A 57,671-nucleotide genomic window follows, 5' to 3' on the forward strand; every position below is an offset into this window, starting at 1 on the left:
TCATTCATGGACCGCAAGGAAACGCAAGACCGTTTGGGGTCGGATTTCTATTATGGTGGTATTCGCGATACCGGTACCGGTCACATCAATCCGTTAAAACTGGTTGTCGGACTTGCTTCTCTCGCTTCAAAAGCGGGAGCGGAACTTTATGAAAAAACGCCTGCAACGTCGCTTGAAGTCAAGAATGACAAGTGCATTATAACCACCCCCGACGGTTATATCAAATCCGCGCATGTGTTACTCGCCACCAATGGCTACAATCAAACTTTAAGCGGTTTTGTAGACCGCACAATCATTCCGATTCGTTCTTATATCGGTGCGACTGCTCCATTGCCGATTGATAGTGAAATTTTGCGTGGTGGAGAAGCGGTAGACGATTCGCGTTTTGTCGTGCGCTATTTCAGAAAAAGCGTTGATAACCGTCTGCTTTTTGGTGGTGTTGAAAGTTACGATAAAGCTGTAGCCGACCATCTCGCCGATCGTATTCGTGCGCAAATGGTAGAAATTTTTCCGAAATTAAGTGAAATCGAACTGACGCATTGTTGGGGTGGCACTGTTGCGATAACGGTCGAGCGGATGCCTTATATCCGTGACATTATGCAAAATGTTACTTATTGCGGCGGTTATTCCGGTCATGGGGTTATGCTTGCTCCGTTTATGGGAAAGCTTTACGCAGAAAGCATAACCGGCAAAGGTGATCGTATCCACTCTTTCAAAGAGCTGAAAATTTCACCTTTTCCGGGTGGAAAAACATTAAGGAGGCCGCTTCTTTGGCTGGCAATGCGGTTTTTTGCCTTGATGGATAGATTTTGAAGTTTTTAAAAGTTTTCTCGGCTTCAATCTTATTACATTGCCGACCAATACGGGGCGCGGAAAGTGGCGGAACGAGCCGCAAAAAAATGTTGAGCCACCGGAAGCGGCAAGAAAAGAAGCCGATTGTTTGCGCAGCACCTTTAAAAAAAGCGTTTCTGACAAATTTTAATGACTTGAAAGATAAAATTAACGGTGAAGTGAACGCCAAATTAACAGCTTATTCAGCACCTCAAGGCATATATATTGTGATATGAACAAGATTGATCACTTAAGGTGAAGCGTCCGAGGACTTTGATATTTCCATGGTAAGTAAAATAATTCCTATTCCCCCGTTTGATTGTATCGTTTTTGGCGGTGCGGGCGACCTTGCCGAAAGAAAGCTATTGCCTGCACTTTATCACCGCCAATGCACGGGGCAGTTCAGTGAGCCGACACGTATTATCGGTACATCCCGCTCGAAATTGACCGATGAAGAATACCGTAATTTTGCGCGCGCGGCGATCGAGAAACATGTTTCTGCCGACGATATTGATAAAAGTGAAGTTGACAGGTTTTTGAAGCGATTGAGTTATGTTCCGGTTGATGCCACAACCGACGCGGGTTGGGATCAATTGAAAAAAGCCATCGAGATTTCCTCGGTCAAAGCTATCAGGGCTTTTTATCTGGCGGTCAGTCCGGCTCTTTTCGGCAGCATTGCCGAACGCTTGGGAAAAAATGGTCTGGTCACCGATGATAGCCGTATTATTGTTGAAAAACCGATCGGCCGTGATCGCGAAACGGCAACAAAACTGAATGATATATTGGCAAGTGTTTTTCACGAGAACCAGATTTTCCGTATCGACCATTATCTGGGAAAAGAGACTGTCCAGAATCTGATGGCGTTACGCTTTGCCAATGCGCTTTATGAACCATTGTGGAACTCGGCTCATATCGACCATGTCCAGATAACAGTTGCTGAATCGGTCGGGCTTGAGGGAAGAGCCGGTTATTATGATAATGCGGGCGCGCTCCGCGACATGGTGCAAAACCATATGTTGCAGCTTTTATGCCTTGTCGCGATGGAACCACCTTCAGCCAATACGGCCGATGTGGTTCGTGACGAGAAGCTTAAAGTTCTTCATTCGCTTTCCCGTATCGATAGCCATAATGTGACAACCCACACCGTACGCGGGCAATATAAGGCCGGTGCTTCGACAAGCGGGCCTGTCGGTTCCTATCTTGATGATCTTAAAAAAGATAAGAGCAATACAGAAACATTTGTTGCTTTGAAAGTTGACATTAACAATTGGCGTTGGGCAGGTGCACCCTTTTATTTGCGCACCGGCAAACGTCTTGCAACCCGCATGTCGGAAATAGTGGTGACGTTCAAACCCATTCCTTACAATATTTTTGGCAGCGAAGCTGGCGAAGTTGTACCGAACCGGCTGGTTATCCGTTTGCAACCGGATGAGGGTGTCAAACAATGGTTGATGATAAAGGATCCGGGGCCTGGCGGAATGCGCCTTCACCATGTGCCGCTTGATATGACATTTGCCGATTCATTTCCGGTTCGCAATCCCGATGCATATGAACGTTTGTTGATGGATGCTGTGCGCGGCAACCAGACATTGTTCATGCGGCGTGATGAAGTTGAAGCAGCGTGGAGCTTTGTCGACCCGATTGAAGAAGGTTGGGAAGCAACAAACATGCCTGTTCAGGGATATACCGCGGGAACATGGGGGCCATCAAAGTCGATTGCCCTGATCGAGCGGGACGGTCGGACATGGAACGATACAGTTTAGGGTATTGCTATGAGCTTGATGGATACAAACCGGTTGAATTTTGATACGCCTTCTGCATTGGCTTCGGCTTTGGCCGATCGGGTGGCGGCCGAATTGAGTGTTGCCATTGTTGAACGCAAACAGGCAGTGCTGGCAGTGTCGGGTGGTAAAACGCCCGAACTTTTTTTCCATTATCTCGCCAAGGCAGATATTGATTGGAAAAACATTCTTGTCACTCTGGTGGATGAACGTTTTGTGCCCGTGACAGATGATCGTTCCAACGAACGTCTGGTGCGTTCAAGCCTGTTACAGAATTTTGCTTCAAAAGCCCGCTTTTACGGCCTTTATAACCCGTCAATTACTGCAGAGCTTGCGGCCTTTTCCGCAGCAAGCCGCATTAACGGCCTTCCACGGCCTTTCGATGTCATTGTTCTCGGCATGGGAACCGACGGGCATACAGCTTCGTTTTTCCCCGGCGGTGACCGTTTGAAACAGGCCATTGATCCGGAATCGCGTGCGCTTGTTTTACCAATTCATGCACGCGGCTTGAAGGAAGCCCGCCTGACACTTACATTGCCGGTGATTGCCGAAGCACGTTTCATTGCTCTTCATATTGAAGGTCAGACAAAACTGGATGTTTTCGAGCGTGCTTTGCAGGACGGACCGGTTGAAGAATTGCCAATTCGCGCAGTGTTGAAAAACACCCGCCATCCTGTGCAGATCTACTGGTCGCCCAATGAAGAAGAAAAACAGATTACGGATGGAACCCATTCGTTATTTGACACAGTTTCAGTTTAGGAGAAAGAAAACAAATGTCTCTTTCGGGCACAATCGCTGCCGTGACAGACCGGATTCGTGAGCGGTCAAAGAAAAGTCGCGAAATCTATCTTGACCGGATAACCCGTGCAGCACGTAATCGCCCGCGTCGCAGTTTTTTTGCCTGTGCCAATCAGGCTCATAGTTTTGCAGCCTGTGCGCCACTTGATAAAGAACGGTTGGAGGAAGATGTCGTTGGCAATATCGGTATCATCACAGCCTATAATGATATGTTGTCTGCGCACCAGCCTTTTGAAGCTTTTCCTGAAATTATCAGGGCTGCGGCGCGTGAAGCCGGCGGTGTAGCCGAAGTTGCCAGTGGTGTGCCGGCAATGTGTGATGGCATTACCCAAGGTTATACCGGCATGGAGCTTTCGCTTTTTTCACGCGATGTGATAGCTATGGCTGCTGCCGTCGGCTTGTCGCATGACGTGTTCGATGCAGCGCTTTATCTCGGAATTTGCGATAAAATTGTGCCGGGGCTTGTCATTGCCGCTTTGACATTCGGGCATATACCGGCAATTTTTGTGCCCTCTGGCCCTATGACAACCGGTCAGGGTAACGACAAAAAAGCCGAAATCCGTCAGCTTTATGCCGAAGGTAAAGTTGATCGTAAAACGTTACTCCAGTCGGAAGCGACTTCCTATCATGGGCCGGGCACTTGTACTTTTTATGGAACGGCCAATTCCAACCAGATGATGATGGAAATGATGGGGCTTCATATGCCGGGGGCCGCATTCATCAACCCCAATACACCCTTGCGCGATGCATTAACGCGCGAAGCAACAAAGCGTGCTCTCGAAATTACCGCCCTTGGTAATGAATATACGCCGGTGGGTGCGATGATTGACGAAAAGTCTTTTGTCAATGCGATTGTCGGGTTGAATGCTACAGGTGGTTCGACCAACCACACAATTCATTTGATCGCTATGGCTCATGCAGCAGGTATTGATCTTACCTGGGGCGATATTGCCGAAATCTCGTCGGTCGTTCCGCTTATTGCAAGGGTTTATCCAAACGGTCTTGCCGATGTGAACTATTTTCACGCCGCTGGCGGCATGGGATTTGTTATCAAGCAACTGATTGAAGCGGGTCTTGTTCATGAAGATGTCCGCACAGTTGTCGGCGAGGGCTTGGACGCTTATGCAACCGAACCGAAACTGGGAAGTGACGGGCAAGTTGTGCGTGAACCGGCACCGGAAAAAAGTGGCGATGAAAAAGTGCTTACCGGATGGCGGAAACCTTTTCAAGCGGATGGCGGCATTCGGGTACTTTCCGGCAATATGGGCGCTGCTATTATCAAGGTATCGGCAGTCAAACCCGAACGCTGGTTGATTGAAGCACCGGCTCTTGTCTTCAATGACCAACTGGAACTTCAAGACGCTTTCAAAGCCGGTAAACTTGACGGCAAGGATTTTGTTGCCGTTGTGCGCTATCAGGGGCCGAAAGCCAATGGTATGCCGGAATTGCATAAACTGACGACAGTTCTCGGCGTGTTGCAAGATCGCGGGCAAAAAATTGCTCTTGTCACCGATGGTCGCATGTCGGGTGCGTCGGGCAAAATTCCGGCAGCCATCCATGTCACGCCGGAGGCGCTTGATAACGGGCCGATTGCAAGGTTGAAAGACGGCGATATGATCCGGCTTGATGCCAATGACGGAACTTTGACGATTCTCGTCGATGAACAGGAGTTCAACAACAGACAGATCGAACATCCTGATCTTTCAGCACATGAATTCGGCACAGGACGCGAGCTTTTCCGCGTTTTCCGCGAATTTGTCGGACGGGCAGATCAAGGGGCAAGCGTTGTTGTTGGTCCATTGCGCCAATAATCGATATAAACAATTTATATTCAAAAAAACGCTCCGGATTTAATTGTTCCGGAGCGTTTTTATTTTTTACCTGAAGCAAATGATGTTTAAAAATGGTGTTATGAAATTTTAGGCAATGGCAAATTATTTGCTTTGCAGGCAGCTTTCAGTGTGTTTGCCATTAACATCGCAATTGTCATCGGCCCGACACCGCCGGGAACGGGGGTGATGAAGCCTGCCACTTTTTCGGCGGCTTTATAGTCGACATCGCCAACGAGGCGGGTTTTACCCTGACCTTTTTCAGGTGCCGGAACGCGGTTAATGCCAACATCAATGACCGTTGCACCGGGTTTTATCCAGTCGCCCTTAATCATTTCGGGTTTTCCGACCGCTGCTACAAGAATATCGGCACTGCGGCAGACATCATCAATTTCGCGGGTACGGCTATGGGCAATCGTGACCGTCGCATTCGCCGCAAGAAGCAGCGCCGCAACCGGTTTTCCGACTATGTTTGAACGACCGACAACCACGGCATCAAGGCCGGATAAATCCTTACCCAGTCCATGTTCCACCATCACCATAATGCCGGCAGGCGTGCAGGGAACGAATGCGTCTCCAATTGCACCTGTCATGACTTTACCGGCATTGATATAATGGAAACCGTCAACATCCTTGTCAGGCGAGATTGTCTGAATGACATGATCGGCATTGATATGTGCCGGTAATGGTAATTGTACCAGAATGCCGTGAATATTTTTGTCCTCGTTCAATTCTTTGACAAGGGCGAGCAAATCCGCCTCGCTGGTCTTCTCGTCCAGTTCATATTTGTTCGATAGAAAACCACACTCTTCAGCGCGTTTTTCCTTGGAAGCAACATAAACTTTGCTGGCAGAATCCTCCCCCACAATAATGACCGCTATTCCCGGCTGGATATTGTGTTGTTCACGTAAAATCGCGGTTTCTTGTTTTACTTTGGCAAGGATGTCTTCAGAAAGTTTTTTCCCGTCAATCACATTGGCCATAGAGGATTCCTTTCACTAGGCTTTTTGTTCTGCTTTAAAGCATATTCCTGAAATAAAACAGATCATTGTGTCAAGATTGTACATGTTTGGCACAAAGGATGTGCAAAATAGCCACTTTGGTATGAATGACAAGCAAAAAGTCATCCGTTTTGAGAAGAGAAAGACCAAAAATGGTTAAAGCCCGTTCAAACACCGGAGAGAGCGGATGCTGCCGGTAACGGGGTGGAAAAAACGGGATTGCAAGGAAAAACGTTATTCCGACCCGGTCATGTTATTTGTTGAATGAATATGCTGCCAACTCTTTGTTTGAATGGATATGTTGCCAAAGCTGAAACCGGTTCAATCAACCGATCTATCACAATTGCGGATCTTATCTTGCATCTCAAACTTTTTTAAATTTTGATTTGGGAAACGTTACGGCGTTTCAACAATCTCTTTCGTGTGCAGGTGCAAAACTGTACACGGCTTCTTTCAAGAATTTCTCACCTATTTCAGCAGCCAAGCCAGAACCGGCGCCAGCAGAACATTGACAATGCCAACCATGACCATAACAAGGCCTGCAATCGAGCCTTCCTGACGCCCCATCTGGTGGGCGCGGGCAACGCCTGCGCCATGTGCTCCCATGCCGAAAAGGGCACCACGTGCAAGAGAAGAGCGTAACGGCAGATATTTGACAATAACCTCGCCCAGTGCAGCACCCAGAACGCCGGTAAGGACAACGAAAACAGCCGTCAGATCGGGTATACCGCCAATGTCACCGGAAACTTCCATGGCAAAAGGAGTGCTGATCGAACGCGGCATAAGACTTAGCCGCAAAGTCGGATCAAGTTGCATAAGGGTTGCAAGCCCCCATGCCGACAACATCGAAGCAAATGAACCGACGATAATACCGACCGTCAGAATAAACCAGTTTTTGGCAATGATTCTGCGTTGTTGCCAGATCGGAACAGCAAAGGCAACGGTGACCGGCCCCAGAATGGCAACAAGCCAATGGGTCGCTTTGATATAATGGGCATAGTCACCCTTGAGCAGCACCACCACGATCATCAGCAAAAGTGGTGTTACTGCCAATGGTGTCAGCCACCAATAGGAAAAACGGCGGTAAAATGCTTTTGCCGCCATATAGAGAAGGATGGTAACGAGCGACCAGAAAACCGTTTTGAAAACCGGACTGGTATAAAGCTCTATATCAGCCATATATTGTTCGAGATTTGATTCAATGTTTAACATGACGCATCAACATCCAGCGATAACAAAGGTCTATTGTCAAAGCGGTAATACTCATAACAACGAATGTGCCACCCAGAATAACGACCAGAATTTTTATGCCCAACAAGCCGATAAATTCTTTATGGTTGAGAAGGGCAAGAACTGCTGGAACAAAGAACAGAAGCATTTCGGCAATGAGCCAGTCGGCACCGCGTTTCATGCTCAATATACTGAGTTTACGACTAGCGAGCGCAAGAAGAGCAAGCACCATGCCGATAATTGCACCCGGAATGGGCAGGCTCAAAGCCCATGTAATGATCTCGCCGATAATCCAGAAAGCGCACAAAAGTCCCATCTGCGCAAATATATTGTGATGGAAGAGATGACGTGTTTGAACTCTAAGACGATGTATCATTTAATTTACTCCTGACAAAACGTTAGATAAGTGATGCTGTGTCATTCGTAAAATGAATTGAATTCATGTAGACTATTCCTATATAGAATAGTTATGCAAATAAGAACACTCGAAGCCTTTGTAGAAATTATACGCCAGAACGGCTTTTCCTCAGCCGCGAAAGTTCTGAACTCGACGCAATCGACGATCAGTAAGTCTCTGGCCCAGCTTGAAGGCCAGTATGGAACCAAATTAATCAATCGCAACAAAGGTAAAATGCAGCTTACAGCAGCAGGCGAATATGTCTTTCGTCACGCACAACGTATTCTTGCGGAAGAAACCCAAATGGAACGCGAGATTGCCGAATTGAAGGGGCTTAAACGTGGTGTTTTGAAAATCGGGCTTCCGCCTATTGGCAGTTCCGAACTTTTTGCACCGGTTCTTGCGCGTTACACTTCATCGCATCCTCATATCGACATCAATATTGTCGAACACGGAAGTAAAAAATTGGAAGAGCTGGTGCGGTCGGGCGAAATCGAGCTTGCCGGTTCGCTTGTGCCGATTGCAAGCGGTTTTGATTATCAGGATGTCCGCAACGATCCGGTTGTCGCGCTCATGCCGGCAAGCCTTGCAGGCAAGCGAACAAAGATTACCGCCAAAGAGCTTGCAGAATATCCGTTTGTTCTTTTTGCAAGCCAGTTTGCTTTGACACCACTTGTCATTGAAACCTTCCGTAAAAAGGGGCTGGAGCCGGTGGTTTCGGCACGTTCAAGCCAGATCGACTTTCTGTTTGGCCTCGTTGCAGCCGGTATGGGTGTAGGATTTTTACCCCGCATGATTGCCGAAAAGCGCAATGTCAAAAATGTAAAAATGGTAGAGATGACCGATATAGTCATTGAATGGCATATGGCTTTAATCTGGCGCAGTCAAAGCCATCTTTCCTATGCAGCACGCGAATGGTTGCGGCTATCAGGTGAATACCATGACGGAACATTAAAGGTAAATAATGGCATAAAATCATGAGCCGTTTTTTCCTGTACCCAAAAAAAAAGGTGCAGAAGCAACATAGTGTAAAATTCTCTTAAAATATTGGCGAATAGTTCTTGCGTCCGACAATTAAATTTCTATTATTCTGCCATTTAACACAGTAAATTACCGCTTGTATGCGGTCATTTAAAAGCGCGGGGACGTGAAGCGTCAAACTTGGGAATGGTTTTATGGGAACTCAAAAAAGACGACTCATCGTTGTTGGAAATGCTGATTTACCAAGGGATTTGTCGGAAGAGATAGATAGCGCAGACTATGTTTTGCGCTTCAATCGTCCCAGATTGCTTGATGGCTGGAGTGGTACTAAAACCAGTTGTCTGATGATGTGCAACTCCGGTAAGCCAATGCAGCAGAAACTTAAAGATCATTCGTTTCTGGAATACAAATTTTTTAAACAGGCCGAGCTCATTACACTGGTCTATCATCCCTATATTATGAAGACTTATTTTGCACGTCCCCGCCTGAGCTCGCGATTGTTAAAACATCGAAGGCTTGATTGGACCGACAAAGCTATCAAAGTTTTTGGCGAGGCGAGCAAGGATGTGGTTATAAAATCCGCGCAGTTTTATCTTGAAGCTTGTGCTGAAATCGGCATTGAAGGTAATAAACTCAAGGAATGGTTCCCGTCGACCGGCTATCTCGGCATTTGGGATTGTTTGAAACAGTTCGATTTGGCGGAATGGGAAATTTACATCTGCGGTTTTACCTGGAAGGGTTGGAAACATCATGCCTGGTCAACAGAAGAAAAATGGGTGCGTGAGCGCATAGATGAGGGAACATGCCATTTCCTTCAATAATGGCATCATTTTCGTCATTGTTTACTTTTCTGTTCGCCCTTATTATGCATGACAGGCTTTTGAAAAAGCCTGTTTTCAAACTCCGGGTCGAATATGAGCGGTTCACTAAAAACCATTAAAGCACTGATTATCCATCTCGATCGGGCGGATGAGAGGCAAATACAAGTCGAGTTGCTGGAAAGACTTCTGCCATGTCCTGCTATAGTTTTGAAGGCGGTTGATAGTCTTGACCTTGATGACAAGACAATTTTTCATTTTTTTAGAAAAAAACTCTATCGCCCTTTTTATCCTTTCACATTGTCAAAAAACGAAATTGCATGTTTTTTATCCCACCGGCGTGCCTGGCAAAAAATTGTCGACGATGGCATGGACGCGGGATTTATCATTGAAGACGATGTTGCACTGGAGGAGCGATTTGAGGAAGTTTTCCGTTTTGCTGTTCAGAAAGCCAATGAAGAAAGTTTCATCCGTTTTCCTTTTCGCGTGCGTGAAACAGGCAAAATAATTGCCGAAAAAGGCGATATTAAACTTATCAGGCCAACAGAAATCGGTTTGGGGCAGGTTGCCCAACTGGTAGGCCGGAACGCTGCCCGAAAACTACTTGATGCGACAGCCACATTCGATCGTCCGGTTGATACGACCGAACAATTATACTGGAAAACCGGCGTCCATCCGGAGGTTGTTCTACCTCCGGTGGTTCGCGAGATTTCTGCCGAACTCGGCGGCTCGACGATCAAAAGTAAACATTCCTTTTTCGCCCGCCTTTATCGGGAACTGGCCCGTCCGCTCTATCGGCATCGCATAAAGGTTCTATCGAAACGTCAGGAAGGTTGATATGGCTGTTCCCATACTTCTTTATCATCATATAGGCACGCCCCCCAAGGCAGGCATTCCCGGTCGCTCCAATTATGTTACGGTCGAAAAATTCACCAGACAGATGCATGTTCTGAAACGTATCGGTTTTCAAGGATTGTCACTCAAAGAGGCAATGCCTTATATTCGGGGCCAGAAAAAGGGAAAAGTGGCAACGATAACTTTCGACGACGGTTTTCTATCTGTTTATCAGGATGCTATGCCGGTTCTTGATGAATTGGGGTTCAGTGCAACCAATTTTTTTGTCTCTTCGCGTATGGGGCTAGACAATTCTTGGGACAATGAACGTTCACAGCGCGACAAAATAATGACATTCGACGAAATGAGAGATTGGGCAGCTCACGGGCATGAAGTCGGTGGCCACACGCTCGACCATTTGCATTTGAAAGATATTCCGCTTGAAGAGGCAAAACACCAGATAACTGAAAACAAACGCCAACTCGAAGAAGAACTTGGCACGTCAATCATATCTTTTGCCTATCCGTTCGGCGACGAAAATGAAGCAATTCAGTCAATTGTAAAAAATGCCGGCTACAGTTTTGCTGTTACAACTGTCAAATCACGTGCGCATGGGAACGAGGGGGACTTTGAATTGCCCAGACACAGTATTCGCCGCAATGACACAATTTTGCATTTTTTGGCCAAATGTCTATTGCGCTAACCAAATGTTTATTGCGCTAAACGGGGCATAAATCACGTTTTTTTACCAATTGCATTGTCGTGCGATTAAAATTCATTTAAAAAAATGCCGGGCGAATGGACCCGGCAAAAATTTAAACAAGGGCATTTCAGAAACAAGCTTTTCACTGGAAGCCGAAATGTAATTCGGTTTTAATCATTTATGGTTAATAAAAAGTAAAGGGACGAGGTGCACAAGAAAATTTTAAAATATGTCGGGGTGCTGGTGTTGGTGGCGGGAATGATCGTTGCGGCGATTTTCCTGCTATTGCCGGTTCTTGTTTCGACAGATGCGATCCGCATCCGCCTTGCGCAGGATTTGAGCGCATGGACGGGCTACAACGTGCAATTGCGGGAAGCTCCTCATCTTGACCTTTTCCCTTATCCGAAGGCTTCATTGTCGGGCGTAACACTCACTCCGATGAATGATGAGGCCGCTCCGCTGATGGAAGCCGAACGCATTGAAGTCGACTTGTCACTGATCGATGCGCTGTTAGGACATATTACATTTTCGCAAACACGTATCATTAACCCGCATTTTGTTATGGAAGAACCGGTCAAAACGGTTGCGGATTTTTTTGACACTCTTTCCCGTTCGCAAGGCAGTTTCGGTTCGGCTGTTCGCGAGGCTCGTGACATTGTTAAAAAGAACCCCGACCATCCGGATACAACACGCCTTCTCAACCAGCCTTTTGGGCGTATTGTGATTGACAATGGCGAGCTTCTCTATCGCAAGAATATGGGAGGGATGGCGGAAAAAATTACGGCACTGAATGCGGTTCTTGAATGGCCGGAATCGACAAGAGCGGCAAGTTTCCGTGCCAATGCAACGTGGCATGGCAAAGCAACCGATTTGCGTATTGATGCAATGCAAGCGCTGATCCTGTTTTCAGGTGGAACGAGTGATGTAAGAGCCAGTCTCAATTCTTTGAGCGGCGGTATTACTTTTGAAGGAAAGGGGCGACTTTCCGACAGCTATATTTTTGACGGGCGGCTCTCGGCCCGTTCACCGGGTTGGAACAGGACGATGGAGTGGCTTGGTTATCACGATCTACCCGGACAAGGATTGAAAGCGCCGGTTGTCTGGGAGTCGGATTTTTCCGCTCAACCCGGTCATATGCAGTTTAACAATATCAATTTCAAACTTGGAAATGATAATGCTCGCGGTGCACTTGCGACCGGCTATCAGGATGATTTGCCGGTCATCAGCGGGTCGCTTGCTTTTGACAGGCTCGATCTTGACACATTGGTTGCTACATTTTTTCCGGACGAGGAAAAAAATCAGTTTCTTGATCTTTCGGTTTTCGACATGATCGGGCTTGACATCCGCATGTCGGCACCGGAAGCCAAGCTTCAAAACGTCACCCTCAATAATCTTGCTGCTGCCGTCCAGATCAGAAATGGTAGAGGCATTTTCGATCTTGGCAATGCCAATGCTTTTGGTGGTGCTATTCAATCCAATATACAGATTGCCCGCGACAATGATAAAGCCAATATAGAAGGCCGCATTTCTGCAAGTTCTGTCGATTTGCCATCAATCGCGCGGGCTTTCCACTATCCCGATTTTGTTCATGCAAAAGCCGGTCTTATTTTGACCATGCATGCGCCTTTCAGCCGGTGGTCGGAAGTTATATCCGGAATGCAGGGGCATTTGACATTGAATATGTCGTCGGGCAGTTTCAAAGGCTATGACATTGACAAATTGCGTTTTGCCTTGAGTGGCGGTGAAAAAGCATGGGCAGAAAAAAGCGATCATGCGTCAACCGATTTTGATAAATGGGATATTGAAACAACCATCACCGACGAAAATCTTGTGATTGATAAATCAACCATCTACATGGGAAATTGGCGACTTCTTATGAAAGGCACTGCCGATCTTCAAATGAAAGACGGTAAGAACCATGGCTATGAAGTCAAGCTTGATTCAGTGCTTAAAAAAGTTCCGCGGTCGGATAAAGTCTGCCCCGATGTCGAATGTGTTTCCAACAGTCTTGTCAAACCATTGATGTTTTCATTGTCTGCCAGTCAATTTCCCTATAGTGCCATTGACCTTGAACGCAATAATATGAAAGAAGAAAAACAGGATTAAAGGCAATAGGAACGGAATAAACCGGTGTGTCCGTTAGCATCGGTTTTAAAACAAATGGTAAAACTCCTGGCACTGTCGATTGGACCGATAAAAACGATCGGGTCTGCAAACTTGAAAAGCGGAATTGATAAAAAACCGGTCGATCGGCCGCTTTTGCTCACCAAAACCGGTTTTATCGGTGACGAGCAGGCAGACAAGAAACATCATGGCGGGCCGGAAAAGGCGGTCCACCATTATGATTTTGACCATTATGCTTTCTGGAAAAAAGAGCTGGGGCATAAAGAGGTGTTTGATACGCCGACTGCCTTTGGAGAAAATCTTTCAACCTCAAGCTTGAGTGAAAAAAATATCGCTGTCGGGGATATATTCCGGTTAGGCAAGGCAATTATCGAAGTTTCGCAAGGCAGACAACCCTGTTTCCGGCTCAATGTCAGATTCGGTGTTCCGGATATGGCGTTAAGGACGCAAAATAGCGGGCGAACAGGTTGGTATTACCGCGTTTTGCAAGAGGGGGAAGTTTCTGCAAGTGACGAACTCGAATTGATCGAGAGATGCCATGAAATGTGGACTATCCATCGCATATGGAAGGCTTTTTATGTGACAAAAAATGACTATGAAGAATTGTCGCATATTGCTTCACTGAACGAATTATCTCCGAGCTGGCGTTTGCTTGCACAAAAGCGGTTGGATAGCCACGAGATAGAAGATTGGACGAAAAGATTGAACGGTGTGGCATGAGACGCTCATTCGGGCTTTTGACAAAGCTCGGTTAAGTCTTGGGCGGCAGGTTTCCAAAATTTCTTAAATAAATTGTTGTTTGGTTCAGGCTTTAACGCTTTGTCACGGCAAACCGGTTTTAAGAAATCCGGTGTGCATAAAAGTTGTTGTCACCGCACTGTGGGGAATCACCGGCACGACGGGAAATTTGATAATTGCCATAAAGAGCCTTCAAGAAACCTATTAAGATACTTCCTGAAACCTATAAAGATCTTTCCCGAAACATTGGCGCGTGCCATTTTTGGTGGCTTTTATATCAACCTTGGTATCGGCTCCCGGTCGCAACCGGATAAATGATTTTGCCTGAAAAGTGGCTTGGTGGTTTGCAAATATTGAAAGGGGTCAATTTTACTGCCGAACGTGGCTCGATCGTCGCTCTGCTCGGCGGTTCCGGAAAAACAACCTTTCTGCGCTCGATAGCCGGACTTGAAAATCCGGAAGTCGGGCGCATCACAATCGGCAATAAAATTGCCCGTGACAGTGAAGCCAATATCCAGCTTCCTCCCGAACAACGCGACATCGGGCTTGTTTTCCAGTCCTACGCTTTATGGCCGCATCGCACAGTGCGTGAAAATGTCGCCTATGGTTTGAAATTACGTCATGTTGGAGCCGCCGAGATAAAAAACCGCGTTGACCGGATTCTTGAAACAATGGGGCTTTCCCATCTCGCCGACCGTTATCCAAGCGAGCTTTCCGGAGGACAACAGCAACGTGTTTCAATTTGCAGGGCAGTGGTCTATGAACCGCGTGTCTTGTTGCTTGATGAGCCATTGTCCAATCTTGACGCGAAATTGCGTGAAGAAGCACGCTATTGGATAAGAAAGCTCATTCTTGAACTTGATATATGTGCAATTCTGGTGACCCATGACCAGACAGAAGCTCTTGCGGCGGCTGACCGTATTCTTTTGTCACAAAATGGTCGGATTGTCCAACATGGTAGCCCGATTGAAATTTATTCCAATCCGAATTGCTTTTATGCTGCAGAATTTCTTGGCGCCAACAACATCGCTCACGGACAAATATTGCAAAAAGACGGTGCGTTCATCACTTTCGGCGCTGAAAACTGGTCTTTGACCGGAATGTTGCGGGAAGGCGAAGATGCGAAGATAGGAGAGGCTGTCAAAGCTGTTATTCGCCTTGAACATATCAAGGTCAGCCAACAACCGGTTCCGGAAGCAATACCGATGCATCTTGATGCCAGCCTTTATCTTGGCGACCGTTGGGAATACCGTCTTCATTACGGGGCGTTGGAATTGAAGGCGAGCGGTCCGGAAAAACTTGAAACAGGTGAAGTTTATATTATTATCAAACCGGAAGATGTCTGGTTATTTCGCAATTGAACAACATTTTACAGCCACACCTTGAAAAATAACTCTCCAAAACCGGATAGACTTGATTTTATCAATCTCTCCGGTTTTTATTTAAAAAATAATTTAAAACCGAAAAACACTTGTTATGCGTAAAAATAAACGATTGAAATCGAATATATTACTTGAAAAAATCGGTTTTAAACTTTTTTTGACACACCGGAAACCATGTAGTTGATTGACATTCAATCCTGTTGAAGCGCATCATGGAAAAAGTTGAACTTGATTTGGAATATCATCTTTATACATGATATTTTGATAACATGTCGGGTTATAAGCTTGTCCGCTAAAGCCGGAGAAGAAACAATTTATTTTTTAATGGATTATCAAGGAGAATAGATGCCAGAACTTTCACAAAAAAAATCGGTTCCCTTGCTTAAGATGAATGACGGCTTGTTCATTCCGCAATTGGGCTTCGGTGTTTGGAAAATAGCGGAAGATGAGACCGAAAACGCTGTCAAACAAGCGATTTCGACCGGCTATCGACACATTGACACAGCCAAAGCTTATGACAATGAAGAAGGTGTCGGCCTTGGCGTTGCCGCGTCGGGTATCGAGCGGAAGAACATTTTTCTTGCCACCAAAGTCTGGAATACCGATCAGGGCTATGACAAGACGATGCAGGCTTTTGAGGAAAGCGCAAAGCGCTTGCGCGTAAGCGCTATTGACCTTTATCTTATTCATTGGCCGGTTCCGGCACGCGATCTTTTTGTGGAAACGTGGAAAGCTCTCATCAGGCTCAAGCAGGAAAACCGCGTTCGTTCAATCGGTGTTTGCAATTTCCGCATTGTCGATCTTGAGCGGCTTATCAAGGAAACCGGCGTTGCTCCTGCGGTCAATCAGGTGGAACTGCACCCGCATTTTCAACAAAAGCAATTACGCATATTCCACGACAAGAATAACATATTGACAGAGGCATGGGCTCCTCTCGGTCGTGGGCAATTTCTTGATGATCCGGTGTTGAAAAAGATTGCGGCAGAACATCATAAAACAGTCGCACAAATCATTTTGCGCTGGCATATGGAAATGGGCACAATCGCTATTCCGAAATCCCGTTCTAAAGAACGTATGGCCGAGAATTTCAATATATTCGATTTTGCGCTTACCGCTGCCAATCATGATGCAATTGCAGCTCTCGACAAAGTCGATGGCCGATTGGGACCAAATCCGGCCGAATTTCAAGGTTGAAATTTCGACTGTGTCGATATTATCGAAGTGGCGCCTTCATTGTGGTGCCGCTTTTTTTGCAGCGCCGCTTTTATTATCGGGGTTTAACGGGCTTAAATATTGTTGTTTCTATTGTTTTGCCCTTATCCGTAGTGTTTTTTACTATAAAGTTTAATTGAATAGGGCTTCCTGTTTATGAATGCGTGTTCGTCATTAGGTTTTCCGATTAGGGGAAGTAACGAACACAAAAGCCGGAAACCTTAAGCCACACATTGCTATTCCGGCTGAATATCCATGAAGTTTTTTTCTTTTGTGGGGGGCTTTTCCTCGCTTTTGCCGGTTGGCTCCGGTGACGCGGAAATGAACTTGAAGCAGCCGTGGACGAGCCTGAAACGATTTTGGAAAAGTGGCACAGCATTCAAAATGCTATTTCAAAAGCGTGATAGGTTTGTAACGAGACAGAAGAGCGTTGTGATGAAAAACTGTAACCGGAAAGAGGAGAAGCGGGAGCCTTCTATCTGCGGTTTTGAAAAAACTCTCATAAATATAAACAACGCTATTTGAACATTCAGCTGCACAAGCCGGAATCATTTTTCCCGTTCATTCAAGTTTGCCTGCCAGCAGGTTCAAGCTTGAGCGGCGCTGCCTCAAGGTCTGTCAATCAAGGGGGATTTATTATTCCGGATAGGGATTGAAGACAGTCCTCATCGGCATTTTTTCAATACGCAAAGACAAATGCGAAGATAAAGCCTGATATATATGAAAAAGAAGGGGCCAAAAGGCCCCTTTTTCAAGTTTCCGGTTACCGGCTTTTTCCTGACGAGGAAATCCGGCCAAATTTAGTGCATCGAGCTATGGACACCATAACCGTCTTTACTCATGAATTCGTTATTTCCCGCACCCACCGAACCGATTCCGGCAGCTACAAGAATAAATGTGAATAGAGCAGCGACGGTCACCAGAGTGGCTCTCTTGGCAGACATTCTATCTCTCCGATCAAATGCTATTATTGAATCTCAAATTGTGTGTTGTCATATAGCGAAGTTTATTTTTCGACAATGAACGAACCCTTTTTTGTGATCCCTTTTTCTGCATTAAAGTAAAAAAAAGTTAAATCTGTTGCAGTTTGGTGACGAAAAAAAACCTGACAAAATCAGTCGGTTATTGCTGCTTTTCTTCGATTGCTACACTGACTGTCCGTCCGGAAACAAGATGGACGTTATCAGGCACCGGATCAAGCTTGATACGAACCGGTATACGCTGGGCAAGGCGCACCCAGTTGAATGTTGGCGCAACATTGGCAAGAAGGCTTGTTGTCTGTGTGCGTTCACGATCTTCGATGCCGGCAGCAAACCCTTCAACAACACCGGTCAACACAGCACTTGAACCCATAATGTGGATTGTTGCCCGGCTACCGATGTGAATACGGTCGAGTTTATTTTCTTCAAAATATCCGGAGGCATAAAACGAATCGGTGTCAACAAGTGCCGTAACCGGCTTACCTTGCGTGACATATTCTCCCGGTTGAAGCGAAAAATTGGTCAGTTTGCCATTCACAGCAGCACGAACGGTCGAACGTTCAAGATCAAGCTTTGCTGTATCGAGCTGGACGATCGCCTTACGCAAGGTGGCGGCAGTTTGCAATTCCTGCATAGCGGCCGTTTCCAATTGTTGGCGGGTGATGGTTTTGTCATCAAGTTTCTGGTCGCGTTCAAGATCGCGTTTTGCCTGATCGTGGGCGGCTTTGGCATTATCAACCATAGCCTGAGCATCTTCCAGAGCCAGAGTAAAACGCGCCTGATCTATCTTGAAAAGAACATCGCCCTGTTTGACTTGTTGGTTATCAACCACATGGACTTCGGTGACAAAACCGGAAACATCAGGTGCGACACGAACAACATCGGCACTGATTTTGCCATCTCTCGTCCACGGGTCATTCATGTAGTAGTTCCATAGCTGCCACAGAAGAAGTCCGGCTACCAGAGCCATGACGAGGGTGAAGAATATACGACCGGAATTGGCTATAAGCTTGTTCATATCCGTTAAATCCGAGTTACAATGAAAGAAAGAATACTCAAAATGATGAAATAGGTTGCTGCGGCAAACAGCGCATGGTGCCAGATGAACCGCTCCAGCCCTTTACGCAAGATGAACCGTTGGAGACCAACATTCAAAAAATAGCTGACCAGTGCCAGAATTCCGATTGTCGGAATATAGACACCATAAATATCGACCTCTGGGTTCATGAGTCATGTCCTTTGAAAATTGGAGGCAAGACTGCTTCGTAAGGTTCGGCATCACTGAAGAGGTTTTGCCGCAAACCGGTTAATGCAAACGAGATTTTCTGGTGATCTTCAGAATCAGGCAGAGCAAGCGTCCAATCAAGTGTTGTATCTATTGCTTCCAGCAATTCTTTGCCATCCGGCACATCGGTACTGTTGATTTTTACACGGTAATAAAATGCCAGTTCCTCCAGAACATTGGCAAGATTTTGGCGATTGGTCGGCCCTTGTGATTCTTTGAGATGTTGCAATTCAATCGTATCAAGCCCGACACGCACATCTTTGAGAATGTCGGTCTGGCGAACGGGTGAATGAATCGGTATCAGGGCATAACGGGGAGCAATCAATCCATAGCGGTAAAGCATACGGTGCAAAAGTTCGTTATAGGCTTTGGTGTCGGTAGGCCTTTCCGCAACTTCGATAATGTCGTTCCAGCTTGCACGAATGAGACGAAAAGCACTCCATTCGGCTCCGACAGAACGGACAATGGAAGCTGTTGCGGCAGCGACAATAATTCCCAGAATCATTGCCGTGTTGATATTGATGAAATTATAAAAATCGCCACTCAAGCGGGATTGCAGCAATAACAGATTGGGCAGGTTGACTGCCATTGTCATGCCCATGGCAAATTTTGAAGGGATGGCCATCATGATACCGGCAGGTATCAGCACAAGTGCCAGACAGAGCATGAGCGGCAAAAAGCCGTCAACGAGCGGTAAAAGACCGAATTGAAGAACAAAGGCGATAACAAGAACAATGAGAATTTGCTTGAGCATTCCGCGAATTGCAGGAACAGGATCATCTTTCGTTGCAAAAAGGCTGCTGAAAATACCGGTCATCATGGCAGCGGTTGCGCCTTGTGTCCATTCTGTCATACGCCACAAAGTAACAGTAATAAAAATGGCAAGGATTGCAGAAAAAGCTGAAAGAAACGCAATGCCGAAATCGTAGTGAATCGACCTTACTTCGCCTAAAAAATCGAAACGGTGCCAACGCAATTTATGTTGGGTGCCGTTGACGATGTCGTTGCGCAAATGCAGACAGTCGGAATAGATTTCCATAATATCGACAAGGCGCAATGTCAGATTGCGTGAAACGAGATCAAGCCACACTTTCGAGCGGCCAATATCATCCAATACGGATTGCTTTAAAGCTTTGATACGGGCAATGCCTTCCGGCTTCATCGGTTCATGGGTTTGTAACCATGCAGATGTTTCCGCGATAAGTTCGTCAAGTTTGGTGTTGTTGCTCTTGCCGCCACATTGCTCGTCGAGCATTTTGTTGCGCTGGTTGATGAGATCGTTACAGCTTGCCACCATTGGCAGCAACGAGACCATGCGGCTTTGTAACACACGCATTGCATTCACTGTCGATGGCAATGTCGACGAGTCGTAAGTGACATGGGTGGTAAAAGCGCGCAAATCGACAGCATCAATCGCCAGATGTTGGCGCTTTTGCAATGCGTCTTCGCTTTTGCCTTGCCCTTTAATATACATAATTGCAAGGTCGGCGCTGTTTTTCAGCCATTTATCAATACGATCGGCAAGAACCGGTCCGGCATGGCGGGGAAAAACAAGGCGCCCGACAAGCGCGGCAGAAATAATGCCGACACTGATTTCTTCAACACGACTTGCCGAATAATCAAAAACAGTTTCCGGTGTGTCAACAATCATAAAACCGATAATGCAGACACTATAGCCGGCAAGCATGGAAACATAAGCGCGCGGGCTGCGATCCAATACGCTGATAAACAAACAACCGCCAAGCCAGAGGGCAAGCCCCAAAGTTGTGAGTTCCGGCGAAGGAATAAGCTGCGGTAACATAATGACTGTTGCCATACCGCCGATTGCAGTGCCGAGAAGCCGGTAGAACGCTTTTGATGTCAAAGCACCCGATAGCGGGTGGGCAACAATATATACGGCTGTAATTGTCCAATAGGGGTTGGGAAGATCACACAAAAAGGCGATATAGAGAGCCAAAGCCGCGGCTGCGATAGTTTTTAACGAGAATACGACATCCCATACAGTCGGTTGTTTTACGCTAACAGTCATATATTTTCAAATAAGCACAATAAGCGGGCAAAAAGAGAGTTCTCCTTTGTCCGGAATAACACTATAAAGCTGCTTTCCTACGAGATCACCAATTTGACAGCGTTGAGAGAAGGTAGTTTCTTCTCATATTTAGTTTTATTTTTAGAAAGTTTCTAGTCACCTTTATGTAAAACTTGTCACCTTTCTGTAAAAAGTGACTACGAATGTTGATAGGCACACGGTATTCTTGGCCTTGAATTTTGGAAAACAACTTTCAAGACGCATAAAAATATCCGAACCTTGCGCAGAATCAAATAAGTTCAAAACCTTTGCCAATTCGGATATTGTCGTTCCGAATTTAAAAAAACACGAAAGCATTTTTGAGAAAGATTCAAGCAATGCGCGCCAATTATAAATTGCAACGACTTTTCGTTCATGAACCTTTGTCATTTCACGAAAAATTCGATCTTGACGAAAATAAATCACATTATCTTAAAAATGTCTTGCGGATGAGGGAGGGCAATGAACTTCTGCTTTTTAATGGCAAAGATGGCGAATGGCGTGCAAAAATTGCCGTAGTGAAGAAAAAATCTGTTGTTCTGGAACTTGTCGCCAAAGAAAGAGAGCAACCCCCCGCTTCCGATCTTGTTTATTGTTTCGCCCCGCTCAAACACGCCCGACTGGATTATATGGTGCAAAAAGCGGTTGAAATGGGAGCATCGGTTTTGCAACCGGTTATCACACATTTTACTCAAGCAACGAGGTTGAATGAAGAGCGTATGCGCGCCAATATTATCGAGGCCTCGGAGCAATGCGGGGTTTTATCGATCAGTTCCTGCCGATCTCCGGTTTCGCTTGCAGAACTTTTGGCAAACTGGCAGCCGGAACGTCATCTGATCTTTTGTGATGAAGCGGCTGATACGCAAAATCCATTGGAAATCTTGAAAAAAATGACACCGGCTCCACTTGGAGTTCTTATCGGTCCCGAAGGTGGCTTCAGCGACAAGGAGCGTTCCGAACTCAGGCAATTTTCGTTTGTTCATCCAATTCCTCTAGGCCCCAGAATTTTGCGGGCAGATACTGCGGCTGTCGCCGCGCTTGCCGTTATTGAAGCGACTTTGGGGGATTGGCGAGATGACGGGTAAAACAGAATGTGAGGCCGGCGGTACTTGAAAGAGCAATGAAAACAGTTCAATGATGAAACAAATCAAGACAAATTGGAAATTGTGAGTTATGGCGCGCGATATTGAAGATGAAACAACAATCAACGGTTTTGACGATCTGGTAAACTATCTCGCTGGCGGCTCGAAAACTCCCGATAAATGGCGTATCGGTACAGAACATGAAAAATTTCCGTTTTTTGTCGAAGGTAACCGCCCTGTCCCTTATGAAGGGAAAAAAAGTATCCGCGCACTGCTTGAAGGTATGCAAGCCATGCTTGGCTGGGAGCCGATACTGGATGAAGGGAAAATTATCGGTTTGCTTGAGCCGACAGGAGCGGGCGCAATTTCACTCGAACCGGGTGGACAATTTGAACTTTCGGGCGCTCCACTTAAAACAATTCATCAGACTTGCCGCGAAGTGAACGCCCATCTTGCACAGGTCAAGGAAATTGCCGCGCCTCTCGGCATCGGTTTTTTAGGCCTTGGCGGAAGCCCCAAATGGAAGCTTGATGAGACACCGCAAATGCCGAAATCCCGCTACCACATCATGACAGAATATATGCCAAAAGTCGGGCGGCATGGTCTTGATATGATGTATCGCACCTGCACAATTCAGGTTAATCTCGATTTTTCATCGGAAACCGATATGCGCCGGAAAATGCAGGTTTCGATGAAATTGCAATCCATTGCCACCGCGCTTTTTGCAACATCACCTTTCACCGAAGAAAAACCCAACGGTTTTATGTCATGGCGTTCGGAAATATGGCGCGACACCGATAACCGGCGTTCGGGGGTTCTGCCCTTTGTATTCAATGAAAATTTCGGTTTTGCCGATTATGCCGCATGGGCATTGGATGTGCCGATGTATTTTATTGTCCGCGACGGGCATTACCATGATTGCACCAATATAACATTCCGCCAATTTATGGATGGTGCTTTGAAAGGCAAAATCGACGATTATCGTGCGAATATGGGTGATTGGGTCAATCACCTTTCAACATTATTTCCGGAAGTAAGACTCAAACGTTTTCTGGAAATGCGTGGTGCCGATGGCGGCCCGTGGCGGCGTATTTGCGCATTGCCAGCTTTCTGGGTCGGTTTGCTCTATGATGAGGAAGCACTTGAAGACGCTTTTGCAATGACAAAAGACTGGGGCTTTGAAGAAGTTCTCGATATGCGTAACCATGTACCGGTCAAAGGTTTGAAAACACCATTCCGCAATGCCACCATTCTCGAACTTGCCCGTCAGGCTCTGGATATTTCCCGCAAAGGCCTTGCCAACCGGAAGAAGCTGAATGCCGAAGGCGATGATGAAACGCGTTTTCTTGATCCGCTTTTCGAGGTTGTGCTGTCAGGGAAATGTGATTCGGAACGTCTGTTGTCAAAATTCCATTCGGTATGGGGTGGTTCTGTCGATCCGGTGTTTCTGGAATATGCCTATTAGGCTTTGCAGCCTGTGTTTAAGGCTTGGTTGAGGAATAAAGCTGAAAGGCGTGCACCAAGAATAGGGCTTCTACCAAGAACAAAAAGGTTGATTGGAACTGTGCCTCACCGGTTATTTAACGGTAGAGAGCGCTTCTTCATGCACAGGGCAACCTGAAGAGAGGCTATCGGGCAGATTGGACAGCCACGACAATATCGTAAAAAATAGAAGCGTTATTTTTTCAATCATTATCATTTTTGAAATAAGCGTTATTGGTGCGGCTTTTTAACTATATTTTTGCATGATAGAAAAATTAAATCCGATTTGTCTTGTTTTTGGACATATTGAATGCCCATATCAATATTGAATAAACAAGAGAGGAAAGGGATTTCTCAATGCAGCATGTCGATATTCCATCAATGACGGATTTTAACAAATTACGAGCGGTGAGGGCGGATGCATGTGTATCAATATACTTGCCGACAACACCTATTACATCCGAAATTGGTGCCAGTAAAATTGAGTATGCCAATCAGGTAAAGGAAGCATTGGCACAATCCCAATCCTTGACGGACAAGCGACGTTTGGCAAGTTTGGAATCACTGTTGACCGGCCTTTCCGATTATGAAGATTTCTGGCTGAAACAGGCACGCAGTCTCGCGGTTCTTGCCACCCCTGATCGTATCTGGACATTCCGTCTTGCAAACCGTTTGAAATCGTTTGTTGAAGTTGCAGACCGGTTTATGCTTAGTCCGCTTCTGCGTTCGATTACATTTGCCCATACGGCTCACGTGGTGGTTATTGCAGAATCAAAAGTCCGACTTATCGAAATTGCAAGTGATATCGAGCCATTTGAAGTCAAAGTGCCGGATATGCCCAAGGACATCAACAGTGCTGTTGGCACCAGTAACGAGAGAATCAGTTCCAATAGTTCGGTGCGGTTGACACAATATTGCCGTCTGATTGATTCAGCTTTGCGTCGTTATCTGACGAGGCCGGATGTTCCTTTGATTATTGGCGGAAATGAAGCAATGATTAATGCGTTCCGTTCGGTTTATAGTGGCAACAACCTTATCGGCGAAATTGTCAATGCAGGACTTGATCGGGCAAACCCGACAGAAATCGGCGATCTTGCGCGCCCCGTTCTTGACCGTTTTTACGAGCGCCAGGTTGCCGATATCCGGTCGCGGTTCGAGCATCTGACAGCCGAAGGGCGTACCACAACAGATATTGCGCTTGCAGCGCGTGCGGCTACCATCGGCCAGATTGATACATTGCTTGCCGATATGGACGAAATGGTTCACGGGACTGTTGATGAAACAACAGGAGCCGTCAGTTTCGGTAAAGAGGGGCCGGATACCTATAATGTGGTCGACGAGATTGCAAGCCGTGTTCTTGCCAATGGCGGCCATGTGCTTGCCGTTCGCAAGAGCGATATTCCCAATCACCAATCGCTTGCAGCGATTTTCCGGTTCAGAATGTAGGAAAACTCCGTTTTGTTGATGCCGCTTGTAAAACGGTCGGCATCGTTCAAAAAGCGAAGATTTTGGTTACAAATATAAACAAAAGCCCGCAACAAATCCTGTTCGGGCTTTTGGATTTTTAACACCTGCGATTTTATGTAACCACAGACCTGTTTGATATGGTAAGCGGGCGGTGATTAGCCGCGGGTACGGCTTTGGCCTTCTTTTGCCGGTTTGAAACCCGGATCAATACTGACAGCCTTTGTATAGGAAGCATAAGCTTTCTTCTTGTCACCACGGTGTTCATAAACCATTGCCTGATTTGACCAGCTTTCGGCAATGTTGCTGTCAAGACGAATAGCCGCATTAAAGTCGTCGAACGCATTGTCCCAATCGCCAAGTGCAGCATAAGAAAGACCACGGCCATTATAAGGGGCAGGCGCATTGGGTTGGCGCGACATGGCAGCACCGAAATCGGCGATAGCCTGTTGTTGGTCACCACGTGCCTGTTCGATAAGTGCACGGTTGTGCCACGCACGCCCGTCGGTTGTACCAGCCTGAATAGCACTGTTGAAATCGTTATAGGCCAGATCAAGCTTGCCACTTAAACGATAAACATTGCCGCGTCCGATCAATGCAACATCATAATTCGGGTTGATCGCCAAAGCGCGATTGTAATCGGCAATAGCTGCCGACATATTTCCTGTATTACGATAAATCAAAGCCCGATTGGCATAGGCTTTATAGAAATTGGGGTCGAGTGCTATAGCGGACGTAAAATCGGCAATCGCTTCCTTGCTGCGTCCGGCACGTCCATAAGCCGAGCCGCGTACATTGTAGCCTTCAGGGTCACGGGGATTGGCTTTAATAACGGCTGTAAGCGAGGAGATATTCTCGTGCGAACCTTGAGCAACGTCTTCAGGATCAAGCACACTATTGGTCGTGCTGCACCCCGCCAAAACAACAGCACCTAAAAGAAAGAAAGCGGACAGTTTCAATTTTTTCATCGGGCACGATCCTGTTACAGACGATTCTACGATTTTCACGTCAACATATTTCAAGACTATATAACAAAAAAGTGGAAATGCGCTCTGCATCTCCACTCGAATGAGGCGAAATTAGACTTCGCAGAATCCGGCTTCTGCCTGAATATATTAAACCTTGCGAGCGCAAACCCTACAAGTCTAACCGAATTCCGGCAAAATTCCGAATATTAGTGGGCAGAACCGCGGCCGCTCACCAAGCCTTCACGCTGTGCGCGCTTGCGTGCCAACTTACGGGCACGACGGACAGCCTCGGCCTTTTCACGGGCGCGCTTTTCCGATGGCTTTTCATAATGACCGCGCATCTTCATTTCACGGAAGATGCCTTCACGTTGCATTTTCTTTTTGAGCGCACGGAGCGCCTGGTCAACATTGTTATCGCGAACGAGTACTTGCACGTTTAATCCTGCTTTGTTTTACTATCTCGGTTAAATGGGTACATCCCAAACATCCCTAACCTATAAAGGCCAAGGTTTCAAATGATTGGGCTGCCAATACCACATAAAAGGCGTGCTTGTCTATATTGCTTTTATAAAAGCTGTGTTTTTTAAAAAATGCTTGGCCTTTATCGGCCTGTAAAGAAGAGAAAAGGCAAAAATAGGCCGAAACAACCACAATTTTTAGATCGTTATCGAAATTCCAAAGGTTCTTTTTAATAAAATATCGGCAATTCAAACCAAACGGGAAAAGTAAAAGAACAAGAACCGACTCACCTGTTCGATATTTTTGGAATTTCCATCATTATTGAAGATAGGGGGAGATTGAAGATAGGGGGAGTTCAGTTTTTTTAAGTTCATCTTTTTTAAGGTGTGCCCTCTGTTTCAAGTATGAAACCCCTTAATTCAAGTGTGAAGCCCCGTATTTCAAGTGTGAAGCCCCCTATTTCAAGAGCGAAGAAATAGAGCGATAAAACGCATATTGCACAAAATTTGCTTTTGATCGTCAAAGATACTGTCTATTGATCGGAAAAAATAACCGTACACAAAACGGCTTTTATTTTGCCAGTCTTTCCGACGAAGGCTTGTTCTCCTGGTTGCCCCTTGTTACTTGGCATTTGCTTGCGCGGGCTTGGCCTTTATTGTTTCAAAGTCCGGATACTTGACCCCGTTAACTACCGATTTTGGCAAAATGAAAAGGAAACGGCCGGTGTCTTTTAACCGGTTTTTTTAAAAATGCCGAAATAAAGTTGGCAGAACAGCCGCACGGGATTTCAGAGCTGAAACCTTTTCAATAAAGCTTATGAAGCCTTTGGCGGCACCATGGCTATTGTTATCCAGTCGGCTGTCAAAGCCGGTTTTTTCACATTTTCGATTTCAAGGGTTACAGCATAATGGAAAACAATTCTTCCCGATGGGCGAATTTCCGCATCGCTCAAAACAAAATGGGCACGCACCTTTGCACCGGTTTTGACAGGGCTCATCAAGCGCACTTTGTCAAAACCGTAATTGATTCCCATTGTTGTGCCTTCAAGCTCCGGAAGGGCTTCATAGGCCAATGTCGATAGAAGCGAAAGGGTTAGAAAGCCATGGGCAATTGTACCGCCAAAAGGCGTTTCGCTGGCGCGTTTTTCGTCAACATGGATCCATTGATGGTCGTCGGTCGCATCGGCAAACTGGTTAATCATTTCCTGTGTGACAGTACGCCAATCCGAAACGCCCACCTCTTTGCCGATTGAAGCGGGAATATCATCAACAGTCACTTTGCCGGGCATGAGCTTCTTCCTTGTTCAATATCTTCCGTCAGCTATGCGCCCGAATTGTTATGGACGCATTCTTTTTCAAGTTCTCACGGTGCTTATATATGTCAAATATATTTCGCGCAAATTTTTGTTTTCAAAACGGGCGGTTTTGTCATCCCTCTATTTGCTTGCGATCAATGACGAGCCTTGCAATTCTCTATCGTTGTTATTAGACCTTTGAAGAAAAGATTATGCGTTGAACGACTGATAAAGCCCTATATCGGAAATAGTTATATCGGGGTGTGATGGTTCGTTTTTTACGGGAGAATTTTTTGAAATGACAAGCAATGTAGCTCTTATCGGTTTGGCCCGCGACCTTAAAAAACGTGAGGAAAGCGGCAAGCCTATCCGCATAGGGCTGGTAGGTTGCGGGGAAATGGGAACCGACCTTTTGACAGGCGTTGCCCATATGGATGGCATCGAGGTTGCAGCCGTTTCGACACGAACACCTGAACGGGTGATGGATGCGGCAAAAATTGCCTATGACGAGCAAGGACATGCAAAGGAAGTTTCCAATGCGTCGGAAATGACAGCAGCAATCGAACAAGGGAAAATCGCCGCCACCGACGATCTTGATATGTTGCTGAAAAACGAGCTTGTCGATGTTATTGTCGATGCGACAGGCTATCCTGAAGCGGGAGCCGAAATCGGCTATAAAACGCTGCAAAACAACAAACACCTCGTTATGATGAATGTTGAAGCCGATGTCACGATTGGCCCCTATCTCAAACATGAAGCCGAAAAACGCGGCCTTATCTACACGCTCGGTGCGGGTGACGAGCCATCTTCCTGCATGGAACTGATCGAATTTGTTTCAGCACTCGGACACAATGTTGTTGCTGCCGGAAAAGGCAAAAACAACCCGCTCGATTTTGATGCAGTCCCCGATCATTATGAAGAAGAAGCAAAAAGGCGCAATATGAATGTGCGTATGCTTGTCGAATTCATTGATGGTTCAAAAACCATGGTCGAAATGACGGCGATTGCCAATGCAACCGGCCTTGTTCCCGATTGTCCCGGAATGCATGGCCCGAAAGCCGACATAGACCGCCTGAACAAGGTGCTCGTTCCTGAAAAAGATGGTGGCGTTTTGTCAAAATCCGGCGTTGTCGACTATTCGATCGGGCGGGGCGTTTCACCGGGGGTTTTTGTGGTTGCAGAAATGCGCCACCCGCGTGTTTGGGAACGTATGGAAGACCTGAAAATCGGTGAAGGGCCTTATTTTACATTCCATCGCCCTTATCATCTTACAGCTATGGAAGTGCCGCTCACCTGCGCACGCGTCATGCTCTACAGAAAGGCCGATATGGTCCCGCTCGATCGGCCTGTTGCAGAAGTATGCGCCGTTGCCAAGAAAGATTTGAAACCCGGTGACAAGCTCGATTTTATCGGACTTTATACCTATCGCGCATGGAATATGACAGTCGAAGATGCAAGGAAAAACGAGGCAATTCCCTGTGGTTTGCTTGAAGGGGCAACAGTCACCGCACCGATCAAGAAAAACGGGCTGATTACTGCAAAAAATGTGTCGATCAATGAAAACCAGTGGATTGCACGCCTACGCAAAAAACAGGATAAGCTCATTTACGGCTGATCGGGATTTTTAGAAACCGGTCATTCATAATCGTTCCTATTGCAATCTTTATTGATCGGGAATGAGTTACTCATCATCGTTCCAATGGCAATCTTTATTGATCGGGAAAGTTTTGAAATTGCCGGTTTTGCAAAGAAGGTAGCCCCCGTTCGTTGAATTTTTTATTCTTCGACACAGTAGCGAGGGGCTTTTGCATAGTCCGGTACGTCACATGTTTTATGGATGTCGTCCGGATAAGGGCAGACGAATTTCAAAAACAGATCTGCAAAACGTGAAGCAAAATATGCAGTGAAACGTGCGGTGAAACGCGCAGAAAAATGCGCATCAATACTATCTAAAGTCTGGTTCAACTGATATGGCAGAACAAGCTTTTACCTCTTTGGAAGCGCCCGCATCTATTAGCGGTGGTTCCGGCTAGAGAATGAGTGATCGTTGAAAGCCGCGCGCCCGCAGTTCAATTGATTTTACTGTCAAAAGCTGGAGCGGAAACTTCAAGAAAAACACAACAAGACAAACAGTTAAGCGCAATTTTATAAGCGCGATTTATAAGCGCAAATGTATAGGTGCAAATGCGCTAAATTATCTTCCGAGAAAGGGTGAAAGGCGGAAGCCTATAATGTCGCCGTAAAAAAGATGATAGCGACGGGTATTTCCGATCATCCATGTCAATTCGGAACGCGGGGTTTGCGCGGTTTGGTGAGGACATTCCAGTAGAGAACGACGAAACCTGAAAAAGCCAGAATCCATAAAGTTCCGGCAAGGTGAAGTGTTGGCAGATTGTTATCGGCAATGCCGGCAAAAAGCCGCAGCCAGACCGATAGGAAAAGTGCAAGGTAAACCAGCACAACCGGCCAGGAAACCGTAAGCGGGCGGCCTGCGTGGCCAAGGCTTGCACGCGTCATAACGGCCATTGTCATCATACCGATGCCACCGGCCATCCATAAATGTTGTACAGGTGCGCGCCCCCCCGGAATAATTCCGAATGTGCCAAGCGCCAAAGCGATAAACCCTAGCGGAATAAACAGAAAGCCGACATGAAGCACAAAAACCAGCGGTTCTTTCAAAGTTGCCAAACCCCGCCACCTTTGAAGACGGTAAAGATTGGCAATGCCACAAAGGCCGCATAATAGGGCAGTCAATTTCGTATCGGGAAAAAGAATCCACAAAACGAGGCAAATAGCCGTAAAGATCATAATGGTTTGGTCGACGCGCCCGTGGGGAGCCGGCAGTTTTGTGTTCCCGCGTTTGGCAAGCCAATTACGCGTAAAGCTTGGCACAATCCGGCCGCCAATAATGGCAATGAGGAAAACCGCAATGGCAAGGGCAAGACGTGCACCATAACCATCGGCAGCATAGACACCATTGAAAGCTTCACAGTCGAAAATCAGATTGGCGCAGAAAAGCAGAACAAGCAAAATAAGCACTTTGAGATTGCGCCAATTTTTTCCATAAATAATTTCGCGGCCGATTGCGATGGTAAAAAGAAACGGGAACAGCAAATCAAGCCCGACTGTTACTGTCGCAGGCAGATCGGATGAAAGCACCATGGCAATGCGCCCGATAAGCCACAAGGATACGAGACCCAAAAGCGGCCAGCCGACAATGGGCAAACGACCGGTCCAATTGGGAACGGCAGTCATCAAAAAACCGGCAATGACGGCCCATAAATAACCGAAAAGAAAGCTGTGGGCGTGCCAGGAAAACGGATCAATCCCGATTGCCAGCACATCTTTGCCGGAAAAAAGGAAAATCCAGATAAACAGGCTGAATACAGCCCAGATACTAGCAAACAGAAAAAACGGACGATAACCGTAACTCAAAAGTGCCGGGCCTTGCCACGCTCTCATCTGTTCGGCTGAACTTGCCATGATCGTTCCTCAAAAAAAATGCCGCCTTGATGGCGGCATTTTAAGGTTTATTCCATGGCTTTGACAATGCTTTCGACCATTTTTTTGGCATCGCCAAAAAGCATCATGGTGTTGTCACGGAAAAACAGTTCGTTTTCAACGCCCGCATAGCCGGTTCCCATACCGCGTTTCAGGAACAGAACTGTTCCCGCTTTCGACACGTCGAGAATCGGCATACCATAAATCGGCGAAGATGGATCCGATTTGGCGGCAGGGTTGGTCACGTCATTGGCGCCAATGACAAAAGCAACATCTGCTTCGGCAAATTCGGAATTGATATCGTCAAGCTCGAAGACTTCGTCATAGGGCACATTGGCTTCCGCAAGCAGCACATTCATGTGACCGGGCATACGACCGGCAACCGGATGAATGGCATATTTGACTTCGACACCGTTTTCCTTGAGCTTGTCGGCCATTTCACGCAATGCATGCTGAGCCTGTGCAACGGCCATGCCATATCCCGGTACAATAATGACCTTATTGGCGTTTTTCATAATGAATGCGGCGTCGTCAGCCGAACCCTGTTTGACAGGACGGCGTTCCACTTCATTATTTCCGGCAGGGCCGGCGCTTTCGCCACCGAAACCGCCGAGGATCACGGAAATGAACGAGCGGTTCATGCCTTTACACATAATGTAGGAAAGAATAGCCCCCGATGAACCAACCAGCGCACCGGTGATGATAAGAGCCATATTTCCGAGTGTAAAGCCGATACCTGCGGCAGCCCATCCCGAATAGGAATTGAGCATGGAAACAACAACCGGCATATCCGCGCCACCGATCGGCACAATCAATGTGACACCGATAACAAGTGACAAAAGCACAATGAGCCAGAAAACCAGATGACTTTCGGTTCCGACAAGCGTTGCGATGAGGAGAACAATTGCCACTGTAAGGACAATATTGATGAGGTGACGGTTCGGCAAAATGATCGGTTTACCGGACATGCGCCCATCAAGTTTCAGGAACGCAATGATGGAACCGGTAAAAGTGATTGCGCCGATTGCAACACCGATTGCCATTTCAACAAGTGCCCGCCCGTGGATAGAGCCGATTTCGCCAATGCCGAAGGAATGCGGCGAATAAAGCGCACCGGCAGCCACCATAACAGCAGCAAGGCCGACCAGCGAATGGAAAAAGGCAACAAGTTGCGGCATTGCAGTCATGGCAATGCGGCGGGCAATGACTGCACCGATAGCACCACCAATGGCAAGACCTATAATAATAAGGACAAGACCGCCAAAGCTAGGGCGGGCAAGCAATAATGTTGTGATGATGGCAACAGCCATGCCGACCATGCCATAGGCATTGCCCTTGCGGCTGGTTGTCGGATGGGAAAGTCCGCGCAGTGCCATGATGAACAGGACACCGGAGACGAGATAAAGGAAGGCTGCAAAATTAACACTCATAGATTCAAGCCTCACTTATCTTTTTTCTTGTACATGGCAAGCATGCGCTGGGTAACGAGAAAGCCGCCGAAAATATTGACGCTTGCAAGTACCAAAGCGATGAAACCGAAAGTGCTTGCCAGACCTGAAGCCGAAAGGCCGACAGCAAGCAGCGCACCAACGACGATAACCGAAGAAATTGCGTTGGTAACAGCCATGAGTGGTGTGTGGAGAGCTGGCGTGACGGCCCAGACAACATAATAGCCGACAAAAATCGCCAGTACGAAGATCGCAAACTGGAAAATGAACGGGTCAATAACACCGCCTGTCGCATTGTGAACGGCTTCAGCCGCATTATTGGAAATTTGGCCGCCTGCTTCACGCACGGCAGCAATGGCCTGATCGAGACCTTGAAGGGCTTTGTCGAGAGCCTCGTTAGACATTATTTGGCTCCTTTTTCATTTGGTTTTTTATCGGCTTTGGCGGCCGGTTCTTTAGATTTTGACGATGTATGCTTTGCCGGTTTTTCAACCTTTTCATCGGCTTTTTTTGCCGCGGTTGTTTTTGCCGGAACAGGTTTCTTATCGGCGTCTTTTTCACCCGATTCTTCTACAAAGCGGGGATGAACAACATGACCGTCAAAAGTAAGCAATGTGGCTTTAACAAGCTCGTCATTCCGGTCGATGGTAAATGCCTTCGTTTCCTTGTTTGTCATAATATCGACAAAGGCATAAAGATTGCGTGCATAAAGCTGGGAAGCGGTGGCGGCAATGCGACCCGGAACATTGGTAAAGCCGATAATTTTAACGCCTTCGACTTCAACAACCTTGTCAGCGACAGCGCCTTCGACATTGCCACCTCTTTCAACGGCAAGATCAACCACGACCGAACCCTGACGCATGGTTTTAAGCATATCCTTGGTAATCAGGCGTGGTGCCGGACGACCGGGAATCAACGCGGTTGTAATAACAATATCCTGTTTGGCAATATGCTCGGCAGTCAAAGCCGCTTGCTTTTGCTGATATTCTTTCGACATTTCCTTGGCGTAGCCGCCAGCCGTTTCGGCAGCTTTGAATTCATCATCCTCGACGGCGATGAATTTTGCACCAAGGGAAGCGACCTGTTCTTTTGCCGCAGGGCGCACGTCATTTGCCGTAACAGATGCACCAAGACGCCGCGCGGTGGCAATGGCCTGAAGACCGGCAACACCGGCGCCCATAACAAAAACCTTGGCAGCCGGAACGGTTCCTGCGGCCGTCATCATCATGGGAAGGGCGCGGTCATAATATTCGGCGGCATCAATCACTGCCTGATAACCGGCAAGGTTTGCCTGTGATGACAAAACATCCATGACTTGTGCACGCGTAATGCGCGGCATGAATTCCATTGAAAAAGCATTCAGTCCGGCTTTGGCCATGGCCTTGACATCATCCTCGTGACCGAATGGATCAAGAATGCCGATGAGGTTGGCACCCTTTTTATAGAGGGATATTTTTTTGGCATCCGGACGGCGCAATTTCAAAATGATGTCGGCTTTATTTGCCTCGTTCGCACCAACGATTTTTGCACCGGCTTCCTTGTAGTCCTCGTCACTTATCAAGGACTGGAGACCGGCACCTTTCTCGACCGACACATCATAGCCGAGATTGATAAGCTTTTTGACAGTTTCCGGAGACGCGGCAACGCGCGTTTCCCCTTCGGCTGTTTCTTTGGCAACAAAAATTGTTTGACCCAAATGTTATCTCCTTGAGTTTTCGGAAAGAGAAGCTGCTTTTGACAGTCTTTTCTCCCCACCTATTCACAATGCCGGATTATTTCACGAAAAAATTGAAACGGTTTAGTTTTAACGGTAAAACCATATCATTTCCAGTGTTTTTGATAAAATTTCGCATTTCGCGCTAAGGCTTTTGAAAAGTCCACAAAAAGTCTTCATCAAAATGATTGAATTTAAAATCAAAGTCATTGCATTTAGAAAATTGCACATTTGACAAAAGTCCGTTTTTCAAAAATATTGGTCAAATGGCTGGTCAAAGAGCTTGAGGGCAAAACCAATGACTGACTGTTTAAAACCGCTTGTAGCTGTGCCGGCAGATTGCCCTTGTTTTGACGGTTATGTCTGGCATGGTGCGCCTCAACAATATCTTGAAGCGGCTTCAAAGGTAGCCGATGTTGCGCCCCTTATTGTGCCGTCACTTGGGCGGGATGCCGATGTCCAGTCTATCCTTGCGGTGGTTGACGGTGTTCTTATCACCGGCGCAAAATCCAATGTAAATCCCGCGCGTTATGGTGAAACGGCAACAGCTGACCATGAACCGTTCGATTTTTCCCGTGACGAAACATCTTTTTTTCTCATTGACGCTGCAATCAGGCAAGGTTTGCCGCTTCTTGCAATCTGCCGCGGCATACAGGAACTCAATGTCGCTCTCGGAGGAACGCTTTCACCGTCGCTACAAAAAATACCGGGGAAGCTCGACCATAGAGCGAATGATAAAAATGACAGTGACAAAAAATTCGCCATCAGGCAACCGGTTCACGTGAGCGGTAATACATCGCTTTCAAAAATAGTAGGAACTGGTGAAATCATGGTCAATTCTGTTCACCAGCAAGGAATCAATAAGTTGGCGCCGCGTCTTGTTGCCGAAGCGACAGCCCCCGACGGCACAATTGAAGCTGTCAGTGTGAAGGACGCAAAATCTTTTGCGCTTGGCGTCCAATGGCACCCTGAATATTGGGCAACCAGTGACGAGGCATCCAATAAAATATTCAAGGCATTCGGTGCGGCAGTGCATCATCATAAAGATAAACGTCTTGAAAAATAACACGCACTTAAGAAATGTAAAAACCCCTTGTGCAATCAGGGCAACATCGAGAAAGTAAAAATCCGTTCAAGATTGCGGCCACTTTTTATTTCTGTTCCGGAATGGATAATTCTTGATTTCCAAAGCCGTTATAGCATTGTTTAAAGAACTTTGCGGCCATGTAAAAGCAATCAATTATATATATTTAAGAGAAATTCGATCGCTTTCCCGCTATGTGGCTTTAAAAGGAATTTGATTGCATTTCCGCGATTGGCTAGCGGCCTGCCAACAAAAATTTCGCCATTCTTAAGGTTCGATTTTTAATCTTGCCCCTCTTTTTTCACGATGCACTCCAATTTTATTGTGAAAGGAACGGAAGCGGGCAAAAAAGTTCGCTGCCTGACGTTGAGCAAAAGTCATTCTAAAATATCGGAGATTTCGGGTTTTTCAGTCTTTTCGCGGCACCATGCGGCCGGTTGACTGGCGAATGCGCAGTTCCGGTTTAATGAGGTCGTGACCGTTTTTGACTTCAATACCGTTTAAAAGGTCAAGGAGAGCACGCGCTGCACGTCTTCCGACTTCCCGCTGACCATTCCAGACTGTCGTGAGTGCGGGGGTGGCGATTTCCGCTTCCTCAAGATCATCATAGCCGGTCACAGAAATATCCCGTCCTGCAACAAGGCCCGCACGGGCAATCCCGTTCATCAAGCCGATTGCGGCAAGATCATTGAAGCAGACAGCGGCAGTGGGTTTATCTTTGAGTGCCAGAAATTGCGGAGCAATCTCGAAGCCTGCCTGTTTGGTTCGCGGTCCTTCAAGACGCCATTCCGGTTTGACCTCAAGTCCGGCAAGTTGCATGGCATGGCGATAGCCTTCATAACGGTCACGGCCTGTCGAGGTATAATCTGTACCGCCAACCATGGCGATGCATTTATGCCCGAGCGAGATAAGATGGTTGGTGGCAAGAGAAATGCCGTAAGTATCATCACCACGGAAAACCGGTACGTCGACCCCTTCGACATGGCGGGCGACAAAGACAACAGGCAAACCGTTATTTTGTGCCATTTCAATGTCTTTTGCAGGGGTTCCGATTGCCGGTGACATAATGACACCATCTGCACCAAGCTGGAGAAGCGTTTCCAGAAAATTGCGTTGCTTGTCCAACTGGTCGTAATGGTTGGAAAGGATGAATGTCTGGCGCGAACGGTCAAGCTCTGTTTCGATAGAGCGCAAGATTTCGGCAAAAAACGGATTCATAATGTCATGGACGACGACACCGACAATGCCTGATCGCGATGTCCGCAAACTTGCTGCGCGTCTGTTATAAATATAGCCGATATTACGTGCATAATTCTTGATTTTCTCACGCGTATCGTCGGCAACGAGCGGACTGTCACGAAGTGCGAGCGAAACCGTAGCAGTCGATACATTCAATGCATCGGCAATTGTGGAAAGTTTGATTTTTTGCGCCAACGCTTCTCATCCTCTTGAGATAGAATTGATCGAGGTTCCCCCAACCTCATGCCAATGGAATAGATAGCCCCTTGTCCGGTTCGAGAAAAGCCTAAAACCGGATACAGCACATAGGAAACGGCGTTTTAAACAAGGTTTTCAAAACAAAACTGCGTTATATTCGGGGAAGATGAAAGCTTATTTCCAAACAACCGGTATTTTAATTGCAACCAAAGCAAAACGAAGCAGACGATATATTGAAAAAATAAAGAGAGGAGATATGAAAAGATAAGGAGAGAATTAAAAAAATTGACCACTCCTTATCATCCGTCAATCACTCGTTCATTTATTCATCAGGCTAGAATATGCCGTTTTCATTTTCGGCATAGATATTGGATAATTCCAATTGTTGTTCTTCCACATTTTTTTGAATACGTCCCAATAATTTAAGAAGAGTGACATGTTCATTTTCGTTAAGACCATAGGTAATATCGCGTTCGGTTGCAGCAATAGCCGCCTCGATAAGCTTTACAACCTTGTGGCCGTCTTTCGTCAGAAACACATGGAGCTGGCGCTGGTCCTTATGCGAACCGCGTTTGGTAACAAACCCCTGTTCTTGCAAACGTGCAATTGTCTTTGTCACTGTAGGCGGTTTTACGCCGAGTTGTTTTGCCAGACTTCCGGGAGACTGGCCATCATTCAAAGCCAGTGAAAGAATTATCCGGTCTTGCCCCGCATATAAGCCGAATTCATAAAGCCGACGTGCTAACAACGTTTTCATCATTCTGGCAGTGGATTGAACGATGTCCAGTGCCGGTATCTGGTTTTTCTCGATCATTTAGGTTATGTCTCCCCGAAGACGTTTCTAAAGAATTATCTGATTGCGTATAGTATTCCAGTCTGATTCGTTTCTGCGCGTTGAGGTGCATTTTATTCTATAGTTTTAAAAAGATAACAAAACTGTATTTAAAAAAGAAGAAAGAATTTTATCAGGATTTGAGACAGTGGAAAAAAAAGATAAAACAATTGCCATTTTACCACTCGGTGCTCACGAATATCATGGCGAGCATTTGCCGCTCACAACAGATGCTGTAATCGCACAAGCATTTGCCAAAAATATTGAAAAACTATCTTGTGATAGACAAAAAATTATTACACTAAAGGTTGAGGATATTGGTTATTCAATTGAACATGGTGGTCGTGAAGGCACGAAAACACTTAGATATTCTCAAGCAATAGACCGGTGGGTTGCAATTGGTGCCGATTGCTACAAAAACGGAATAGACAGGTTTCTTATTCTCAATGCCCATGGCGGCAATTCGCCATTGATGAATATTGTTATAACCGAATTGCGCTGTCGTTTCAAAATGCTTGCTGTCGCCACCAGTTGGGGACGCTTCGGTCTTCCTGAAGGTTTGATGACGGTCGAGGAAAAAGCCCTTGATATTCATGCAGGCTTTATCGAAACCTCGCTTATGCTTTATCTTGCACCCGAAACGGTCAACATGGAAAAAGCGCAAAATTTTTCCAATTGGCAAAAAGAGCTTCAAGAAAAATTCAAATATCTGCGGGCTTACGGGCCATTTCCATTCGGTTGGAAAATGGCGGATATCAATAGATCGGGTGCGGCAGGAAATGCACTTGCCGCAAATAGAGAGGCAGGGAAAGCGATATTCGATCACGCGATGGAAGGTTTTCGCGCACTCGTTGAAGACATGTTTGCTTTTGACGTTGACGATCTTTCGTAGAAGGTTACCCTTCAAAAGGTGGAAATCGGCATCGGGATAGCCTATATCGACAACAGTAAAAATTCCCGTCATTTGAAAGGTCATGCTATGAGCGAGACTGAAAACACACCCCGTAAAATTCCGGTAACCGTGTTGACCGGCTATCTGGGAGCTGGAAAAACCACGCTTCTCAACCGGATTTTGACAGAAAATCATGGCAAGCATTATGCTGTCATTGTCAATGAATTCGGCGAGATCGGCATTGATAATGATCTGATTGTCGAATCCGACGAAGAAATTTACGAGATGAATAATGGTTGTATCTGCTGCACAGTGCGCGGCGACCTTGTCCGTGTTGTCGATGGTTTGATGCGCCGTCCCGGCCGGTTTGACGGTATCATTATCGAAACAACCGGTCTTGCCGATCCGGTTCCGGTTGCACAGACATTTTTCATGGATGATGATGTCAGGGCAAAATCGCAGCTTGATGCTGTTATCGCGCTGGTTGATGCAAAACATTTGCCGTTGGAATTGAGAGACAGCCGCGAAGCAGAAGACCAGATTGCTTTTGCCGATGTGGTGCTTTTGAACAAAACCGATCTCGTTACCCCGCAGGAACTTGCCGATGTTGAAGCAACAATACGCGCAATCAATCCTGCTGCTGTTATCTTTCGCACACAACGCTCCAATGTCGATTTGAACGAAGTGCTTGATCGCGGAGCGTTCGATTTGAGCCGTGCCCTTGAAAATGACCCGCATTTTCTCGATCATGACGAGGAAGAAGAGCATGTTTGCGGGCCGGAATGCGACCACGACCACGATCATGACCACCACCACCATCATCATGACCACGACCACGAACATCACCACCATGACGGGGATGAACATGTCCATGGGGCAGCCCTTCATGATGTAACGGTGAAATCGGTTTCGTTACGGGCGGGCGAGCTTGATCCGGGCAAGTTTTTCCCGTGGATCCAGCAGATTACCCAGACACAGGGGCCGGATATTTTAAGACTTAAAGGCATTATCGCTTTCAAAGGCGATAAAGACCGTTATGTTGTGCAAGGTGTCCATATGATTTTGGAAGGCGACAGCCAGAGACCCTGGAAAGAAGGCGAAAAGCATGAAAGCCGTCTGGTCTTTATCGGCCGCAAACTTGATGCCGAAAAGCTCAAAGCCGGTTTCGAGAATTGTGCCTGATTTTTGAGAGGAATCTATGCCGACAATTGCACATTGTGACCTCGACAGCTATTGCCTGTTTGCGGGATTTTTAGATGACCAACCGGTCTTTGTGACAGCAAATGGTGAAATCACCCTGCTTGGCGACAAACAAAAAGTGGTCGAGGCACATCAAGGGATTGCCTCTGTTGCTTTATCGAGAGACAAGAAATCGGTGATTACCGGTGGTGAAGATGGCCGGATTTGCCGCACGTCAAGTGCTCTTCAATGTCGAGAACTTGCCCGCCATGAAAAAAAGTGGATCACATCGGTTGCAGCCGGTCCCGACAATTCTTACGCCTTTGCCTTTTCACGCACGGCATGGGCTGATGGCGGCAAAGGGCTTCAGGAGTTCGATCACGAGCGCAGTGTGGAAGATCTTGCTTTTGCACCAAAAGGTCTAAGATTTGCGGTGGCACGATATAATGGTGTGACATTGCATTGGCTTGGTGCCGACACAAAGCCCACCGACCTTACATGGAAAGGCGCACATTTTGCGGTTACATTTTCGCCCGATGGCCGTTATGTCATTTCTTCGATGCAAGAAAATGCGTTGCATGGATGGCGGTTGAGTGACGAACAGCATTTGCGCATGAGCGGCTATCCGGCAAAGGTTAAAAGCTGGTCATGGAGTGCCAAAGGCAAATGGCTTGCCACTTCCGGCGCTCCGGCAGCTATTGTCTGGCCGTTTCAGGCGAAAGACGGCCCGATGGGAAAAGCCCCCCTTGAACTCGGTACCCGTGCCGATGCCATGGTCACATGTGTGTGCTGCCATCCGGAAGAAGACATTGTTGCTGCCGGTTTTAATGACGGTATGATTTTGTTCATCCGCTTTGCCGATGCAAAGGAAGTGCTTTTGCGCCGTCCCGGAAAAGGCGCCATTTCAACCATGACCTGGGATGATAAAGGCTATCGGCTGGCATTCGGCTCCGAAAGCGGAGAAGCAGGCATTATCGATATTTCTGCCTGAAAGCCAAAAACGGAATTTTTGTGAATAAAAAAACCACCTGCCTCGCGCAGGTGGTTTTTATTTAAACGCTCGAACCGGTTATCCCAAAGTCGGGTAATCGGTATAGCCTTTTTCATTGCCGCCATAGAGTGTTGTCTGGTCAACCTCGTTCCATGGAGCATGCTCTTTGATGCGCCGGACAAGATCGGGATTGGCAATAAACGGACGGCCGAAAGATACAATATCGGCATAGCCGGAACCTACAGCTTTTTCAGCCATTTCGGCGGTATAGCCATTATTGACCATCCATGCTCCATTTCCACCGGCATCGCGATAGACGTGTTTCAAACGCTTATAGTCGAATGCATAATCGGCTTCGGTATAATTGCGGTCGCCTCCCGTTGCACCTTCAATGAGGTGGATGAAAGCAAGCTCATAGGCTGCCAAAGCATCGACATAAAAATCGAAAAGCGGCTGCGGATCCGGATCATGGGCATCATTGGCAGGGGTTACCGGAGAAATGCGGATACCGGTTCTGCCACCGCCGATTTCTTTTGCAACGGCTTCGGCAACAAGCAGCGGAAAACGGCAACGATTCTCAATCGAACCGCCAAATTCGTCGGTACGATGGTTGGAGCCGGAACGCAGGAACTGGTCGAGCAAATAGCCATTGGCCGAGTGAATTTCCACGCCGTCAAAACCGGCAATGTCTACAGCATTGCGCGCAGCTTTGCGATAATCGTCGATAATGCCGGGGATTTCGGATGCGTCCAATGCACGTGGTGTCGATGTCGGTACAAATTCGCCCTGACCATCCTTGTCTTTGATATAGGTTCGGGCTTTTGCCTGAAGGGCAGAAGGGGCAACAGGCGGTTTTCCTGAAGGTTGCAGTGAACTGTGGGAAATACGTCCCGTATGCCAAAGCTGGGCAACAATTTTGCCGCCCGCTTCATGAACGGCATCGGTTACTTTTTTCCAGCCGGCAAGTTGGGCTTTTTCGTAAAGTCCCGGAACGTCGATATTGCCTTGTCCCTGTTGTGAAATGGCCGTGCCTTCAGAGACAATAAGACCGGCGGTCGAACGTTGGCGATAATAGACAACGTTCAAATCATTGGGTGTTGCATTGGGCGAACGAGCGCGAGTCAACGGCGCCATGGCAATGCGGTTTTTTAGAACAAGGTCTCCTGCCTTGATCGGGTCAAAAAGTGATGTCATGAAAAGCCCCTTTCATTTTGGCTGCAAATTTAAACATAAGGTGAATGAGCCAGATTAAAAAGGGCTTGATTAATTTTTATGAGGGGGAAGAATTACGGTTGCGTTCTGGTTCGCGATCCGTAATCTCTCCTTAAAATTGAACGAATCTGGTAAAGAGAATGACGACAATTGCGCAATCAATCTGCCAAACAATTGCTGGCGACATCAAGGCAAGTCAATCACAGGTTGCTGCCGCTATCGGCCTCATTGACGAGGGGGCAACCATTCCCTTCATTGCCCGCTATCGCAAGGAAGTAACCGGCGGCCTTGATGACGGACAATTGCGCCTGTTGTCGGAACGGCTCATTTATCTTCGTGAAATGGAAGCACGCCGTGAAGCGATTATTCAAGCAATTCGCGAACAGAACAAGCTTACTCCGGAACTGGAAGAATCTTTAAGAAAAGCAAGCTCGAAAGCAGAATTGGAAGACCTTTATCTTCCGTTCAAGCCGAAACGGCGCACCCGTGCCGAAATTGCCAAAGAAAACGGCTTATTGCCACTTGCCGAAGAAATTCTGAAAAACCGCAAGGAAGAGCCGGAGCTTCTTGCCAAAGATTATATCAATGACAAAATTGCCGATGTCAAAGCTGCTCTTGACGGTGCCCGCGATATTATTTCGGAAACCATGGCGGAAAATGCCGAACTGGTCGGAAATTTACGACACTATATGCAATCACATGCCTTTATCCATGCCAAGGTTGTTGCCGGTAAAGAGCAGGAAGGTGCGAAATTTTCCGATTATTTTGACCATAGAGAAAAATGGTCGACTGTGCCGAGCCATCGCGCATTGGCAATGTTTCGCGGGCGTAACGAAGAAATCCTGAATGTTGACATTGAAGTTGACGAGGATATTCCAAATGGCGAAAAACCGGTCATAAAACTTATCAAACAGGCCTATCAAATCGGCAATCAGCTTCCCGGAGATATTTTTCTTGTGAGTGTCGCCTTATGGGCTTGGCGGGTAAAGCTATCTTTACATCTTTCACTTGATCTCATGCGCGATTTGCATGAACGAGCCGATGAAGAAGCAATTGCTGTTTTTGCCCGTAATCTCAAAGCACTTTTATTGGCTGCACCGGCGGGTGAAAGAGCAACAATGGGGCTTGATCCGGGTATCCGCACCGGTGTCAAGGTTGCAGTGGTCGATAAAACCGGAAAACTCAAGGAAACCGCAACCATCTATCCGTTCCCGCCCAAAAATGATGTTCGTGGTGCAGAGGCAGTACTTGCCGCTCTCATTAAAAAACATCAGGTTGATCTTATCGCCATCGGCAACGGCACAGCAAGCCGCGAGACAGAAAAGCTTGTTGGCGATTTGTTGAAACATATACCAGCGCCGCGGCCGACAAAAGTCATTGTTTCAGAAGCCGGTGCTTCTGTCTATTCGGCGTCCGAACTTGCAGCCAACGAATTTCCCGATCTTGATGTGTCATTGCGCGGGGCCGTGTCGATCGCACGCCGTTTGCAGGATCCGCTTGCCGAATTGGTTAAAATCGAACCGAAATCTATCGGTGTCGGGCAATATCAGCATGATGTCGACCAGTTCGAGCTGATGAGAGCTTTAGACGGTGTTGTCGAAGATGCGGTGAATGCCGTTGGCGTTGACCTTAACACCGCTTCGCCATCTCTGCTTGCCCGTGTTTCGGGGGTGGGGGCATCATTGGCCGATGCAATTGTTGCTTATCGTGATGAAAATGGCCCGTTCAAAAATCGTAACGGGTTGAAGTCGGTACCACGGCTCGGTGCAAAAACATTCGAGCAATGCGCAGGCTTTTTGCGTATCCGCAATGGCGACGAACCGCTTGATGCTTCGGCAGTGCATCCGGAAGCCTATAGTGTTGCACGCAAGATTGTCGCTGCATGTGGCCGTGACTTGCGTTCCTTGATGGGCGATAGTGCAGCTTTGAAAAAACTTGACCCGAAAACATTTATCGACGAGCGGTTCGGCTTGCCGACTGTTAAAGATATTTTGAGCGAACTTGAAAAACCCGGTCGTGACCCGCGGCCGGAATTCAAAACAGCAACATTTGCCGAAGGTGTCGACGAGATTTCGGACCTCAAACCGGGGATGAAGCTTGAAGGAACCGTGACCAATGTCGCCAATTTTGGAGCATTTGTCGATATAGGCGTGCATCAAGACGGACTTGTCCATATTTCGCAACTTGCCGACACTTATGTGAGTGATCCGCATAAAGTGGTAAAAGCCGGAGATATTGTTTCTGTGACAGTGCTTGATGTTGATCCAGCACGCAAACGCATCTCGCTAAGCATGAAAAAACATCCCGATAATCCGGATAGTCGTGCAAAAGCCGCTTCACCGGAAAATTCGCAACGTAATCACTTGCATAATATGAAAAATAAAAAGCCGGTTTCTCAAGAGGGCAGTTTCGGTTCGGCTCTTGCAGAAGCATTGCGCAAACGCCATTAAAAAACGCCGCCACAATTATTAAATTTCGAGGGGTAAACCGGAATTTTTTTAACATGCGCGCTTTGTCGATGAGAAAATAACTGTGTCTGATTTCCGAGCGAAGAATGATTGTGTTTTAAAAGAAGAAATTTGCCTGTTTTGAAAAAGGCAAAAAGATTTATCGGACAAGACTTTTTATGATCGGGCAAGGCTTTTTATGATCGGACAAGGCCTGAATCATCATCGGAAAGGGCTGTGCCTTCCGGCTTTGTGCCGAAAGGCATTTGTCTTGTTTATCAGAGCTTGAGAAGGTCTCCATTAATCAAAACCTTTTCTGTTAAAGATTTGCAGGCGACAATCGGGATAAACACCAAAGAAACCGTAAAGGCTGATAGGCACGCGCTTAAGTGCGTCTCCGGCGCTTGTGTGCACCCCCGAAAGTTTTTAGGTCATGATAAAAACGGACATCGTTTCAGGAAAACCGAATTTCTATTTATAAAGCCGGTGTTTTGTTCTTTTGCCTGTTTTGTTGCATTCCAAGATCAAGCTATTATGGGCAATCATGAATAAACAAGAACGCAATAAAAATAAAAAGCCGGTTTAACCGGCCTTTTATTTTAATCAATTTTTTTCTGTTTATTTCTTTTGGGGCTTAGCCGCTTTTTGGCTGTCTAGCTGTTTATAGGCTTCCGTCAATTGCGATTGCATAGGAGCACAGTTTTTGGTGCGTGCGATTTCCTGTAACACGCCGTTACGATTGCGCAAGGCATCAATTTCCACTCTTTCCGGCGATTTCGGATCCATAAAAAACCACGCAGGAAAGAAGAAAATACCGGCTGCCCCCAATGCAACATTCTTTCCTTGTGCATTTGTGCGCTCATGGATGACTGCCTGAATCTGGCGTTCATTGGCGTGAAATTCTCGTGAAATACCTGCACAATCCATGACACTGTCGTTCGGATTGGTCAAAGCGACCGGATGGGCGTCGCGTCCGCCACAGCCGGAAAGCAGCATGGAAGCGGCAATTAAAGTGGCAATCGGCGCGATGGACACAAAATTTGTCTTCGGTCTATTATTATCTTTCATCATTCTTCCTCCCGTTTTCCAAGTGAAATAGCTAACGTTTCGAGCGGTCAAGCTTGCGCGCCAAACGGTCGCCAAAGGATTGCACAACCAGATTCATGATAATCAGAACACCGATAACGATGTTCATAATCTCCGGATTATAGCGCTGGTAGCCATAGCGGATAGCCATGTCACCAAGACCGCCACCCCCCAGAAAACCGGCAAGCGATGTTGCACTAATAATTGAAATAACCATCACAGTAAAGCCGGTCACCAGACTTGAAAATGATTCCGGCACAATGACATTGGTAACAATTTGCATCCGTGAAGCGCCCATCGAGCGGATAGCTTCGACAAGTCCCTTGTCAACTCCACGAAATGACAGTTCTGCCAAACGTGCATAAAGTGGTGTCGCCGATAATATCAGCACAAAAATAACAGATCTGATGCCAACACCGGTTCCAACAACAATGCGCGTCACGGGAAGAAGATAGAAAGCGAAAATGATAAACGGAATAGCGCGCACACAATTGACGAGGAAGCTCAGTAACCTGTTGAGATTTTCTTTGGGAAACAGGCTTCCCTTTGCGGTCATATAAAGGATGAGGCCGATCGGCAGCCCCAGAATGAGCGCCATAAGCGAAGAACTCACCGTCATGATGATGGTATCTATAATTGCTTTCGGCAATTCTTTTGAAAGGACATCATACATAACCGAGAACCTCGCAATAGCGACCATGCTTGATAAGCCAGGAAACCGCCTTGTCAAGTTTGTCTTTGTCTTTTGCCGGAAGGCCTAAAAAGAAACGGCCAACCGGTTCACCCTGAATCGTATCAATGCCGCCGTGAAGAATACGCGGAATCAGTCCGCTTTCATATTCGATGAGGTGCAGGAATGGCTCTCTTGCCACGTCACCGGCAATATTGAGCTCGATAACGGCTTCATCTCCTTCGGGCTTCAACCTTTTGGCAAATTCGGCCGGTAATTGCGGTGTCACAATGCGCAGCATCGCAATGGTAGTATCATCTTGCGGAGAGGCAAAAATATCTCTTACCCGACCTTCTTCGACAATTTTTCCCTTGTTAAGCACAACAACACGATTGGCAATGGAGCTTACGACTTCCATTTCGTGGGTAATCAGAACAACGGTGAGGTTGAGCCTTTTATTAATATCGGCAATCAATTCAAGGATGGATTGGGTTGTTTCCGGATCGAGTGCAGACGTTGCCTCATCGGATAGGAGCACTTTCGGATTTGCCGCCAATGCTCTGGCAATGCCGACGCGCTGTTTTTGCCCGCCGGAAAGCTCTGCCGGAAAATGCAGCTCTTTACCTTTGAGGCTCACAAGTTCGATAAGTTCCATAGCCCGTTCGCGGCGCTTTTCTTTCGGCACACCGGCAAGCTTTAGCGGCAATGCAATATTGTCGATCACACGTTTCGATGACAACAGGTTGAAATGCTGGAAAATCATGCTGATGCGTTGACGATAGGGCGCCCATTCGCTTTCACTCAAATGCGAAACGTCATGGCCTTCAAAGAAGATTTGTCCTTCATCAATACGTTCAAGACCATTGAGACAGCGAATAAGCGTCGATTTACCGGCGCCGCTGCGCCCGATAATTCCGAGAATTTCGCCTTTTTCAATATCGAGTGACAAATGGTCAACGGCCGCCGTTCGGGAAAAACGGCGGCTGATATTTTTAAGTGATATGATTGGTTCGGATGTTGAACCCATTTTTGAATTTACCATAATGGCTGGGCGGTAACGCCAAACACTTCCTTGATTTTTGCGCGAACCGGTTCCGAATTATAGGCAGCAACGAGTTTTTTCACCCATGGCTCGTCTTTATCGGCGGTGCGTACGACAATGATATTGTTATAGGGATTGTTTTCGGACTTTTCCCATGCAATCGCATCTTTTTCAGGTTTGAGGCCAGTGGTCAAAGCCCAGTTGGTATTGACAATGGCAATATCGAAATCATCAATGGCGCGACCGAGCATACCGGCATCAAGCTCGCGAATTTCGAGTTTTTTCGGGTTTTCGACAATATCGAGTTTGGTGGCAAGAACATTGTTCGGGTCTTTGAGCTTGATAAGCCCCATATCGTTCAGAAGCCGCAAGGCGCGGCCGCCATTTGACGGGTCGTTGGGAACGCCGACGACAGCACCATCACGAAGCTCTTTCAAGTCTTTGATTTTGTGGGAGTAGACACCCATCGGGAAAAGCACCGTATAGCCTACGACAGAAAGCTTGTAGCCACGCTGTTCGATTTGTGCGTCGAGATAGGGTTTATGCTGGAATGAATTTGCGTCAATATCACCGGAATTGACGGCTTCATTCGGTAAGGCGTAATCGGAGAAAAAAACAAGATCAATGTTGAGGCCCTGTTTTTTGGCTTCCTGAGCTGCAACCTTCCAGACTTCCGATTCTTCGCCTTCCATTGTTCCAAGCTTGATACTGGTTTTATCTGCGGCATGAGCCAGAACCGGCGCTAAAGTTGAAACACTTGCAAAAGTGGCAAAAGAAAAAGCAAGTCCTAGAACTGTACGTCTGTTGATCTTATCGAGAAACATTGTTGAAACCCTTCGTGTTAATTTTCAGAATGTTTCATCTCAAAACATAGGCTGAAAAATTCCGGTTTGTTGATCGGCCTGATAAAGTCCCAATCCGGATTTAAAAAGAACCGGGAGCTCATGACCAGTATGCCATTCTGTTTTAACGGAAGTGGTATAAAAACCAAGCAACATTTTCAATAGCTATCAGTTCAGTTGCAGGATGATTTTTTTATAAACAATCAAATTGATGAAAATATTTTTCGCAAATTAATTAGGCCGCTTGCCATTATGAAAAAGCTGGGGAAGTAGCCAGCAAAGAATCGAGAATAAAATCAACATGACAAGTGCTACGCCCATACGGATGAAGTCAAAATTCGTTGCATCTTCAGGAATAAAAAGTGCGGTGATATAACCGGCACAATCTAATATCGCCTGTGCAACAGCACGTAACATTTTTTGCCTCCACATATTACCGGTTGATTGACCGGTATTTCTGCATGGTTTTCTTTATTTTGTTTTATATACAATCGTGATTGTTGCAAAGGTAAAAAAAATATCTTTTGGCAAAAAATGCCAATTAGCCGCAGTTTTGATTTTTAAAATGGTTTTAAATTGTTTGTTACCGGTGACATTTGCTCATGAAAAACGTGGATTGACTTCAAATTCCTTCAAAGCGGCGACATTTCTTATGAGTCGGCAATTCCAATTCGGGCGTTATCGGGTAAAGCCGGTCATTCGAGCTTGCAAGCTGTTGTGCACTTCATTTGAAATCGGATATTTTATGTTTTTGTTCTCTATTGCCCGACAGATTGATCTGGAACTCAGCTTTTTTAAAAAAATCTTTTTATAAAATTTTTCTCGCATTTTTCCGACCGGCAATTCTCGTCAATAACAGTGTGAATGTTATTTTAAAAATCTTTTTTGAAAGGTCAGGCCGGTAAAAGCAGGGCTTTATACTTTATAATTAAAAGAAATCCCGCCTTTGAAAGATGACCGGTGACAATGAAAGGTGACCGGTGACAATCTGCACGAGAAAGTCAACAAACTTTGGGTGAAAATTACAAAGCCCTCGCCATGCTTTCAATTCAAAAAATATCCCCTGTAAAGGTTCTCTACAGGGGATGGTTTTTTTAAACGGCTTTGAAGCGCAAAGCCGGAATAATTTGTGACGACAAGCTTTTATGCTTGGGCTTTCTTGGGTGTAATCAGATTGCGCGCAATCAGAAGTTCGGCAATCTGCACCGCATTAAGAGCAGCACCTTTGCGCAAATTATCGGCAACAACCCAGAAAGACAGGCCGTTTTCAACGGTAATATCTTCGCGGATACGGCTGACAAATGTGTCGTCTTCTCCGGCTGATTCATAAGGTGTCATATAGCCGCCATCCTCATGCTTGTCGACAACCTGACAGCCGGGGGCGTTGCGCAGGATTTCGCGGGCTTCATCAGCACTGATGGGCTTTTCAAACTCGACATTGACTGCCTCGCCATGGCCGATGAAAACCGGAACACGAACGGCAGTAGCAGTAAGTTTGATTTTCGGGTCGAGCATTTTCTTGGTTTCGGCAACCATTTTCCATTCTTCTTTGGTGTAGCCGTCTTCCATGAATACGTCGATATGGGGAATAACGTTGAAAGCAATACGTTTCGTGAATTTGCGTACCGTAATAGGATCAGCCACAAAAACCGCGCGGGATTGCTCGAAAAGCTCGTCCATTCCGGCCTTGCCTGCACCCGAAACCGATTGATAGGTTGAAACCACAACGCGCTTGATGGTTGCGGCATCGTGCAACGGTTTTAGGGCAACCAGAAGCTGGGCTGTCGAACAGTTCGGATTGGCAATGATATTGTGTGTTTTGAAGCCGTCAATAGCATCCGGATTGACTTCCGGAACAATGAGCGGAACATCAATATCATAACGCCAGGCCGAAGAATTATCGATAACGACAGCACCGGCCGCGCCGATTTTCGGTGCCCATTCTTTGGAAACATTGCCACCGGCAGACATCAGGCAAATATCGGTGTCGGAAAAATCGTAATTATCGAGAACTTTTACTTTCAGTGTTTTGTCACCGAAAGAAACTTCTGTTCCCAATGACCGATGCGAGGCGAGTGGTACAACTTCATCAGCCGGAAAACCGCGCTCTTCAAGAATGTTGAGCATTTCCCGTCCAACATTTCCCGTGGCACCAACAACAGCAACCTTAAAACCCATTTAATCAGAACTCCTGTCTCTCTCCGTGTTTTGTGAAGAAGCCCGGCGGCCGTCAGGCTTACCCCCCGGGCCGGACCCGGGAGAGAGCAGGTTGGCCAAGGGACGTCAGATAATTTTCTTTGTCGTTTTTTTGTGGCCAATAATTGTCAAGGCGGCGCAGCAGTTATCGAAGCCGCGATTGCAGCTTGGAAACCGATAGCTATGGAAGCGAGTAAAGTCCATTTAAAAACTCCTTGACCACATCGCTTTTAACTTATTTTGCATTTCTGTCAAGAAACACAACAACAATCGCCTGTTTTTCATGTTGAATTTCTTGGAACTTATGGAGGTTTTATGAAAATTCAACTTACAAAGAAAAAATAAAAGATATTTTAAAAAAAAGCGGGACCGCTTAACCGAATGATCGAGGAATGAAATTTTAGAAAACGGATTGTGTCAGTTTGCCATTTTTTAAGCACAAGAAAACGGGTGCAAAATTTAAAAAAAGGCGGTGTTTTTCCACCGCCTTATTGTTTTTACATTATTGCTTTTACATTCTGTAGCCGCCTGCTTTGGCCGAATAAAACAAGCTCATTTAACCGATATTCAGCGGCATTATTTGAATTTGACCGGCCGGGAAGACAGTTCGGTTTCTCCCGCAAGATCGCCTTCAATAAACCCGATTGGAAGCGGGTTTCAAGCAACCATAGTTTTGAATTTTTGCAAAATGGCGTCACCCATCTCACTGGTTGAAACTTTTTTCATGCCTTCCGAATAAATGTCGGCTGTACGCACACCATCATCAAGAACGGCAGAAATCGCTTTTTCCAGCCGGTCGGCTTCAGCCCCCATGAGGAAAGAATAGCGCAGGCACATAGCAAGTGAAGCTATCATTGCGATAGGGTTGGCAATGCCTTTTCCGGCAATGTCGGGAGCGGAACCATGAACCGGTTCGTAAAGCGCATGACGTTTGCCGGTTTTCTTGTCTTCTTCGCCAAGAGAGGCAGAAGGCAACATGCCGAGCGAGCCCGTAAGCATGGCCGCGATATCGGAGAAAATATCACCGAAAAGATTGTCGGTTACAATAACATCGAACTGTTTGGGCGCACGCACCAATTGCATGCCACCGGAATCAGCCAGCATATGTTCAAGCGTTACATCCTTATAGTCCTTGTCGTGAACCTCGGTAACGACTTCGTTCCAGAGAATGCCGGTTTTCATGACATTGTGTTTTTCAAGAGAAGTCACTTTGTTTTTGCGGGTGCGTGCAAGGTCGAAAGCGACCCTTGCAATGCGGTCGATCTCGTAAGTGTCGTAAATCTGGGTATCAATTGCGCGTTTTTGCCCATGGCCGAGGTCGATGATTTCTTTCGGTTCGCCAAAATAGACGCCGCCTGTCAATTCGCGTACAATCAATATATCAAGCCCGTCTACAAGCTCGCGTTTAAGCGATGAAGCCGAAGCAAGCGAAGGGTAGCAAATGGCCGGTCGCAAATTGGCAAACAGACCGAGATCTTTTCGCAGCCGCAACAACCCCGCTTCAGGTCTCACCTCATAAGGGACTTTTGCCCATTTCGGGCCGCCAACAGCACCAAAAAGCACCGCATCGGCCGCCAAAGCCCGTTTCATATCTTCTTCAGAAATTGCCGTACCATGAGCATCATAGGCGGCACCCCCGACAAGCCCTTCCTCGCACTCGAAATCAAGTCCGAGTTCTTTATCCATATAAGCAATAATTTTTTTCACTTCGGCCATCGACTCAACGCCGATTCCGTCGCCGGGAAGAAGAAATAGTTTTCTGGAAGCCATAACGATTGCGCCCTCTCAAATAGTCGAAACGGTTGGACACGAAAGATCCAAACCTTTGCACATAATAATATAAAGGATCACCCGCCCTGATTGGAATAATGTGATCGCATTTGATGTTATAGCATGGTCTTTTGAAAGCGAAACAAGGTTTTGGAAAAATTATATTTCGTTTTCTTCCAATGGGCGCGCCTCCGAGGCGAGCATAATCGGTATACCGTCACGAATGGGAAAAGCCAGTCGTGCTTTTTTGGAAACGAGTTCCTGCCGTTCTTTGTCATAGTGAAGCTCACCCCCTGTTACAGGGCATATGAGGAGTTCAAGCATTTTCGGGTCGGTTGCATATTTGACCATCAGATCATATCCAAGCGTTTGAACCGCGGACAGCGTTCAATTGAGCGGTTTATCATCACCACTATGTTCCATAAGCGAGCGTTCTGTCAAAGCAACGAGGGTTGCAGCACGGGCAACAATATCGGGTGCTTCAAGAAGTGCCTGCTTTTCGGCAGCACCGAAAGGCGCCATGATAGAAAGCGCATTGACGAGTGATTCTGTCGGTGCCTGCATGATCGAATCCCAATCGGCTTCCATTTCATGAGCGTCGAGAAATTTTTCAAAAGTATCAAGAAGCTCTTCGCGATTGATTTTATCGCCTGCATCCGGTTGTTCGACAAGGTCACTTTCATCAATCGTAATTTTTGCAATCCGGTAAGGTTTGTCACTTGCAATTTCTTTTTCGAGTTTGAAACGACATACCCCCTGCAAGCCGATCATCAACCGGCCATCTCCGGTTTCGGCAAAACTTGTGATGCGCCCGATGCAGCCGGTTTTATAAAGCTCCGGCTTTTCGGTATTATTTGATTCCGGCTCCGGCTGGATAATGCCGATCAACCGGTTTCCTTTCATCGCGTCTTCAACAAGTTCCAGATAACGCGGCTCGAAAACATTAAGCGGCAAATAACCGTTCGGCAAAAGCAGAACCCCTTCGAGCGGAAACAGACCGATTTCGTCGGGCAGGTCTTTCACCTGAATATAGTGGGCATTTCCAGCTTTCATTGTTTTTTATCGTCCAGAGCCATAACAGGTTACAAAATCTTGAAGAGACGTATTTTTATTGTCCCGATGATGGTGAAATGTTGAGGGGAGCATAAAAGCACATCATCAAGAAAACAATAATGATGACAGTTTTCTACGCGCGGTCAATGTTGACGGATCCATTGCGCCCCAGGCTTCAAAAAACTGCAATAATTGCTTTCTTGCGCCGTCATCATTCCACGTCCTGTCCGCTTTCATGATGCCAAGCAGCAAATCGGCCGCTTCATCCCGCTTGTTTTCAGCATTATAAACAAGAGCAAGATCATAGGCCGCCTGATAATCTTTCGGATTTTCGGCAATGCGTTTTTTCAATGCTGTCGGGTCGCCCAATTTGGCGGTTTCTTCTTTAAGGGCAATTTTCGCTTCGACAGCACGAATGGCAGGGTCCGACTTTTTGGCATCCGGCACTGCTTTGAGAATGCCTTTTGCCTGATCGAGTTCACCATGTTCGACAAGCATATCGGCAAAAGCGGCAATAACGGTGACATTATCAGGTGCCTGTTTCAGAATTTGCGCATAAAAAGTGGCAGCGCCTGTCACATCGCCACTTTTGCGCAATTCATTGGCTGTCTCCAAAGCCTCGTCGATCGCCGCTTCTTTTTCGTTACCGGTGAGTTTTGCAACAAATTTCTTGACTTCGCTTTCCGGTACTGCCCCCATAAAACCGTCAACAGGGTGGCCATCAACAAACGCAATGACGGCAGGTACGGAACGGATTCCCATCTGTCCGGGAATGGCCGGATGTTTATCAATGTCGAGTTTGACGAGTTTGACAGCGCCTTTTGCTTCCCTGACAACTTTTTCGAGAACAGGCCCCAATTGCTTGCACGGGTTGCACCATGTTGCCCAAAAATCGACGATAACAGGTTGTTTTTTTGATTCGACAAGGACATCCTTTGAAAAATCGGCCGTTGTTGTATCCTTGATGACAGAATTATCTGCCCCGCCTGTTTGATTGGCCAGATTTACATTTGCATTCATTTGCCCGCCTTGTGGCGCAAAAGGATTGTCACTCATTATCAAGTCCTGCTTCTTACGAAATATCTATTCGTTTCTATTCTCAAAATCGTGCCTTTGGATACGAATTTCAACCCTCTTCCTCTGAAACCTGAATAATAAGCGGTTCATGATTTGTGGCGCGAACAAATTTTACGAGATCTTCTCGCGCAATAGAGGTTGTAGCCTCATTGGTCATCGGGTGGCAATTGATAATAGGGTGATTGTAAAGCGCCTTATCAAGAATGAATGTTACATGATTGTCTTTATCATTTATCAGACCGAAAACGCTGACAGCACCCGGATAAAGACCGAGATATTCGGAAAGTTTTTCAGGGCTGCCAAAGGAAAGGCGCCCCGATGCACCGATTTTATCATGAAGATGTTTAAGGTCGACAACCGAATGGGCACCGAGTGTCACCAGAAAATAATGCCCCTTCTTGTCTTTCAGAAACAGATTCTTGGTATGGGCGCCGGCGATAGTTTTTTTAATGTCTTCCCCTTCTTTGACTGTAAAGATCGCCGGATGGGTTGTTGTTTTGACATGAATGCCAAGTGTTTCTAGAAAATCCAATAATTCCTGTTTTCCTGCTGGCATTTTTAGTCCTTACGTTGTTTCTTTCGGTACTTTGTTCTTTTCGGCACTTTGCTTTATGGCGGCATTCTGTTTTATGTCGTCATATTATCTTATGGCATTTAATTTTTATGTCGGCGTTTTAGTTGATGCCCGGGTTGAAATAGTTTTCCTTCCTTTAAGGAGATTGTCTGATGAGTGCAACATTATGGGTGGCTTTTGGCGGCGCACTGGGCACGGTTTTACGTTACTGGTTATCGCTCCTCATGGTTCCGGTCAGTAAAAATCTGCCATGGGGAACAATTCTTATCAATATTGTCGGTTCTTTTGTGATCGCTTTTTTTGGCGTTATCACAATGTCTCAGGCAAAATGGCCGATGGGCGAGACCATCCGGCTTTTTGTCATGGTGGGGATTTGCGGCGGCTTTACGACCTTTTCTTCCTTCAGCTTGCAAAGCTTCGAGCTTTTGAAAAAAGGTGCAGTCGGTGAAGCCTTTCTCAATATTATTGTTTCTGTCGCCTTTTGTCTTTTCGCGACAGCTTTGGGATTTTATCTTGGCAGCAAGATCAACCATTAGAAAATTTCAAAAAACAAAACGACTTCATCGTGATTATCACAATTAATTGTCAGGAACATATGGGCTAAATATCCCGACATAGTCGGGGGAAACGATTTTTTAAGGATGACTTCACTTTGAAGATCGGCTAGAACCGGTCTTATGTCAGGGAGGGGTAAATTTGACCTTTCCCATCTTTTTGCGGGAGAGTGTAAAAATACAGTCAACCGTGTTTTGACCGCCGAAGGGGAAAACAGCCCGTAATCTCTCAGGCACAAGGAACCGTAAAAAGATCAAGACAGCTCTGGAAAGTCGGGTTTGTCCCGCGCCGAAGGTGTAAGTGGAGGGGGAGAGCTTTCCACAAGTCTCTCAGGCTCAAGACAGAGGGGTGTGAAATGGATACATTGTGTGTCTATTGGCGCAACCTCGGAGCAATTTATGGGCAACTCTCAAGAAGACCTGAAAACTTTACCGCTTTTTCATATGCATGAAAAAGCAGGAGCCAAATTCGGTAATTTTGCCGGATGGAACATGCCGCTCACTTACCCGCTCGGTGTTATGAAAGAGCATTTGCATACGCGTGCCCATGCGGGTCTGTTCGATATTTCTCATATGAAACTGATACTGGTTGAAGGCAATGGTGCTGCCGACTTTTTGTCAAAAGCCCTGCCGCTTGACGCTGGAGCACTGCAAATCGGCCAGTCACGTTATAACTATCTTTTGAATGAAGAGGCGGGCATCCTTGACGATCTCATTGTCACCCGCCTTGGCGAGAAACGTTTTATGGTTGTTGCCAATGCCGGTAACGCCAAAGCCGATATTGCCGAACTTCAAAAACGTTCGCTTGGGTTTGACTGCAAAATCGAACCGCTTGAACGCGTGTTTCTGGCGTTACAGGGGCCGGAGGCTGCCGATGTCATTAAAAAAGCCGGTTTACCCGGTAACGAACTTCAATTCATGCATGGTTTTGAACCAAAGAAAAACTGGTTTATGACACGTTCGGGCTATACCGGTGAAGATGGATTTGAAATCGGCCTGCCGGTTGATGAAGCTCAAGCACTTGCCGAAAAACTGTTGAGCGACCCGCGCGTGACATGGATAGGCCTTGCCGCACGTGACAGTTTGCGACTGGAAGCGGGTTTGTGCCTCCATGGCAACGACATCACTGCAAAAACCAATCCGGTTGAAGCGGCAATTACCTGGGCTGTCACCAAACCGGTGCGTGAAAAGGGCGAGTTTTTCGGTGCCAAGGCTTTTCTTGAAGCATTGAAAAATGGCGCAACACGCCGCCGCGTCGGTTTGATGCCGGAAACACGCCAGCCGGTGCGAGCCGGTGCAGAAATTTTTGACGAGACAGGCAAACTTGTCGGTCACGTTACATCAGGTGGTTTTGGTCCATCATTCAACGGGCCGGTTGCAATGGGTTATGTTGCAATCGACCTTGCAAAAGCCGGAACCAAGCTTGAGACAGAAGTTCGCGGTAAGAAAATACCGCTTGTTGTCCACTCACTTCCCTTTGTCGAACATCGTTATTTTAAAGGATAAAACACATGGTTAAACTGTATTTCACCGAAGATCATGAATGGATCAGTCTTGATGGTGATCTTGCAACGGTCGGCATCACAAACCATGCCCAGGAGCAGCTTGGCGACCTTGTTTTCGTTGAATTGCCGGAAGTCGGCAGCACCGTCAAAAAGGGCGATTCTGTTGCCGTTGTCGAATCGGTCAAGGCTGCTTCCGATGTTTTTTCACCGGTTGATGGTACGATCAGTGAAGTCAATGACGCTTTGAGCGATGATCCGGCACTCGTTAACCAGAAGGCGGAAAAAGAGGGCTGGTTGTGGAAGATGAAAATCTCCGACGCAAGCCAGCTTGACAGCCTGATGGATGAAGCCGGTTATATCGCAATGATTGGATAATAAAATGCAGGAACTTCCATTTTCATCACGCCATATCGGGCCGCGGCCCGAAGAGGCAAAGGCAATGCTGCATAAATTGGGGCTTGGTTCTCTTGAGGAATTGGTCGAGCAGGCAGTGCCGAACGCAATCCGTCTTCATCGCCCGCTTCAATTGCCAAAAGCTGTAAGTGAAGGGGCAGCTCTTCACGAGCTTCACAACATGATGGAACAGAACCGTCTCCATAAAAGCTTTATCGGACAGGGCTATTATGGCACTTTTGTTCCCTCTGTCATTTTACGCAATCTTTTTGAAAATCCGGCCTGGTATACCGCCTACACTCCCTATCAGGCAGAAATCAGTCAGGGGCGGCTTGAAATGTTGTTCAATTTCCAGACTCTTGTCTGCGAATTGACGGGTTTGCCGATTGCGGCGGCCTCGCTTCTTGATGAAGCAACATCACTTGCCGAAG

At 46.7% G+C, this 57,671-nt stretch carries 55 protein-coding genes and 1 riboswitch (2 of these 56 cut by a window edge); of the genes, 26 read left to right on the forward strand and 29 right to left on the reverse strand.

The genetic code is table 11. The features are described 5' to 3' along the window. The 5 genes in view from H3S94_RS11265 to edd are tightly spaced (at most 48 nt apart) and all read left to right on the forward strand, a layout consistent with a single transcriptional unit that may run on beyond the window. A protein-coding gene (locus tag H3S94_RS11265; RefSeq protein ID WP_198241162.1) for an FAD-binding oxidoreductase crosses the window boundary here: on the forward strand, positions 1 to 813 show its 3' portion. 465 nt of this gene lie to the left of the window's left edge; only the last 813 of its 1,278 coding nucleotides appear in the window; its start codon lies beyond the left edge, outside the window; the stop codon is at positions 811 to 813. Further along, entirely contained in the window at positions 810 to 1,067 is a 258-nt protein-coding gene (locus H3S94_RS11270; protein ID WP_198241135.1) for a hypothetical protein, read from the forward strand. Before H3S94_RS11265 ends, H3S94_RS11270 begins: the two co-directional genes overlap by 4 nt. A gap of 48 nt (positions 1,068 to 1,115) precedes the next feature. Continuing rightward, positions 1,116 to 2,594: a glucose-6-phosphate dehydrogenase gene (gene zwf / locus H3S94_RS11275; RefSeq protein ID WP_198241136.1), complete on the forward strand. Its 1,479-nt coding sequence runs from the start codon at positions 1,116 to 1,118 to the stop codon at positions 2,592 to 2,594. Positions 2,595 to 2,603: 9 nt separating this feature from the next. Continuing rightward, positions 2,604 to 3,371, forward strand: coding sequence for a 6-phosphogluconolactonase (pgl, locus tag H3S94_RS11280; RefSeq protein WP_198241137.1), 768 nt, complete (start codon positions 2,604 to 2,606; stop codon positions 3,369 to 3,371). 14 nt (positions 3,372 to 3,385) lie between these two features. After that, positions 3,386 to 5,221: a phosphogluconate dehydratase gene (gene edd / locus H3S94_RS11285; protein WP_077993823.1), complete on the forward strand. Its 1,836-nt coding sequence runs from the start codon at positions 3,386 to 3,388 to the stop codon at positions 5,219 to 5,221. 98 nt (positions 5,222 to 5,319) lie between these two features. On the opposite strand, the gene folD is transcribed toward edd, so the two are convergent. From folD to H3S94_RS11300, 3 genes are all read right to left on the reverse strand, one after another. Beyond that, the gene (folD, locus tag H3S94_RS11290) at positions 5,320 to 6,222 is read right to left on the reverse strand and encodes a bifunctional methylenetetrahydrofolate dehydrogenase/methenyltetrahydrofolate cyclohydrolase FolD (RefSeq protein ID WP_198241138.1); all 903 of its coding nucleotides are present in this window, start codon (positions 6,220 to 6,222) and stop codon (positions 5,320 to 5,322) included. A 486-nt stretch (positions 6,223 to 6,708) separates the two neighbouring features. Next, positions 6,709 to 7,419: an LrgB family protein gene (locus tag H3S94_RS11295; RefSeq protein ID WP_077994681.1), complete on the reverse strand. Its 711-nt coding sequence runs from the start codon at positions 7,417 to 7,419 to the stop codon at positions 6,709 to 6,711. Positions 7,420 to 7,438: 19 nt separating this feature from the next. Beyond that, the gene (locus H3S94_RS11300) at positions 7,439 to 7,846 is read right to left on the reverse strand and encodes a CidA/LrgA family protein (protein ID WP_077993820.1); all 408 of its coding nucleotides are present in this window, start codon (positions 7,844 to 7,846) and stop codon (positions 7,439 to 7,441) included. A 93-nt stretch (positions 7,847 to 7,939) separates the two neighbouring features. Here H3S94_RS11300 and H3S94_RS11305 point away from each other — a divergent pair, with 93 nt between their 5' ends. The 8 genes from H3S94_RS11305 to H3S94_RS11340 all read left to right on the forward strand — a co-directional run bounded on the left by H3S94_RS11305 (position 7,940) and on the right by H3S94_RS11340 (position 16,641). Next, positions 7,940 to 8,848 (forward strand): LysR family transcriptional regulator, encoded by a 909-nt coding sequence (locus tag H3S94_RS11305; RefSeq protein ID WP_198231715.1) that lies wholly within the window; start codon positions 7,940 to 7,942, stop codon positions 8,846 to 8,848. A 194-nt stretch (positions 8,849 to 9,042) separates the two neighbouring features. Beyond that, positions 9,043 to 9,669: a glycosyltransferase family 29 protein gene (locus H3S94_RS11310; protein WP_198241139.1), complete on the forward strand. Its 627-nt coding sequence runs from the start codon at positions 9,043 to 9,045 to the stop codon at positions 9,667 to 9,669. 93 nt (positions 9,670 to 9,762) lie between these two features. Next, the gene (locus tag H3S94_RS11315; protein ID WP_198241140.1) at positions 9,763 to 10,503 is read left to right on the forward strand and encodes a glycosyltransferase family 25 protein; all 741 of its coding nucleotides are present in this window, start codon (positions 9,763 to 9,765) and stop codon (positions 10,501 to 10,503) included. 1 nt (position 10,504) lies between these two features. Further along, positions 10,505 to 11,203 carry a polysaccharide deacetylase family protein gene (locus tag H3S94_RS11320; protein WP_198241141.1) on the forward strand — a complete coding sequence of 233 codons (699 nt, stop codon included), beginning with the start codon at positions 10,505 to 10,507 and terminating at the stop codon, positions 11,201 to 11,203. Between the two features lie 207 nt (positions 11,204 to 11,410). Further along, positions 11,411 to 13,309, forward strand: coding sequence for an AsmA family protein (locus H3S94_RS12130; RefSeq protein WP_198241142.1), 1,899 nt, complete (start codon positions 11,411 to 11,413; stop codon positions 13,307 to 13,309). A 54-nt stretch (positions 13,310 to 13,363) separates the two neighbouring features. Further along, entirely contained in the window at positions 13,364 to 14,047 is a 684-nt protein-coding gene (locus H3S94_RS11330; RefSeq protein ID WP_198231711.1) for an MOSC domain-containing protein, read from the forward strand. Between the two features lie 332 nt (positions 14,048 to 14,379). After that, positions 14,380 to 15,426: an ABC transporter ATP-binding protein gene (locus tag H3S94_RS11335; protein ID WP_198241143.1), complete on the forward strand. Its 1,047-nt coding sequence runs from the start codon at positions 14,380 to 14,382 to the stop codon at positions 15,424 to 15,426. Positions 15,427 to 15,792: 366 nt separating this feature from the next. After that, positions 15,793 to 16,641: an aldo/keto reductase gene (locus tag H3S94_RS11340; protein ID WP_077993807.1), complete on the forward strand. Its 849-nt coding sequence runs from the start codon at positions 15,793 to 15,795 to the stop codon at positions 16,639 to 16,641. Positions 16,642 to 17,459: 818 nt separating this feature from the next. Here H3S94_RS11340 and H3S94_RS11345 read toward each other — a convergent pair. From H3S94_RS11345 to H3S94_RS11360, 4 genes are all read right to left on the reverse strand, one after another. Continuing rightward, the gene (locus tag H3S94_RS11345) at positions 17,460 to 17,603 is read right to left on the reverse strand and encodes a hypothetical protein (RefSeq protein WP_188318047.1); all 144 of its coding nucleotides are present in this window, start codon (positions 17,601 to 17,603) and stop codon (positions 17,460 to 17,462) included. A gap of 178 nt (positions 17,604 to 17,781) precedes the next feature. Next, positions 17,782 to 18,657: an HlyD family secretion protein gene (locus H3S94_RS11350; protein WP_077993805.1), complete on the reverse strand. Its 876-nt coding sequence runs from the start codon at positions 18,655 to 18,657 to the stop codon at positions 17,782 to 17,784. Positions 18,658 to 18,662: 5 nt separating this feature from the next. Next, entirely contained in the window at positions 18,663 to 18,866 is a 204-nt protein-coding gene (locus tag H3S94_RS11355; protein ID WP_077993803.1) for a DUF1656 domain-containing protein, read from the reverse strand. Continuing rightward, positions 18,863 to 20,953: an FUSC family protein gene (locus H3S94_RS11360; RefSeq protein WP_077993801.1), complete on the reverse strand. Its 2,091-nt coding sequence runs from the start codon at positions 20,951 to 20,953 to the stop codon at positions 18,863 to 18,865. The genes H3S94_RS11355 and H3S94_RS11360 overlap by 4 nt, the downstream gene beginning before the upstream one ends. Before the next feature lie 377 nt (positions 20,954 to 21,330). Between H3S94_RS11360 and H3S94_RS11365 the strand changes: the two genes are divergently transcribed. The 3 genes from H3S94_RS11365 to H3S94_RS11375 all read left to right on the forward strand — a co-directional run bounded on the left by H3S94_RS11365 (position 21,331) and on the right by H3S94_RS11375 (position 25,002). Then, positions 21,331 to 22,077, forward strand: coding sequence for a 16S rRNA (uracil(1498)-N(3))-methyltransferase (locus tag H3S94_RS11365; RefSeq protein ID WP_198241163.1), 747 nt, complete (start codon positions 21,331 to 21,333; stop codon positions 22,075 to 22,077). Between the two features lie 88 nt (positions 22,078 to 22,165). Beyond that, positions 22,166 to 23,539: a glutamate--cysteine ligase gene (locus H3S94_RS11370; protein WP_198241144.1), complete on the forward strand. Its 1,374-nt coding sequence runs from the start codon at positions 22,166 to 22,168 to the stop codon at positions 23,537 to 23,539. A 374-nt stretch (positions 23,540 to 23,913) separates the two neighbouring features. Next, positions 23,914 to 25,002 (forward strand): hypothetical protein, encoded by a 1,089-nt coding sequence (locus H3S94_RS11375; RefSeq protein WP_077993796.1) that lies wholly within the window; start codon positions 23,914 to 23,916, stop codon positions 25,000 to 25,002. A 176-nt stretch (positions 25,003 to 25,178) separates the two neighbouring features. Here the strand turns inward: H3S94_RS11375 and H3S94_RS11380 are convergent, their stop codons facing one another. The 3 genes from H3S94_RS11380 to H3S94_RS11390 form a co-directional block, all read right to left on the reverse strand. After that, positions 25,179 to 25,988: a tetratricopeptide repeat protein gene (locus H3S94_RS11380; protein ID WP_077993794.1), complete on the reverse strand. Its 810-nt coding sequence runs from the start codon at positions 25,986 to 25,988 to the stop codon at positions 25,179 to 25,181. Between the two features lie 206 nt (positions 25,989 to 26,194). Beyond that, positions 26,195 to 26,422 (reverse strand): 30S ribosomal protein S21, encoded by a 228-nt coding sequence (gene rpsU, locus H3S94_RS11385; RefSeq protein ID WP_077972783.1) that lies wholly within the window; start codon positions 26,420 to 26,422, stop codon positions 26,195 to 26,197. Positions 26,423 to 27,261: 839 nt separating this feature from the next. Then, positions 27,262 to 27,735, reverse strand: coding sequence for a MaoC family dehydratase (locus tag H3S94_RS11390; RefSeq protein ID WP_077993792.1), 474 nt, complete (start codon positions 27,733 to 27,735; stop codon positions 27,262 to 27,264). Between the two features lie 304 nt (positions 27,736 to 28,039). Between H3S94_RS11390 and H3S94_RS11395 the strand changes: the two genes are divergently transcribed. Continuing rightward, a complete protein-coding gene (locus tag H3S94_RS11395) occupies positions 28,040 to 29,356 on the forward strand; it encodes an NAD(P)H-dependent oxidoreductase (protein WP_198231709.1) in 1,317 nt (438 codons plus the stop codon). Positions 29,357 to 29,517: 161 nt separating this feature from the next. Here the strand turns inward: H3S94_RS11395 and H3S94_RS11400 are convergent, their stop codons facing one another. The 5 genes from H3S94_RS11400 to H3S94_RS11420 form a co-directional block, all read right to left on the reverse strand. Continuing rightward, positions 29,518 to 29,706: a hypothetical protein gene (locus tag H3S94_RS11400; RefSeq protein ID WP_198231708.1), complete on the reverse strand. Its 189-nt coding sequence runs from the start codon at positions 29,704 to 29,706 to the stop codon at positions 29,518 to 29,520. Between the two features lie 315 nt (positions 29,707 to 30,021). Then, positions 30,022 to 31,224 carry an NnrS family protein gene (locus tag H3S94_RS11405; protein ID WP_198231707.1) on the reverse strand — a complete coding sequence of 401 codons (1,203 nt, stop codon included), beginning with the start codon at positions 31,222 to 31,224 and terminating at the stop codon, positions 30,022 to 30,024. Between the two features lie 47 nt (positions 31,225 to 31,271). Next, positions 31,272 to 32,672, reverse strand: a complete 1,401-nt coding sequence (locus H3S94_RS11410) for an NAD(P)(+) transhydrogenase (Re/Si-specific) subunit beta (protein WP_077993785.1) — start codon at positions 32,670 to 32,672, stop codon at positions 31,272 to 31,274. Between the two features lie 11 nt (positions 32,673 to 32,683). After that, positions 32,684 to 33,094 (reverse strand): proton-translocating transhydrogenase family protein, encoded by a 411-nt coding sequence (locus tag H3S94_RS11415; protein WP_198231706.1) that lies wholly within the window; start codon positions 33,092 to 33,094, stop codon positions 32,684 to 32,686. Further along, positions 33,094 to 34,386 (reverse strand): Re/Si-specific NAD(P)(+) transhydrogenase subunit alpha, encoded by a 1,293-nt coding sequence (locus tag H3S94_RS11420; protein ID WP_198241145.1) that lies wholly within the window; start codon positions 34,384 to 34,386, stop codon positions 33,094 to 33,096. Before H3S94_RS11420 ends, H3S94_RS11415 begins: the two co-directional genes overlap by 1 nt. Before the next feature lie 316 nt (positions 34,387 to 34,702). On the opposite strand from H3S94_RS11420, the gene H3S94_RS11425 reads away from it, so the two are divergent. Continuing rightward, a complete protein-coding gene (locus H3S94_RS11425; RefSeq protein WP_198241146.1) occupies positions 34,703 to 35,470 on the forward strand; it encodes a gamma-glutamyl-gamma-aminobutyrate hydrolase family protein in 768 nt (255 codons plus the stop codon). A 426-nt stretch (positions 35,471 to 35,896) separates the two neighbouring features. Here the strand turns inward: H3S94_RS11425 and H3S94_RS11430 are convergent, their stop codons facing one another. Together H3S94_RS11430 and H3S94_RS11435 are read right to left on the reverse strand one after the other, a co-directional pair. Then, positions 35,897 to 36,922: a LacI family DNA-binding transcriptional regulator gene (locus H3S94_RS11430; protein WP_077993777.1), complete on the reverse strand. Its 1,026-nt coding sequence runs from the start codon at positions 36,920 to 36,922 to the stop codon at positions 35,897 to 35,899. 337 nt (positions 36,923 to 37,259) lie between these two features. Continuing rightward, positions 37,260 to 37,739, reverse strand: coding sequence for a MarR family winged helix-turn-helix transcriptional regulator (locus H3S94_RS11435; RefSeq protein WP_077993776.1), 480 nt, complete (start codon positions 37,737 to 37,739; stop codon positions 37,260 to 37,262). Between the two features lie 166 nt (positions 37,740 to 37,905). On the opposite strand from H3S94_RS11435, the gene H3S94_RS11440 reads away from it, so the two are divergent. From H3S94_RS11440 to H3S94_RS11450, 3 genes are all read left to right on the forward strand, one after another. Further along, a complete protein-coding gene (locus tag H3S94_RS11440) occupies positions 37,906 to 38,649 on the forward strand; it encodes a creatininase family protein (RefSeq protein ID WP_198241147.1) in 744 nt (247 codons plus the stop codon). 87 nt (positions 38,650 to 38,736) lie between these two features. Then, on the forward strand, positions 38,737 to 39,831 hold the full coding sequence (locus H3S94_RS11445; protein WP_198241148.1) for a GTP-binding protein: 1,095 nt from the start codon (positions 38,737 to 38,739) through the stop codon (positions 39,829 to 39,831). Between the two features lie 16 nt (positions 39,832 to 39,847). Then, positions 39,848 to 40,819, forward strand: coding sequence for a WD40 repeat domain-containing protein (locus H3S94_RS11450; protein ID WP_198241149.1), 972 nt, complete (start codon positions 39,848 to 39,850; stop codon positions 40,817 to 40,819). A gap of 78 nt (positions 40,820 to 40,897) precedes the next feature. On the opposite strand, the gene H3S94_RS11455 is transcribed toward H3S94_RS11450, so the two are convergent. After that, positions 40,898 to 42,013, reverse strand: coding sequence for an alkene reductase (locus H3S94_RS11455; protein WP_198241150.1), 1,116 nt, complete (start codon positions 42,011 to 42,013; stop codon positions 40,898 to 40,900). Between the two features lie 158 nt (positions 42,014 to 42,171). On the opposite strand from H3S94_RS11455, the gene H3S94_RS11460 reads away from it, so the two are divergent. After that, the gene (locus H3S94_RS11460) at positions 42,172 to 44,481 is read left to right on the forward strand and encodes a Tex family protein (protein WP_198241151.1); all 2,310 of its coding nucleotides are present in this window, start codon (positions 42,172 to 42,174) and stop codon (positions 44,479 to 44,481) included. Positions 44,482 to 45,096: 615 nt separating this feature from the next. Here H3S94_RS11460 and H3S94_RS11465 read toward each other — a convergent pair. From H3S94_RS11465 to H3S94_RS11515, 11 genes are all read right to left on the reverse strand, one after another. Further along, entirely contained in the window at positions 45,097 to 45,549 is a 453-nt protein-coding gene (locus tag H3S94_RS11465) for a hypothetical protein (protein ID WP_198241152.1), read from the reverse strand. 28 nt (positions 45,550 to 45,577) lie between these two features. Next, positions 45,578 to 46,237: a methionine ABC transporter permease gene (locus H3S94_RS11470; protein WP_198231744.1), complete on the reverse strand. Its 660-nt coding sequence runs from the start codon at positions 46,235 to 46,237 to the stop codon at positions 45,578 to 45,580. Further along, positions 46,230 to 47,276 (reverse strand): methionine ABC transporter ATP-binding protein, encoded by a 1,047-nt coding sequence (locus H3S94_RS11475; protein ID WP_369805751.1) that lies wholly within the window; start codon positions 47,274 to 47,276, stop codon positions 46,230 to 46,232. The genes H3S94_RS11470 and H3S94_RS11475 overlap by 8 nt, the downstream gene beginning before the upstream one ends. After that, on the reverse strand, positions 47,270 to 48,100 hold the full coding sequence (locus H3S94_RS11480; protein ID WP_198241153.1) for a MetQ/NlpA family ABC transporter substrate-binding protein: 831 nt from the start codon (positions 48,098 to 48,100) through the stop codon (positions 47,270 to 47,272). Before H3S94_RS11480 ends, H3S94_RS11475 begins: the two co-directional genes overlap by 7 nt. Before the next feature lie 249 nt (positions 48,101 to 48,349). Then, positions 48,350 to 48,535 (reverse strand): hypothetical protein, encoded by a 186-nt coding sequence (locus H3S94_RS11485; RefSeq protein WP_077993762.1) that lies wholly within the window; start codon positions 48,533 to 48,535, stop codon positions 48,350 to 48,352. Positions 48,536 to 49,261: 726 nt separating this feature from the next. After that, positions 49,262 to 50,296, reverse strand: coding sequence for an aspartate-semialdehyde dehydrogenase (locus H3S94_RS11490; protein WP_077972742.1), 1,035 nt, complete (start codon positions 50,294 to 50,296; stop codon positions 49,262 to 49,264). 675 nt (positions 50,297 to 50,971) lie between these two features. Next, positions 50,972 to 52,084 carry a 3-isopropylmalate dehydrogenase gene (gene leuB, locus H3S94_RS11495; protein ID WP_198231696.1) on the reverse strand — a complete coding sequence of 371 codons (1,113 nt, stop codon included), beginning with the start codon at positions 52,082 to 52,084 and terminating at the stop codon, positions 50,972 to 50,974. A gap of 159 nt (positions 52,085 to 52,243) precedes the next feature. Further along, the gene (locus H3S94_RS11500; RefSeq protein ID WP_198231695.1) at positions 52,244 to 52,435 is read right to left on the reverse strand and encodes a Trm112 family protein; all 192 of its coding nucleotides are present in this window, start codon (positions 52,433 to 52,435) and stop codon (positions 52,244 to 52,246) included. A gap of 36 nt (positions 52,436 to 52,471) precedes the next feature. Beyond that, positions 52,472 to 53,137: an LON peptidase substrate-binding domain-containing protein gene (locus H3S94_RS11505; RefSeq protein ID WP_198231694.1), complete on the reverse strand. Its 666-nt coding sequence runs from the start codon at positions 53,135 to 53,137 to the stop codon at positions 52,472 to 52,474. A 105-nt stretch (positions 53,138 to 53,242) separates the two neighbouring features. After that, a complete protein-coding gene (trxA, locus tag H3S94_RS11510) occupies positions 53,243 to 54,193 on the reverse strand; it encodes a thioredoxin (RefSeq protein ID WP_198241154.1) in 951 nt (316 codons plus the stop codon). A 70-nt stretch (positions 54,194 to 54,263) separates the two neighbouring features. Further along, positions 54,264 to 54,770, reverse strand: coding sequence for a prolyl-tRNA synthetase associated domain-containing protein (locus tag H3S94_RS11515; protein WP_198241155.1), 507 nt, complete (start codon positions 54,768 to 54,770; stop codon positions 54,264 to 54,266). A 170-nt stretch (positions 54,771 to 54,940) separates the two neighbouring features. Here H3S94_RS11515 and crcB point away from each other — a divergent pair, with 170 nt between their 5' ends. The 4 genes from crcB to gcvP form a co-directional block, all read left to right on the forward strand. After that, a complete protein-coding gene (crcB, locus tag H3S94_RS11520; protein ID WP_198241156.1) occupies positions 54,941 to 55,324 on the forward strand; it encodes a fluoride efflux transporter CrcB in 384 nt (127 codons plus the stop codon). Between the two features lie 171 nt (positions 55,325 to 55,495). Next, positions 55,496 to 55,598, forward strand: a riboswitch (glycine riboswitch). 143 nt (positions 55,599 to 55,741) lie between these two features. Beyond that, a complete protein-coding gene (gcvT, locus tag H3S94_RS11525) occupies positions 55,742 to 56,848 on the forward strand; it encodes a glycine cleavage system aminomethyltransferase GcvT (protein WP_198241157.1) in 1,107 nt (368 codons plus the stop codon). A gap of 5 nt (positions 56,849 to 56,853) precedes the next feature. Further along, entirely contained in the window at positions 56,854 to 57,222 is a 369-nt protein-coding gene (gene gcvH / locus H3S94_RS11530) for a glycine cleavage system protein GcvH (protein ID WP_077993745.1), read from the forward strand. 4 nt (positions 57,223 to 57,226) lie between these two features. Beyond that, positions 57,227 to 57,671, forward strand: partial view of an aminomethyl-transferring glycine dehydrogenase gene (gene gcvP, locus H3S94_RS11535; RefSeq protein ID WP_198241158.1) — the 5' portion only. 2,351 nt of this gene lie beyond the right edge of the window; only the first 445 of its 2,796 coding nucleotides appear in the window; its start codon is at positions 57,227 to 57,229; the stop codon falls past the right edge of the window.

Origin of the sequence: Bartonella sp. B10834G3, assembly GCF_016102505.1 — a bacterium.
GTDB lineage: Bacteria > Pseudomonadota > Alphaproteobacteria > Rhizobiales > Rhizobiaceae > Bartonella > Bartonella choladocola.

Coding starts and splice junctions, on each gene's coding strand:
- zwf (WP_198241136.1), top strand. CDS start 1,116: ATGGTAAGTAAAATAATTCCTATTCCCCCGTTTGATTGTATCGTTTTT.
- pgl (WP_198241137.1), top strand. CDS start 2,604: ATGAGCTTGATGGATACAAACCGGTTGAATTTTGATACGCCTTCTGCA.
- edd (WP_077993823.1), top strand. CDS start 3,386: ATGTCTCTTTCGGGCACAATCGCTGCCGTGACAGACCGGATTCGTGAG.
- folD (WP_198241138.1), bottom strand. CDS start 6,222: ATGGCCAATGTGATTGACGGGAAAAAACTTTCTGAAGACATCCTTGCC.
- H3S94_RS11295 (WP_077994681.1), bottom strand. CDS start 7,419: ATGGCTGATATAGAGCTTTATACCAGTCCGGTTTTCAAAACGGTTTTC.
- H3S94_RS11300 (WP_077993820.1), bottom strand. CDS start 7,846: ATGATACATCGTCTTAGAGTTCAAACACGTCATCTCTTCCATCACAAT.
- H3S94_RS11305 (WP_198231715.1), top strand. CDS start 7,940: ATGCAAATAAGAACACTCGAAGCCTTTGTAGAAATTATACGCCAGAAC.
- H3S94_RS11310 (WP_198241139.1), top strand. CDS start 9,043: ATGGGAACTCAAAAAAGACGACTCATCGTTGTTGGAAATGCTGATTTA.
- H3S94_RS11315 (WP_198241140.1), top strand. CDS start 9,763: ATGAGCGGTTCACTAAAAACCATTAAAGCACTGATTATCCATCTCGAT.
- H3S94_RS11320 (WP_198241141.1), top strand. CDS start 10,505: ATGGCTGTTCCCATACTTCTTTATCATCATATAGGCACGCCCCCCAAG.
- H3S94_RS11330 (WP_198231711.1), top strand. CDS start 13,364: ATGGTAAAACTCCTGGCACTGTCGATTGGACCGATAAAAACGATCGGG.
- H3S94_RS11335 (WP_198241143.1), top strand. CDS start 14,380: ATGATTTTGCCTGAAAAGTGGCTTGGTGGTTTGCAAATATTGAAAGGG.
- H3S94_RS11340 (WP_077993807.1), top strand. CDS start 15,793: ATGCCAGAACTTTCACAAAAAAAATCGGTTCCCTTGCTTAAGATGAAT.
- H3S94_RS11345 (WP_188318047.1), bottom strand. CDS start 17,603: ATGTCTGCCAAGAGAGCCACTCTGGTGACCGTCGCTGCTCTATTCACA.
- H3S94_RS11350 (WP_077993805.1), bottom strand. CDS start 18,657: ATGAACAAGCTTATAGCCAATTCCGGTCGTATATTCTTCACCCTCGTC.
- H3S94_RS11355 (WP_077993803.1), bottom strand. CDS start 18,866: ATGAACCCAGAGGTCGATATTTATGGTGTCTATATTCCGACAATCGGA.
- H3S94_RS11360 (WP_077993801.1), bottom strand. CDS start 20,953: ATGACTGTTAGCGTAAAACAACCGACTGTATGGGATGTCGTATTCTCG.
- H3S94_RS11365 (WP_198241163.1), top strand. CDS start 21,331: ATGCGCGCCAATTATAAATTGCAACGACTTTTCGTTCATGAACCTTTG.
- H3S94_RS11370 (WP_198241144.1), top strand. CDS start 22,166: ATGGCGCGCGATATTGAAGATGAAACAACAATCAACGGTTTTGACGAT.
- H3S94_RS11375 (WP_077993796.1), top strand. CDS start 23,914: ATGCAGCATGTCGATATTCCATCAATGACGGATTTTAACAAATTACGA.
- H3S94_RS11380 (WP_077993794.1), bottom strand. CDS start 25,988: ATGAAAAAATTGAAACTGTCCGCTTTCTTTCTTTTAGGTGCTGTTGTT.
- H3S94_RS11390 (WP_077993792.1), bottom strand. CDS start 27,735: ATGCCCGGCAAAGTGACTGTTGATGATATTCCCGCTTCAATCGGCAAA.
- H3S94_RS11395 (WP_198231709.1), top strand. CDS start 28,040: ATGACAAGCAATGTAGCTCTTATCGGTTTGGCCCGCGACCTTAAAAAA.
- H3S94_RS11405 (WP_198231707.1), bottom strand. CDS start 31,224: ATGGCAAGTTCAGCCGAACAGATGAGAGCGTGGCAAGGCCCGGCACTT.
- H3S94_RS11410 (WP_077993785.1), bottom strand. CDS start 32,672: ATGAGTGTTAATTTTGCAGCCTTCCTTTATCTCGTCTCCGGTGTCCTG.
- H3S94_RS11415 (WP_198231706.1), bottom strand. CDS start 33,094: ATGTCTAACGAGGCTCTCGACAAAGCCCTTCAAGGTCTCGATCAGGCC.
- H3S94_RS11425 (WP_198241146.1), top strand. CDS start 34,703: ATGACTGACTGTTTAAAACCGCTTGTAGCTGTGCCGGCAGATTGCCCT.
- H3S94_RS11435 (WP_077993776.1), bottom strand. CDS start 37,739: ATGATCGAGAAAAACCAGATACCGGCACTGGACATCGTTCAATCCACT.
- H3S94_RS11445 (WP_198241148.1), top strand. CDS start 38,737: ATGAGCGAGACTGAAAACACACCCCGTAAAATTCCGGTAACCGTGTTG.
- H3S94_RS11450 (WP_198241149.1), top strand. CDS start 39,848: ATGCCGACAATTGCACATTGTGACCTCGACAGCTATTGCCTGTTTGCG.
- H3S94_RS11455 (WP_198241150.1), bottom strand. CDS start 42,013: ATGACATCACTTTTTGACCCGATCAAGGCAGGAGACCTTGTTCTAAAA.
- H3S94_RS11460 (WP_198241151.1), top strand. CDS start 42,172: ATGACGACAATTGCGCAATCAATCTGCCAAACAATTGCTGGCGACATC.
- H3S94_RS11465 (WP_198241152.1), bottom strand. CDS start 45,549: ATGATGAAAGATAATAATAGACCGAAGACAAATTTTGTGTCCATCGCG.
- H3S94_RS11470 (WP_198231744.1), bottom strand. CDS start 46,237: ATGTATGATGTCCTTTCAAAAGAATTGCCGAAAGCAATTATAGATACC.
- H3S94_RS11475 (WP_369805751.1), bottom strand. CDS start 47,276: ATGGTAAATTCAAAAATGGGTTCAACATCCGAACCAATCATATCACTT.
- H3S94_RS11480 (WP_198241153.1), bottom strand. CDS start 48,100: ATGTTTCTCGATAAGATCAACAGACGTACAGTTCTAGGACTTGCTTTT.
- H3S94_RS11485 (WP_077993762.1), bottom strand. CDS start 48,535: ATGTTACGTGCTGTTGCACAGGCGATATTAGATTGTGCCGGTTATATC.
- H3S94_RS11490 (WP_077972742.1), bottom strand. CDS start 50,296: ATGGGTTTTAAGGTTGCTGTTGTTGGTGCCACGGGAAATGTTGGACGG.
- leuB (WP_198231696.1), bottom strand. CDS start 52,084: ATGGCTTCCAGAAAACTATTTCTTCTTCCCGGCGACGGAATCGGCGTT.
- H3S94_RS11500 (WP_198231695.1), bottom strand. CDS start 52,435: ATGGTCAAATATGCAACCGACCCGAAAATGCTTGAACTCCTCATATGC.
- H3S94_RS11505 (WP_198231694.1), bottom strand. CDS start 53,137: ATGAAAGCTGGAAATGCCCACTATATTCAGGTGAAAGACCTGCCCGAC.
- trxA (WP_198241154.1), bottom strand. CDS start 54,193: ATGAGTGACAATCCTTTTGCGCCACAAGGCGGGCAAATGAATGCAAAT.
- H3S94_RS11515 (WP_198241155.1), bottom strand. CDS start 54,770: ATGCCAGCAGGAAAACAGGAATTATTGGATTTTCTAGAAACACTTGGC.
- crcB (WP_198241156.1), top strand. CDS start 54,941: ATGAGTGCAACATTATGGGTGGCTTTTGGCGGCGCACTGGGCACGGTT.
- gcvT (WP_198241157.1), top strand. CDS start 55,742: ATGGGCAACTCTCAAGAAGACCTGAAAACTTTACCGCTTTTTCATATG.
- gcvH (WP_077993745.1), top strand. CDS start 56,854: ATGGTTAAACTGTATTTCACCGAAGATCATGAATGGATCAGTCTTGAT.